Source organism: uncultured Alloprevotella sp. (assembly GCF_963536905.1).
GTDB lineage: Bacteria > Bacteroidota > Bacteroidia > Bacteroidales > Bacteroidaceae > Alloprevotella.
Map to the genome: position 1 here is coordinate 1 of NZ_CAUTBW010000011.1, position 57,671 is coordinate 57,671.

Annotated in this window: 51 protein-coding genes and 1 pseudogene (1 of these 52 running past the window's edge); 22 read left to right on the plus strand and 30 right to left on the minus strand. The window is 45.0% G+C overall.

Annotation, left to right across the window (positions count from 1 at the left end; all coding sequences use genetic code 11):
• The 8 genes from ABLA33_RS03030 to ABLA33_RS03065 all read right to left on the minus strand — a co-directional run.
• Nucleotides 1-259: hypothetical protein (locus tag ABLA33_RS03030; RefSeq protein ID WP_347719190.1), on the minus strand; the 259-nt coding region annotated here is incomplete at its 3' end.
• A 121-nt stretch (nt 260-380) separates the two neighbouring features.
• On the minus strand, nt 381-1,097 hold the full coding sequence (locus ABLA33_RS03035; RefSeq protein ID WP_347719191.1) for a DUF4369 domain-containing protein: 717 nt from the start codon (nt 1,095-1,097) through the stop codon (nt 381-383).
• A gap of 159 nt (nt 1,098-1,256) precedes the next feature.
• The gene (locus tag ABLA33_RS03040) at nt 1,257-1,610 is read right to left on the minus strand and encodes a hypothetical protein (RefSeq protein WP_347719192.1); all 354 of its coding nucleotides are present in this window, start codon (nt 1,608-1,610) and stop codon (nt 1,257-1,259) included.
• Between the two features lie 2 nt (nt 1,611-1,612).
• Complete coding sequence (locus ABLA33_RS03045; protein WP_311490800.1) at nt 1,613-1,915, minus strand: septum formation initiator family protein; 303 nt, start codon at nt 1,913-1,915, stop codon at nt 1,613-1,615.
• Between the two features lie 12 nt (nt 1,916-1,927).
• On the minus strand, nt 1,928-2,392 hold the full coding sequence (queF, locus tag ABLA33_RS03050) for a preQ(1) synthase (RefSeq protein WP_311490801.1): 465 nt from the start codon (nt 2,390-2,392) through the stop codon (nt 1,928-1,930).
• A 48-nt stretch (nt 2,393-2,440) separates the two neighbouring features.
• Complete coding sequence (queC, locus tag ABLA33_RS03055) at nt 2,441-3,136, minus strand: 7-cyano-7-deazaguanine synthase QueC (RefSeq protein ID WP_347719193.1); 696 nt, start codon at nt 3,134-3,136, stop codon at nt 2,441-2,443.
• A gap of 12 nt (nt 3,137-3,148) precedes the next feature.
• Entirely contained in the window at nt 3,149-3,403 is a 255-nt protein-coding gene (locus tag ABLA33_RS03060) for a hypothetical protein (RefSeq protein ID WP_347719194.1), read from the minus strand.
• Between the two features lie 133 nt (nt 3,404-3,536).
• Nucleotides 3,537-4,151, minus strand: a complete 615-nt coding sequence (locus ABLA33_RS03065; RefSeq protein WP_347719195.1) for a DUF4468 domain-containing protein — start codon at nt 4,149-4,151, stop codon at nt 3,537-3,539.
• Nucleotides 4,152-4,277: 126 nt separating this feature from the next.
• Here ABLA33_RS03065 and ABLA33_RS03070 point away from each other — a divergent pair, with 126 nt between their 5' ends.
• On the plus strand, nt 4,278-5,048 hold the full coding sequence (locus ABLA33_RS03070) for a TIGR02757 family protein (protein ID WP_347719196.1): 771 nt from the start codon (nt 4,278-4,280) through the stop codon (nt 5,046-5,048).
• A 551-nt stretch (nt 5,049-5,599) separates the two neighbouring features.
• Here the strand turns inward: ABLA33_RS03070 and ABLA33_RS03075 are convergent.
• From ABLA33_RS03075 to ABLA33_RS03085, 3 genes are all read right to left on the minus strand, one after another.
• Nucleotides 5,600-9,028 carry a preprotein translocase subunit SecA gene (locus ABLA33_RS03075; protein ID WP_347719197.1) on the minus strand — a complete coding sequence of 1,143 codons (3,429 nt, stop codon included), beginning with the start codon at nt 9,026-9,028 and terminating at the stop codon, nt 5,600-5,602.
• Between the two features lie 128 nt (nt 9,029-9,156).
• Nucleotides 9,157-10,662, minus strand: coding sequence for an alkaline phosphatase family protein (locus tag ABLA33_RS03080; RefSeq protein ID WP_347719198.1), 1,506 nt, complete (start codon nt 10,660-10,662; stop codon nt 9,157-9,159).
• Nucleotides 10,659-11,852 carry a DUF4105 domain-containing protein gene (locus tag ABLA33_RS03085; RefSeq protein WP_347719199.1) on the minus strand — a complete coding sequence of 398 codons (1,194 nt, stop codon included), beginning with the start codon at nt 11,850-11,852 and terminating at the stop codon, nt 10,659-10,661. The genes ABLA33_RS03080 and ABLA33_RS03085 overlap by 4 nt, the downstream gene beginning before the upstream one ends.
• 942 nt (nt 11,853-12,794) lie before the next feature.
• Between ABLA33_RS03085 and glmS the strand changes: the two are divergent.
• From glmS to ABLA33_RS03120, 7 genes and pseudogenes are all read left to right on the plus strand, one after another.
• Nucleotides 12,795-13,202: pseudogene (gene glmS / locus ABLA33_RS03090) on the plus strand (methylaspartate mutase subunit S); the annotation flags it as partial.
• A 104-nt stretch (nt 13,203-13,306) separates the two neighbouring features.
• A complete protein-coding gene (gene glmL, locus ABLA33_RS03095; protein WP_347719200.1) occupies nt 13,307-14,671 on the plus strand; it encodes a methylaspartate mutase accessory protein GlmL in 1,365 nt (454 codons plus the stop codon).
• Between the two features lie 22 nt (nt 14,672-14,693).
• Complete coding sequence (locus tag ABLA33_RS03100) at nt 14,694-16,172, plus strand: methylaspartate mutase subunit E (protein ID WP_347719201.1); 1,479 nt, start codon at nt 14,694-14,696, stop codon at nt 16,170-16,172.
• A gap of 61 nt (nt 16,173-16,233) precedes the next feature.
• A complete protein-coding gene (locus ABLA33_RS03105; protein WP_347719202.1) occupies nt 16,234-17,478 on the plus strand; it encodes a methylaspartate ammonia-lyase in 1,245 nt (414 codons plus the stop codon).
• Between the two features lie 16 nt (nt 17,479-17,494).
• The gene (locus tag ABLA33_RS03110) at nt 17,495-18,853 is read left to right on the plus strand and encodes an acyclic terpene utilization AtuA family protein (protein ID WP_347719203.1); all 1,359 of its coding nucleotides are present in this window, start codon (nt 17,495-17,497) and stop codon (nt 18,851-18,853) included.
• A 134-nt stretch (nt 18,854-18,987) separates the two neighbouring features.
• Nucleotides 18,988-19,299 carry a DUF4387 domain-containing protein gene (locus tag ABLA33_RS03115; RefSeq protein WP_183695841.1) on the plus strand — a complete coding sequence of 104 codons (312 nt, stop codon included), beginning with the start codon at nt 18,988-18,990 and terminating at the stop codon, nt 19,297-19,299.
• Nucleotides 19,300-19,398: 99 nt separating this feature from the next.
• On the plus strand, nt 19,399-19,881 hold the full coding sequence (locus ABLA33_RS03120; RefSeq protein WP_347719204.1) for a hypothetical protein: 483 nt from the start codon (nt 19,399-19,401) through the stop codon (nt 19,879-19,881).
• Between the two features lie 417 nt (nt 19,882-20,298).
• On the opposite strand, the gene ABLA33_RS03125 is transcribed toward ABLA33_RS03120, so the two are convergent.
• From ABLA33_RS03125 to ABLA33_RS03135, 3 genes are all read right to left on the minus strand, one after another.
• On the minus strand, nt 20,299-21,471 hold the full coding sequence (locus ABLA33_RS03125; RefSeq protein ID WP_347719205.1) for an iron-containing alcohol dehydrogenase: 1,173 nt from the start codon (nt 21,469-21,471) through the stop codon (nt 20,299-20,301).
• A gap of 90 nt (nt 21,472-21,561) precedes the next feature.
• On the minus strand, nt 21,562-22,932 hold the full coding sequence (locus tag ABLA33_RS03130; protein ID WP_347719206.1) for a TrpB-like pyridoxal phosphate-dependent enzyme: 1,371 nt from the start codon (nt 22,930-22,932) through the stop codon (nt 21,562-21,564).
• A gap of 133 nt (nt 22,933-23,065) precedes the next feature.
• Nucleotides 23,066-24,838: a family 20 glycosylhydrolase gene (locus ABLA33_RS03135; protein WP_347719207.1), complete on the minus strand. Its 1,773-nt coding sequence runs from the start codon at nt 24,836-24,838 to the stop codon at nt 23,066-23,068.
• Nucleotides 24,839-24,939: 101 nt separating this feature from the next.
• On the opposite strand from ABLA33_RS03135, the gene ABLA33_RS03140 reads away from it, so the two are divergent.
• Nucleotides 24,940-25,371: a hypothetical protein gene (locus tag ABLA33_RS03140; RefSeq protein ID WP_311491000.1), complete on the plus strand. Its 432-nt coding sequence runs from the start codon at nt 24,940-24,942 to the stop codon at nt 25,369-25,371.
• Nucleotides 25,372-25,447: 76 nt separating this feature from the next.
• Here ABLA33_RS03140 and ABLA33_RS03145 read toward each other — a convergent pair whose 3' ends face one another.
• Nucleotides 25,448-25,870, minus strand: coding sequence for a Fur family transcriptional regulator (locus tag ABLA33_RS03145; protein ID WP_347719208.1), 423 nt, complete (start codon nt 25,868-25,870; stop codon nt 25,448-25,450).
• A 102-nt stretch (nt 25,871-25,972) separates the two neighbouring features.
• Between ABLA33_RS03145 and dinB the strand changes: the two genes are divergently transcribed.
• On the plus strand, nt 25,973-27,088 hold the full coding sequence (dinB, locus tag ABLA33_RS03150) for a DNA polymerase IV (RefSeq protein WP_347719209.1): 1,116 nt from the start codon (nt 25,973-25,975) through the stop codon (nt 27,086-27,088).
• 499 nt (nt 27,089-27,587) lie between these two features.
• Here dinB and ABLA33_RS03155 read toward each other — a convergent pair whose 3' ends face one another.
• The 8 genes from ABLA33_RS03155 to ABLA33_RS03190 form a co-directional block, all read right to left on the minus strand.
• On the minus strand, nt 27,588-27,959 hold the full coding sequence (locus tag ABLA33_RS03155; protein WP_347719210.1) for a MarR family transcriptional regulator: 372 nt from the start codon (nt 27,957-27,959) through the stop codon (nt 27,588-27,590).
• A gap of 9 nt (nt 27,960-27,968) precedes the next feature.
• Nucleotides 27,969-30,395, minus strand: coding sequence for a DsrE/DsrF/DrsH-like family protein (locus ABLA33_RS03160; protein WP_347719211.1), 2,427 nt, complete (start codon nt 30,393-30,395; stop codon nt 27,969-27,971).
• A 25-nt stretch (nt 30,396-30,420) separates the two neighbouring features.
• Entirely contained in the window at nt 30,421-30,780 is a 360-nt protein-coding gene (gene trxA / locus ABLA33_RS03165) for a thioredoxin (protein WP_311491005.1), read from the minus strand.
• Between the two features lie 286 nt (nt 30,781-31,066).
• The gene (locus ABLA33_RS03170) at nt 31,067-32,380 is read right to left on the minus strand and encodes a UDP-glucose/GDP-mannose dehydrogenase family protein (RefSeq protein WP_347719212.1); all 1,314 of its coding nucleotides are present in this window, start codon (nt 32,378-32,380) and stop codon (nt 31,067-31,069) included.
• Nucleotides 32,381-32,493: 113 nt separating this feature from the next.
• On the minus strand, nt 32,494-32,832 hold the full coding sequence (secG, locus tag ABLA33_RS03175; RefSeq protein ID WP_311491007.1) for a preprotein translocase subunit SecG: 339 nt from the start codon (nt 32,830-32,832) through the stop codon (nt 32,494-32,496).
• A gap of 7 nt (nt 32,833-32,839) precedes the next feature.
• Complete coding sequence (locus tag ABLA33_RS03180; RefSeq protein ID WP_347719213.1) at nt 32,840-33,607, minus strand: tetratricopeptide repeat protein; 768 nt, start codon at nt 33,605-33,607, stop codon at nt 32,840-32,842.
• Between the two features lie 25 nt (nt 33,608-33,632).
• Nucleotides 33,633-34,154: an LptE family protein gene (locus ABLA33_RS03185; RefSeq protein WP_311491009.1), complete on the minus strand. Its 522-nt coding sequence runs from the start codon at nt 34,152-34,154 to the stop codon at nt 33,633-33,635.
• Nucleotides 34,138-35,361, minus strand: coding sequence for a sigma-54 dependent transcriptional regulator (locus tag ABLA33_RS03190; protein WP_347719214.1), 1,224 nt, complete (start codon nt 35,359-35,361; stop codon nt 34,138-34,140). Before ABLA33_RS03190 ends, ABLA33_RS03185 begins: the two co-directional genes overlap by 17 nt.
• A gap of 203 nt (nt 35,362-35,564) precedes the next feature.
• Here ABLA33_RS03190 and ABLA33_RS03195 point away from each other — a divergent pair, with 203 nt between their 5' ends.
• From ABLA33_RS03195 to ABLA33_RS03210, 4 genes are all read left to right on the plus strand, one after another.
• Entirely contained in the window at nt 35,565-36,293 is a 729-nt protein-coding gene (locus ABLA33_RS03195; protein ID WP_347719215.1) for a DUF4230 domain-containing protein, read from the plus strand.
• A 6-nt stretch (nt 36,294-36,299) separates the two neighbouring features.
• Nucleotides 36,300-37,007 carry a DUF4230 domain-containing protein gene (locus tag ABLA33_RS03200; protein ID WP_347719216.1) on the plus strand — a complete coding sequence of 236 codons (708 nt, stop codon included), beginning with the start codon at nt 36,300-36,302 and terminating at the stop codon, nt 37,005-37,007.
• A gap of 155 nt (nt 37,008-37,162) precedes the next feature.
• Entirely contained in the window at nt 37,163-37,483 is a 321-nt protein-coding gene (locus tag ABLA33_RS03205) for a helix-turn-helix transcriptional regulator (RefSeq protein WP_311491013.1), read from the plus strand.
• Nucleotides 37,484-37,486: 3 nt separating this feature from the next.
• Nucleotides 37,487-38,740, plus strand: coding sequence for a HipA domain-containing protein (locus tag ABLA33_RS03210; protein ID WP_347719217.1), 1,254 nt, complete (start codon nt 37,487-37,489; stop codon nt 38,738-38,740).
• A 609-nt stretch (nt 38,741-39,349) separates the two neighbouring features.
• Here ABLA33_RS03210 and ABLA33_RS03215 read toward each other — a convergent pair.
• Complete coding sequence (locus ABLA33_RS03215; protein ID WP_347719218.1) at nt 39,350-41,548, minus strand: S9 family peptidase; 2,199 nt, start codon at nt 41,546-41,548, stop codon at nt 39,350-39,352.
• A gap of 223 nt (nt 41,549-41,771) precedes the next feature.
• On the opposite strand from ABLA33_RS03215, the gene ABLA33_RS03220 reads away from it, so the two are divergent.
• Entirely contained in the window at nt 41,772-42,518 is a 747-nt protein-coding gene (locus tag ABLA33_RS03220; RefSeq protein ID WP_347719219.1) for an acyl-ACP thioesterase domain-containing protein, read from the plus strand.
• 158 nt (nt 42,519-42,676) lie between these two features.
• Here the strand turns inward: ABLA33_RS03220 and ABLA33_RS03225 are convergent, their stop codons facing one another.
• Nucleotides 42,677-43,117 (minus strand): DUF4488 domain-containing protein, encoded by a 441-nt coding sequence (locus tag ABLA33_RS03225; RefSeq protein WP_347719220.1) that lies wholly within the window; start codon nt 43,115-43,117, stop codon nt 42,677-42,679.
• 126 nt (nt 43,118-43,243) lie between these two features.
• On the opposite strand from ABLA33_RS03225, the gene ABLA33_RS03230 reads away from it, so the two are divergent.
• Nucleotides 43,244-43,807 carry a DUF4738 domain-containing protein gene (locus ABLA33_RS03230; protein WP_347719221.1) on the plus strand — a complete coding sequence of 188 codons (564 nt, stop codon included), beginning with the start codon at nt 43,244-43,246 and terminating at the stop codon, nt 43,805-43,807.
• A gap of 109 nt (nt 43,808-43,916) precedes the next feature.
• On the opposite strand, the gene ABLA33_RS03235 is transcribed toward ABLA33_RS03230, so the two are convergent.
• Entirely contained in the window at nt 43,917-45,200 is a 1,284-nt protein-coding gene (locus tag ABLA33_RS03235) for an O-acetylhomoserine aminocarboxypropyltransferase/cysteine synthase family protein (protein ID WP_347719222.1), read from the minus strand.
• 240 nt (nt 45,201-45,440) lie between these two features.
• On the opposite strand from ABLA33_RS03235, the gene ABLA33_RS03240 reads away from it, so the two are divergent.
• Nucleotides 45,441-45,908, plus strand: coding sequence for an Lrp/AsnC family transcriptional regulator (locus tag ABLA33_RS03240; RefSeq protein ID WP_311491265.1), 468 nt, complete (start codon nt 45,441-45,443; stop codon nt 45,906-45,908).
• A gap of 257 nt (nt 45,909-46,165) precedes the next feature.
• Here ABLA33_RS03240 and ABLA33_RS03245 read toward each other — a convergent pair whose 3' ends face one another.
• Nucleotides 46,166-46,369, minus strand: a complete 204-nt coding sequence (locus ABLA33_RS03245) for a hypothetical protein (RefSeq protein ID WP_311491264.1) — start codon at nt 46,367-46,369, stop codon at nt 46,166-46,168.
• Nucleotides 46,370-46,621: 252 nt separating this feature from the next.
• On the opposite strand from ABLA33_RS03245, the gene mtaB reads away from it, so the two are divergent.
• The 4 genes from mtaB (at nt 46,622) to ABLA33_RS03265 (ending at nt 50,389) form a co-directional block, all read left to right on the plus strand.
• Nucleotides 46,622-47,959, plus strand: coding sequence for a tRNA (N(6)-L-threonylcarbamoyladenosine(37)-C(2))-methylthiotransferase MtaB (mtaB, locus tag ABLA33_RS03250; protein WP_311491263.1), 1,338 nt, complete (start codon nt 46,622-46,624; stop codon nt 47,957-47,959).
• A 65-nt stretch (nt 47,960-48,024) separates the two neighbouring features.
• Nucleotides 48,025-49,068, plus strand: a complete 1,044-nt coding sequence (locus ABLA33_RS03255; protein ID WP_347719223.1) for a glycosyltransferase family 2 protein — start codon at nt 48,025-48,027, stop codon at nt 49,066-49,068.
• Nucleotides 49,069-49,100: 32 nt separating this feature from the next.
• Nucleotides 49,101-49,820, plus strand: coding sequence for an SAM-dependent methyltransferase (locus ABLA33_RS03260; RefSeq protein WP_347719224.1), 720 nt, complete (start codon nt 49,101-49,103; stop codon nt 49,818-49,820).
• A 44-nt stretch (nt 49,821-49,864) separates the two neighbouring features.
• Complete coding sequence (locus tag ABLA33_RS03265) at nt 49,865-50,389, plus strand: hypothetical protein (protein ID WP_347719225.1); 525 nt, start codon at nt 49,865-49,867, stop codon at nt 50,387-50,389.
• Nucleotides 50,390-50,507: 118 nt separating this feature from the next.
• On the opposite strand, the gene ABLA33_RS03270 is transcribed toward ABLA33_RS03265, so the two are convergent.
• Nucleotides 50,508-52,694 (minus strand): glutamine synthetase III, encoded by a 2,187-nt coding sequence (locus ABLA33_RS03270; RefSeq protein ID WP_347719226.1) that lies wholly within the window; start codon nt 52,692-52,694, stop codon nt 50,508-50,510.
• 485 nt (nt 52,695-53,179) lie between these two features.
• Here ABLA33_RS03270 and ABLA33_RS03275 point away from each other — a divergent pair, with 485 nt between their 5' ends.
• Entirely contained in the window at nt 53,180-54,109 is a 930-nt protein-coding gene (locus tag ABLA33_RS03275; RefSeq protein WP_311490922.1) for a glycosyltransferase family 2 protein, read from the plus strand.
• Between the two features lie 156 nt (nt 54,110-54,265).
• Here the strand turns inward: ABLA33_RS03275 and ABLA33_RS03280 are convergent, their stop codons facing one another.
• Complete coding sequence (locus ABLA33_RS03280) at nt 54,266-57,037, minus strand: DUF5077 domain-containing protein (RefSeq protein ID WP_347719227.1); 2,772 nt, start codon at nt 57,035-57,037, stop codon at nt 54,266-54,268.
• A gap of 206 nt (nt 57,038-57,243) precedes the next feature.
• Nucleotides 57,244-57,671: part of a hypothetical protein coding region (locus ABLA33_RS03285; protein WP_347719228.1), annotated on the minus strand (this coding region is incomplete at its 5' end). Its footprint extends 186 nt past the window's final position; the window shows 428 of its 614 annotated nt.

The following is a 57,671-nucleotide window of genomic DNA, read 5'->3' on the forward strand; positions in this document are numbered from 1 at the left end:
GAAAAGGATTGTGTACTGGCGAGGGAGTGGTTGCACTAACGCGAAGCACTGGGATACCAAAGCGATGGAGAGCCTCTGTGATAAGTAGGTGTTCATGCCCAACATTAGAGAATGCACAGCGCGTAGGCTTGAATTTCTGAATGATATTAAGAATTTCTTCCTCATCGTTATTGGTCCAAGCTGTTTGAAAAACAAGTTTGTCCTTATCAAATATCGACGCCTTTGCGCGTGTGTTTCCTATGTCAATTGTAAGCTGCATTCTGATACGAAGCTATTTGCTTGGCAAAGATACTCCAATCCATCCGATAGGCAAAATTTTTAGAAAAATACGTCTGCGAGTAAAGGTAAAGGCATGATAAAGAGGAGAAAGCTATTCTTTCTTAATTATATACACAAGATTTGTTGAAAGGCTTACTCATTGGGTTTTGCTTTGCCCTATTAATATAGGATTTCACGCAGGGATTTGAGAAGAACGTAGAAGGAACTCTTTGCAGGATATTGTTAATATGTTCTGTTATAACAGGGGTCGGGTACTGACTGCACAGAATCATAAAGAATCCAGGACCTAAAACATTGTTAGAGTTTTCTACAATAAAGTTTGTTTCCAAGTCTTCTGATTTCTTATTGAGCGCATCGGCCTTTTTCCCAAACTTCTTGTTGATGACATCCATGGAATAACCCATTCTCATCATTTTAATGGCTTTTTCCTGTATTTCCCACATCTCGTTGTCAATGCGGTTCTTCTGTCGGTAGAATTTATAGAGGCGGTCGTTTAACGGCCCTCCAGATACGCGCTGTCCAAGATTATCCACAGATATTGTGAGATTACCATTCTCTAAGACAATCGGCATCACATTCTCGTTCTCCATACACACTTGCGCAAGTACGATAGAATCCACGGCTCCAAAGAAGTTGAATCTGCCGTGTATCACTTTGCAAGAGTCTATGTTTTCTGACGTAACTCCATTGGGCGTTACTTTCAGATAGAGCATGCGCCCGTCCAGAACGGGTACTGTCGAATTACCAGCTATGTTGTATTGTTCCGTGCATGAAGTCAGAAACAAACTGGATATAAGTAGTAATAAAAATTGTCGCATGTCTTTTTCTTTTGTGTTGCAAATATACATTGCGGCAATGAAAATGGTTAGTCCTAATTGTTAGAAAATGTTGTTTTATAGTACATTTAACTATTGGTCCAAGGCTTTTAACGAATCTTCGACTCCTTAGAAGAGTGGCTCGGAGAGAGTTATCTGTACTTATTCCTTATTAAGGGATGAGAGGCGAAAGGCGGAGTAAACTTCAAATATAGCTGCGATGCAGAGAGAAAGTTTCCATAAATCGCCTGTCAGCGGCCGTATGTGAAAGTATTCTGTGAACATCAGAACTGCTGTAACTAACAGAAGGATAGCTCCTGACACCTGTTGTCGACGTAGGCGACGAATCACGATGTCCTGCCCCTTGTAGTGTTGGCGAAACTGCACAACGGAAAAGGGGATAGCTCCAATGGTGTAGACTATTGCTGCATAGATGAAATTCTCCTGACTAAGAAAGATGGGGAGTACTGCACCAATAAGTAGGAGGATACCTCCCAGTTGAAAGAGTCGTTCCATTATTATTTCTTTTCTTCTATGAGGTAAACGTCCTCATTATCTTTCTTCATGACAAGGCTCACGCGCGCCACGTCCTCCACAGCTTTCGGACTCTGAGATAATTCGCGCATACGTTTGGAGTCTGCTTCGTATTGTTTGTCGTAGTTTGCAATCTGTTCGAGCATCTCCTGGTTACGCTGATGTAGTTGATAGCGATAAAAGAGGCTATTGTTGTCGAGTAGTCCAATGACAAGAAGGAAGAATATACTTGTAAAGAGATACTTATGTTTCAGTACAAACCTACCAATGCTTGCGAGAGGTGCCATGAGAGTTAAGGTTTAGAGATCATGCTGCTGGAGGCGATATTCAGCAAGCTTTTCATATTTCGTGCCTTTTCGACCATAGTTGGCATAGGGAAAGATACTGATGCCACCGCGCGGGGTGAAGAGACCCGTCACTTCGATGTATTTTGGATCCATCAGCTTGATGAGGTCCTTCATGATAATGTTCACGCAATCTTCGTGGAAGTCGCCGTGATTTCTGAAGCTGAAAAGATAGAGCTTGAGGCTCTTGCTCTCCACCATGCGTACATCAGGAATGTAGCTGATGCGAATTTCTGCAAAATCAGGCTGTCCCGTGATAGGGCAGAGACTGGTGAACTCTGGACAGTTAAAGCGTACCCAGTAATCGTTGTCGGGGTGTTTGTTGACAAAAGATTCCAACACCTCTGGAGCATAATCGCTCTTGTATTCGGTCTTACGCCCCAGCGTGTTCAGACCTTCGTTTTCTCTATTTGAAGCCATAATATATTATAAAGGAATATAAAATCCGACCATTCTTTGCTGGTCGCTTTATTCTTGCGGGTGCATCACCTCGAAAGGTGTCTTACCTGCTGCTTTGAGTTTGAGGTAGGCGTCAAGGCCATGCTTACGCAATTTGCAGCTGGGACAGTGTCCGCAACCATCGCCTGCTATGCCATTGTAGCACGTCAAAGTTTCGTGGCGCACTAAGTCCAGCACACCCAGCTCGTCACTTAAGGCCCATGTTTGGCATTTGTCCAGCCACATGAGTGGCGTGTGGATAACAAACTGTTCGTCCATGGCTAAATTCAGCGTCACATTAAGGCTCTTGATGAAAGAATCTCGACAGTCTGGATAGCCTGAGAAATCTGTTTGTGAAACGCCCGTGACAAGATGGAAGATGCCGCGCTCGCGTGCATAGACAGCAGCGATGCTCAGAAAGAACATGTTGCGCCCAGGTACAAACGTGTTAGGGAAACTATTAGCGGGTTTTTCTTGATCCATCTCCAGAGAGGTATCTGTCAGCGAGTTTTTGCCCAAACTCCCGATGAAACTCACGTCCATTTTGTCGAAATGTACGCCTGCTTTCTTGGCTATCTTCTCTGCCAGTTCCACTTCCAGTACGTGTTTCTGACCATATATGAAAGCAAGTGCGTAGACCTCTTTGAAGTGGGATTTTGCCCAGTAGAGGCAGGTGGTGGAGTCTTGTCCGCCACTGAATACTACTAATACTTTATCGTTGTTCATTGTGTTCTATTGCTATCCTATTCCCAGATCTTGCAGCTTCTTTTGAATGCGAAAGAGAATTTCTATATGACCTTTCAGACCGGGACGTTCATACGATTCCAGCGCCATTTCGCTCATGAGATGGCACGTCTTCTTTACATCCGGAATAATTGTCGCCTGGTCGAGCTCTAGCGAATCGGGCATTTGGTCCTTGTGCACCACGAGCCAATCAGTCAGAGCTTTCACTTCCTCTTTGGTATAGAGTACTATGGGTTTTCGTGCAGCCATAAAATCTGTATTTCCTGCAAAATTAGTGAATTCTTTGCAGAATGCCTATACTTGTAAGCTAAGACAGGATGTGAACAGAGTTTGCTCACATCCCGTGCGTACAACTTTTTCTTGAAGTCTTTTGTTCTTTTTCTTATTCCTCTACGACAACTGTTCTTGTTTTCAGTTGTGCGCCTGCGGCTTTGGCGGCTTCACGGAATATCTCGTTTTTGCGATCGATAGTGAAGCGGCGAAATTTTCCAGCCATGCGGGTCAATTGACCTTTTGGATTGAGCGCGTTAGCGTCTGTAATCCAATCTTCAGCGCGGTAGTCTTGCAACTTGTCGTTTGGAGTCTCTTCTGGCTCATATATATAATGGAGTCGTTGCAGAGACACCGTGAATTTGTTGTCCTCTACCTGGTAGATAACATCATAGAAGAAGCGCGTGCGATGGGTCACCCATGCTTTTTTCTTGAAGTAGAGATATTCCTCGATGCGTGCAGCCAAGAGGCCGTTGGCTTCGTCGTTCTCCACAATGCGGCATTGAGGTAGTGCGTTCTCTCCCTTGATGAGTTGCTGCTGCGTGAAGTCGGTGAGGCGTTTGAAAATTTCGGTTTTGTTTGTGTTAGGCACATCGTAGGTATGGCTGAAGACCACCACACCTTGTTCATTGACAGGAACTGCACCTTTCAGATATTTCTGTTCTGTTTGAGCCACAACTGTCAGCGGCAAGAGGAGGAGCAGGAAAAGTAGTTTGCAGATTTTCATTGTGTTCTATTTTTGTTTGTGTGCAAATATAATGAATTACTTTCGGTCTGTTGTGCGAAAAAACTAAATAAATGTGGATACTTTCTGATTCGCTCTTTTGCAAAAAAATCGTAATATTGCGGCTGTATGGGAAAAAAGCGAATAGGAAAGAAGCGTTTGACTGCAATGTTGGATGCTGCGGCTAAGAAATATGAGGTGCCAGAATTCTTGACGGAAGACCCGAGTTGTTTCATGCACAAGGTGGAGGGGCAGAGTAATCAGGAGTTGATGGGCTTCATTGCTTCTGTGTTTAGTTATGGCAATAGGCGACTCTTCTTCCCGCGTATTCAGTTTTTTCTTGATGTTTCTGCCGGACAACTCGATACTTGGCTGCGAAGTGGAACTTTTCGTAACGATGTGCCCGATGAGGCGCGTTGTTTTTATCGCCTCGACCAGTGGCATCATGTACGCCAATTCTTGGAGGGACTTTATGCGCTCTTGCATGAATATGGAACGCTGGGTGAGTTTGTGCAGCAACGTGTCACAACAGGACTGCAAGCCGTTGAGGCGTTGACTGCTTATTTCTGTCGATGGGATGTAGGGCATTTGGTACCGAAAACTGCTAAATCTTCTTGTAAGCGTGTCTGTATGTTTCTGCGCTGGATGGTGCGTGATGCTTCTCCCGTGGATTTAGGATTATGGACCTTCATCGACAAGCGCTCTCTTCTTATTCCTTTGGATACCCATGTTTTGAATCAAGCTCTCTCACTCGGACTTGTATCCTCTCGCACTGCTTCTATGTCGGCCGTAAAGAGACTTTCCGACCGCTTACTTGAAGTTTTTCCCGACGACCCTCTACGTGCCGATTTCGCCCTCTTTGGTGTCGGCGTGAATGCGGCTGAATTTGTGGAAGAATAAGGAAAAATAGCATTTGCCGACTTTTGTAAACAGAATTCTTATTTTAAGTGGCTGAGGGAGGCTTTCTTTTCCATCCTTCTATGTGCTGTGTATATCTATCTTCTTTCTGAGTGATGAATACAATAAGGTTGCTGCTTGGCTTCCTTATTGAGTTGGTGAATATCCTTATTGTGTTGACGGATACAATAAGGAAAATTACAGATTCCTCTTTTCTGCTTTTCGATAAAAATGGAATGTCGAAAAGTTTTTCCTTATTGAAAAGACTCTTCTAAAGAGGGAACAGAGTTTTTCCTCTCCGGCGAATCCTTCGTAATGTATAAAAACTGAGTTTGTGGCTTGATTTAGAGAAATTTCCTCTTCTCTTTGCAACTGGTATAATGTAAAAGAATTAGGCGGTAATAGTAGGAGGATAGGCAACTTTCGGATGCTTTCGACAAATAAGGTTAGAAAACGGAAAAAGGCAGCCACTCAACCCGCAGAGGAGAGTGGCTGCCTTTGTAAATATGTGTATGTCATTTAGGCTTGTCAGCCTACGTCATAGATAGCATGTATTAAACGATGCCTTTGCCGTGGCAGTTCTTAAACTTCTTGCCGCTACCACATGGACAAGGATCGTTGCGGCCCGGCATCTTGTCTTTCACGATAGGTCGCTGCGGATGTTGAGCACGTGTGTCCTGTCCTGCTGCAGCCTGCTGATCGGGATCAGCCATAGGGTCTTCGCTACCGCGATTGGTAGTATAGTTCTGATTTTCGTGAACATCCTCTTCGGCTTCACGAACCTCTTCGGGAGCTGCTACAGGAATCTGGCAGCGCATCAAAGTGCTAACGCTGTTGTTATTAATGCGGTCCACCATGTCGTCAAAGAGTTTCACACTTTCGAGTTTGAAGACGAGAAGCGGATCTTTCTGTTCGTAGGACGCATTCTGCACAGATTTCTTCAAGTCGTCGAGAGCGCGGAGGTTCTCTTTCCAAGCATCGTCAATGTTGTGAAGTAGAATGGCCTTCTCAAAGTCGCGTGTCACTTCCTTGCTCTCGCTTTCGTAAGCCTGCTTCAGATTTGTGCGGATGTTATAAACGAGGCGTCCGTCGCTGATAGGAATGAGAATGTTCTCATATTGCTCGCCTTGGTTTTCATACACCTGCTTGATGACAGGCATAGCCACTTCAGCCAAGCGGTCTGTACGGCGGCGGAAATTAGCTACTGCTGCTTGGAAAGATTGTTCCTTGAGTTCGTCGCGATTCTTATTGAGCAGTTCTTCCTCTGTGAAGGGAACTTCCATCGCCATAATGTCGAGGAACTGTTCGCGGCAGCGTTCGTAGTCGTTGCCTGCTCTGTCGATAATGGTAACAATGCGGTCCCAAATCATATTGGAGATATCCATGCCTATGCGCTCTCCCATGAGGGCGTGGCGGCGTTTCTCGTAGATTACAGTACGCTGCTTGTTCATCACATCATCATATTCCAACAAACGCTTACGGATACCGAAGTTGTTTTCTTCCACTCTTTTTTGCGCACGCTCAATGGAGTTGTTCACCATCTTAGCTTCAATCATCTCACCATCCTTGAAACCGAGTCGGTCCATAACTTTGGCGATACGTTCGCTAGCAAATAGGCGCATAAGTTTATCTTCAAGGCTTACGAAGAATACTGAAGAGCCTGGGTCGCCTTGACGGCCGGCACGACCGCGCAGCTGACGGTCGACGCGACGACTTTCGTGGCGCTCCGTACCTATGATGGCCAAACCACCAGCTTCTTTTACTTCGTCGGAAAGTTTGATGTCGGTACCACGACCTGCCATGTTTGTGGCGATAGTCACTGCACCCAAGAGGCGTTCTTCTTCGCGAACTTCACCCGGAGTATTGTCGTTGATGCTCTTCTGATATAGTTCGGCGCTTTGCTTATCACCAAACGCAGTACCATCGGCAGCAATATAGGACTTGCCCAATGTGCTCTTACCTGCTTGCGCAACAACCTGTGCCTCCTGTTGGTGAAGTTTTGCATTAAGAATCTGATGTGGGATGCGACGCAAGTCAAGCATACGGCCCAAAAGCTCGCTGACCTCAACGCTAGTGGTACCCACGAGCACTGGACGGCCTTGTAGGCGCATCTTTTCAATTTCTTCGATAACGGCCTTATACTTCTCACGCTGCGTGCGGTATACGCGGTCGTTCATATCGTTGCGGAGGATGGGGCGGTTTGTTGGAATCTCCACTACGTCCAACTTATAGATATTCCAGAACTCACCTGCTTCCGTAGATGCAGTACCTGTCATACCGGAGAGTTTGTGGTACATACGGAAATAGTTCTGTAGAGTAATGGTAGCAAAGGTTTGTGTAGCAGCTTCTACTTTCACATGCTCCTTTGCTTCAACAGCCTGGTGCAGACCATCGCTCCAGCGGCGGCCTTCCATAATACGACCCGTCTGCTCGTCCACGATTTTCACCTGTCCGTCCATAACAACGTATTCTTCGTTGATATTAAACATGGAGTAGGCTTTGAGGAGCTGCAGGAGAGTGTGTACACGGTCGCTCTGGATTGCGTACTCAGCCAGCATTTGGTCTTTCTTGTCAACGCGCTCTTGCTCACTCAGCGTTGTGTCGGCTTCTACTTCTGACATTTCAGAGGTAATGTCGGGGAGGACAAAGAGTTTGTCGTTGTTCACTTCTTTAGCCAACCAAGCACTACCTTTATCCGTCAGGTCGACAGAATTCATCTTTTCATCAACAACAAAGTAAAGCGGCTCGACAGCTTCGGGCATTCGTTTGTTGTTATTCTCCATGTAGATTTCTTCCGTCTTGAGCATACCAGCTTTTACGCCCGGTTCGGAGAGGAACTTAATGAGCGGTTTGTTTTTAGGCAGAGCCTTGTGGCTGCGATAGAGGGAGAGGAATCCTTCTTCTGTCTTTCCTTCAGCAATAAGTTTCTTCGCTTCGGCAAGATACTCGGTGGCGAGTTTTCGCTGAACATTTACTAGGCGTTCTACCAGCGGTTGATACTGCTCATACATCTGGTCGTCGCCCTTAGGTACAGGACCAGAAATAATCAGCGGCGTACGAGCGTCATCAATAAGCACTGAGTCGACCTCATCGACAATCGCGAAGTTATGTCCGCGCTGTACGAGATCTGCTGGGCTCATTGCCATGTTATCACGAAGGTAGTCGAAACCAAACTCGTTATTCGTACCAAATGTAATATCAGCCAAGTAAGCTTGACGGCGCGACTGTGAGTTAGGTTCGTGTTTGTCGATGCAGTCAACGCTGAAACCATGGAACATATATATTGGGCCGTTCCATTCAGAGTCACGCTTGGCGAGATAGTCGTTCACAGTCACGACGTGAACTCCGTTACCTGTCAGTGCATTAAGGAAGACGGGCAGCGTAGATACAAGTGTCTTACCTTCACCCGTAGCCATTTCGGCGATTTTACCTTGATGCAGAACAACACCACCAAAGAGCTGAACATCGTAGTGGATCATGTTCCACGTTACCTCATTGCCACCAGCAATCCAGTGGTTCTTATAGAGAGCTTTCTCTCCTTCAATGGTAACGAAGTCGTGTGTGGTGGCCAGTTCGCGGTCGAAGTCGTTAGCTGTAACCTCTATGATTTCGTTTTCAGTAAAGCGGCGCGCCGTGTCCTTAACAATAGCGAACACTTGGGGCATAACTTCGTTGAGTGCTTCTTCGTAGCGTTCGAGAACATCCTTTTCGAGTTTGTCGATTTGATTGAAAATCGGTTCGCGGTCCTCAATAGGAGTTTCTTCAATCTTTGCTTTGAGCTCGGTTATCTTTTCCTTGATGTCGTCCGCAGAGTGCTGAACTTTTTCTTTCAGTTCTTGCGTCTTAGCTCGAAGGCCATCATTGTCGAGCGCCTCAATCTCAGCGGCGGCGGCCTTAATCTTTTCTACAAGCGGCTGAATCAGCTTCATGTCGCGCTGACTCTTGTCGCCGAATAGCTTTTGAAGGAATTTAATTATATCCATATTTGTATTTTTTTGTTATCAAATGGAGAATAAATAAAGTTGTTGTAATGTTGCGTCACTATATATATAATGAGTGGTAGCAACGAGGTGTTTGTCACCGTTCACTTGCGACAAACGAATTGTAGCCATTATTTGAGCGGCTGTAGCTTGCAACCGTTCGGGGCTCTAATACGAATCGCCTTGCTGAGTGTTGGGGCGATGTAGTCGATGGTTACGGGCGTTGTTATCTCCTCGTGGGTGATGCCGTAACCAAAGAAAATAATAGGAAACGGGATATATGTTGCCCGAACCTGTTGGTTTTTCTGATCGTCAGTATTGGTGTAGCGCCAACCGGGAGCCACCTCAATGAGGATGTCGCCCGAAGTGCGCGCGTTATATCCGTTGCGAATTTTGCTAATGCCTGGCGTCCAAGCTCCTTGTATGAGGCGTTGTGAGGTATAAACATCCTTTACGCCGTCAAGTTGCAGTAGGAAATCCTGACAACGTTCTAAAAGTTCGCCAAGATTGATTTGCTTGTTTTCTATGAACTTCCTGTTGAGGTATATCTGCCGTCCGTAGCACGCCTCTACATAGTTTCCTTGTCCATAGACTGCTGCGAGGTACATATTGAGCAAAGAAGCTGATCGCTTCATGTCGAATGCCCCCGTCGGCACGTTATATTTGTGTAAATCTTCTTCTTCGTCTTCTTCGGACGTCCCAGTAGACGTTAGAGCTATCAAAGTGTTTTGCAAACCGATGCGTCGGTCTATTGCCTGCAAAAGTTCTGCCAAGGAACGGTCAAGACGAACATACGTGTCTTGTAGTTCCATTGATGGCTTTCCGCCAGCGTAGAATGTGAGCGATAAGAGATCCGAAATTTCGTCCTGCCCCAACATACTGCCGTTTATAGCCGTTGATGCAAGGCGAGCCACCATTTCGTTCACAAGTCCGCTTGTCGGAAGCTGATTTGCCGTGAGTTTGTGGGCAAAAGGCTTTTTCATTCCTCCCGAGGGGAAGTAGTTGAAATTACCCACCAATTCGTTGAGCGGCTTCCAAAGCGTTGGCAGCGTTTGATTGTTCTCAGCGCGTACCCATGAAGGCAACGTTCCGAAATATGCAGAAGTAGTCCAGCGTCCAGTCCGTGCATCCATCCATACAGTAGCATCTGTAGAATGGCCCCCCGTTAGGATAGCGCATTCTTTAAAAGGAGCTATGGAATAGACGAGGGCCCGTCCATTGGTAGCTATCTTCATTTCGTCTCCCAGTGTGGAGACGCTCAGATATTGCGGACTGTCGTTAGCACCGGTGCAGAACACGGGGCGCAATGTCTTGCGGTCCGTCCAGCGCAAGCCTATGATGCCATGATCGGAAGGGGTTGTACCTGTGGAAATAGTTGCTGCCGTTGCAGCGTGGTCGGCCCAAGCCGAAGGATTTTCTGCTTGTGAATAGACAAGTCCTTGTCCGATCAATCGGCGGAAGCCATCGGGGCCGTAAAGCGGCATAAAAGCCTGAACGTAATCGCTGCGCAATCCGTCAACAAGTATATTCACTACAAGACGCGGGACGGCCGTTCCAGCCGCTGCAGGTTCTGCAGCCGCCAACACCGTTATTGCGGTGAGAAGGGATATGAGGAATCGTCCTTGTTTTGTAGTCATTTGTCAGAAGAAGTGCCAGCAAGCAGCGGTCTGCATCGCCAGCGGATGATAGAAATAAGCCCGCGCATTAGCAAACACAATGCCAAAAGCAGCATGGCTGTAGGGATTATTTGTAATTGTAGGCCAGTTACAGCCAAAGTGAATACGGCTGCGAGTGTCCCGTATAGGGGGAAGTAATAGTCCTGTAAGCCTCGGTGTTCACGCATTATTTTTATGGGAAGCCAAACAAGAGGGAGCGGATTGAGGACGCCTATGAGCCAGTTGCTTCCTACCGCTGGTTGAGCAGAGAAGAAGAACAGCACAAAAACCACCAAACCTGCCAAGCCCTGCACCAGCATTAGCGTGTTATCGAAAAGGTGAAAAACACGTCCCGTGCGGAGTTCGGTCCAACTAAGTGCTACAGTAGAGCACAAGAGCAGTATAGCCACCATGAGTGGAGTAAAGGGCGTGGCAGAAGCCGCAGCTTGTGGCACGTTTACTACTATCGTTTCATCTTTTAGCAAAGGTATGCTGTTGCCCAAGCTGTCTTTTGTGGTGGCTTGCGTAAGCATTTGTTCGGCCAAGAGGGGGAACATCATTCGTGCGTGCTGATTTAGCAGTGTATCCACGTCACATCCCAGAATGAGGTCTTGTCCAAATTCTAACCACGGAGAATCCTGTGTATAGCTATGAATGATATCCCTATAGGTCGTAGAGGGCTGCTTATCAGCAGGAAGGGCGAACGGTGCCACTTTTCCTATCATGTCAATAGCCCGTGAGGTGCAGTTGTCACGCAGAAAGTTATAACGATAACTTCTATTCTCAGGCTGCGCGTTGAGCACAAGATTCTGGAAAAGTTCTGACGTTTGTTGGGAAGAGATATTGAGCTTTTGTTCTCTCACGGGGCGTTGTCGCTCAGTATATTCGGCTGCAAAATCGGGAAAACTTGTCACTCCGAGAATATAGTCGGCCTTTCCGAGCGTGAATTCCCAGGTAAAGCGGCCGACATCTTGGAAAGAAAAAATCCCGTAGTTAAATACCCAATCGTCGCCCGTTTTTGTGTTTTGAATGCGCAAAGCCGTATGGCCGTAAAGCTCGTAACTCTTCGTGCCTGGAGCACATGTCAGCAGACTGGCTTTGAGCGAGTCGGACTGGGCGGCTAATGGCAACGCGAGCAACCAAGAAATCAATATGTACAAGTATTTGCGCATTCGGCTGCAAAGTTACGAAAACAAACGTAACCAATCCTTTTCGTTTGTGATAAAATCACTCCTATATATAAATATAGAGAAAAATATGCCGAAGTTTCTTCTCTCCTTTCTCTGCTTCGAATCTTTTTTCTCGTTCTCCCTTCCAGCTTTCCATGGTTCCTATAAATCTGCGTAAAGTCTTTTTCCATGCTGCTACCAAACCTTCCTATTTTACCGTCTGATTATTTGACAAACAACTTTTTCAATCTAGCGCGAGAAAAAGTGCTTCAAAGTTGAATCTCTCAGTCTTGCGTTCTTCTCCTTCTTAAAAAGATGACTTCTTCTCTCAAAGAAACCCACTTTTTTCTCTCAAAAATCTCTTTTTATCCTTGTTTTGGATGAAAATACAATAAAGTTGTCCGCCAAAATCCTTATTGCGTCCGCTGACATCCTTATTGTATTTGAAATTCCCCTTATAGGAATTTTAATTCCGCCTATAGAAATTTTATTTTCTCCTTGAGGAATTAGAAATTGCCTTATTGTAGTGGTGTTTCAAAACGGCGTTCTTTTCGGCCGAAGGCGTTTGAGTTGGATTTCAAACGATTCTCAGGCCTATAGAATACGAAGATTTTTGACAAAATACAAGCTTCAGTTCTTTTCCTTCTCTTCGTCAAGATTTCTCCTTATTTCCCCTCCGAATAGTGTATAAAAGTTTGTGAAAACATGCCGAAAAGCAGTTTTTTGGCAAAAAGAAAGTTTTTTATCAAAAAAACCTTTGAAAAAATGTAAAGTTTCAAATTTAACGCCTTATATTAGGCGGCGTAATGTTAATCTGACACTAAAAATAACCGACAGTGAGTATCAGTGGAAAGAATTTAGCAATTTTCGAGTAAGCGAGTTTTGCTCGCTGAACGTACGAAGCTTTTCGTCCGCAGACCTTCACTAATAAAAAAAGATTATGCTATGGATAAAAAAACAATTGTCATTGGCGTTATTGGAGCCGATGTCCATGCCGTAGGCAATAAGATTATTGATTTAACGCTGAAGCAAAAAGGCTTCAACGTGGTAAACCTCGGTGTGATGGTCTCTCAGGAAGAATTTATAGAGGCAGCTGTTGAAACGCAAGCTGATGCCATCATTGTGTCGTCTCTTTATGGACACGGCGAGATCGACTGTATGGGGTTCCGCGAAAAGTGTGATGAGGCCGGTCTCAAAGGATTACCTCTCTTCGTAGGAGGTAACCTCGTGGTGGGTAAGCAAGACTTCAAAGATGTTGAAGCGCGCTTCCGTAAGATGGGCTTCGATTATGTTTATCCTCCCAACACCCCGATAGAATGTACGCTCGTTGATATCCGTAGAGCTGTAGGACTGACAGAACCAGCGGTCGAAATGGCGGAAGATGGGGAAGAAGCCATGAAAAACTCGACCCTACAAGCGGCCACAACTGTTGGAACAACCACTGAAAGTACTCTGTTATGAAATATTTAGCAGTCGACATAGGCAGTACTTACACGAAAGTGACAGCCATCGATGGCGACTTGCGAAAGATTGTGGGCACGGCGCGCGCCTTCACGACGATAGCCGACGATGTCACCTTAGGACTTCAACGCGCCTTGGATGCGTTGGGCGATTTCGTATGGGACGATATGCTCGTCTGTAGCAGTGCCGCCGGCGGACTAAAGATGGTGGCGCTCGGCCTTGTTCCCGATCTAACAGCAAAAGCCGCGCGCACTGCCGCCTCTAATGCAGGAGCGAAAGTGATGCAGACGTTTGCCTACGAGATAAGCAAACGTGAGGAGCAAGAAATTTACGATTTGAATCCCGACCTCGTGTTGCTCTGTGGCGGTACGGATGGGGGCAACAAAGAAGTGATAACGGCCAATGCGCGCCGTCTCTGCTCCATTCCACGACCTTTTACAACCATCGTGGCAGGCAATAAAAGTGCGGCCGACGAGATTGTCGAAATCTTTGAAGCAGCAGGCAAACCCTATGTGCTGACAGAGAATGTGATGCCCGAATTCAACCGACTCAATATTGAGCCTGCGCGAGATGCCATTCGTCAGTTATTCATCTCTCGCATCGTTGAAGCCAAAGGCCTTAAAAGGGTGCAAGCTCAGACTCCTCACCAAATTATTCCCACACCGCTTGCCGTGTTGCAAGCCTGCGAGCTACTGAGTCGAGGAACGGAGCAACAAGAAGGTTTGGGCGACTTGATGGCTGTCGATGTGGGAGGTGCTACCACGGATGTCTATTCCATGGCTTCGGGAGAGCCAACGGTGGAAAGTACGCTTACTAAGGGGCTTCCAGAACCTTGGAGTAAGCGCACCGTAGAAGGCGATTTGGGTATGCGTTATAGTCTTCCTCATGTGTTGGAGCAGATGGAAAATCCGTCTGCCGAACTTCGCAGTTGGGTGGAACGTTGTGTGGCCCAGCCCGAAACACTGGCTTTAGCCGATAGCGAAGAAAAGCAAATGGAAGAACTGCTGGGGCGCATGGCCGTCTCTGTGGCCGTTGAGCGTCATTGTGGGCGTATGGCCGATGTTTATACTCCGCTCGGATTGATGCACACTTTGGAAGGAAAAGACTTGATGCAGGTGCCGCTGATGATAGGCATTGGCGGTGTACTCTTAGGGAGCAGTCATCCAGAAGAGATTCTAAAAGGCAGTGTATATGATCTGCGCCATCCCGAGATAGCTAAACCGCACCGTCCACGCCTCATGCTCGATGGCCAGTATATATTTGCTGCTATGGGCATGCTCTCTCAAACAAATCCAGAATTGGCTTTCGAACTGATGAGGGCTACTTTGAAGGAAGTGGGAAAAGGCTCTTGTTCAGTATAACTAATAATCTTATAATACCAATATGGAAACCAAACTAAAAAACGAAAGAATTCCAGAAGGTGAATTTATGGCCGAGCGACAAGAAGTCTTGGCCCAGTGGCCCACGGGTGGTGGGGTAAATTTCCAAGATGCTGTTGACTACCAGCTTCAGATTCCTCGTGAAAAACGTTTTGGCGAAAAACTTCAAAAGGCCGTTGCCGACAAGGTGACATTGATACAGCCGCGTGCAGGTGTGGCTCTCTATCGCGAGCAGATAGAACTGTTGCAATTTCTTGAGGACAAAGGCGGAGCCGACCTTCTGCCGACTACAATCGACAGCTATACGCGCTTAAATCGCTATAATGAAGTGGAAGTGGGCATTGAGAAAAGTAAAATATCCGGCCGTTCTATGCTCAATGGTTTCCCTGCTGTCAATTACGGTGTCAATATCTGCCGCATTGTTACTTCTGCGCTCCGCAATCCAGTGCAGGTGCGCCACGGTACGCCCGATGCTCGACTGCTCACCGAAATAACGATGGCGGGCGGTTTCACCTCTTTTGAGGGCGGCGGTATCTCTTATAATATTCCGTACTCCAAGAATCATTCTGTAGCAAAAACTATTCGTCATTGGCAATATACGGACCGTCTTATCGGCATGTATGAAGAAGCTGGCGTTAGCATCAATCGCGAACCCTTCGGCCCGCTGACAGGTACGCTGATTCCGCCGTGTATCAGTAACTCAGTAGCCATTATCGAAGGATTGCTCGCAGCGACCCAAGGCGTGAAGGATTTAACTGTGGGTTATGGCCAGTGCGGCAATTTGATACAAGACGTTGCAGCCATCCGCGCCCTTGACCGAATGGCCAAGAAGTATATGCACAAGTATGGTTTTGACGATACTCGCATTACAACCGTGTTCCACCAATGGATGGGCGGATTCCCCCAAGACGAATCCAAAGCCTTCGGCGTGATCAGTTGGGGAGCTGCTGCTGCCGCTTTGGCAAAGGCCACAAAAGTTATCGTAAAGACCCCACACGAGGCCTATGGCGTGCCGACGAAAGAAGCCAATGCTTCGGGACTTCGCGCAACAAAACAGCTCATCTCAATGCTTCGCGACCAAGATCTCCGCAACATACCTGAAGTTATCAAGGAGTCGGAAATCATTGAAGCCGAAATGAAATGTATCCTCGATAAGGTAGAGGAACTGGGCAAGGGCGATATGGCTCTCGGTGCAGTGGCTGGTTTCGAAGCCGGCGTTCTTGACATTCCGTTTGCGCCTAACCGCAACAACGCGGGTAAAGTACTCCCCGCACGCGATGATAAAGGTGCTATACGCATCTTAGAAATGGGGCATCTTCCTTTCTCTCAAGCTCTGAAAGACTTTCATCGAGAGCGACTTGAAGAACGTGCGCGCCACGAAGGTCGTCCCGTTAGTTTGCAAATGGTGATAGACGATGTTTACGCTATAGAAAAGGGGTTCCTTGTGGGACGTCCAGAAACAGAGAATATAATGATTGGTTAGAGGCTTTGATGAGTTCGCCAATACAAATAACCCAAAACACAACAAAATAATTGATACCACTATGAAAATCAAGAAAGTGATTTGCTCAGCAGGGAAAACAGGTTTTTTCTTTGACGATCAGCGCGCCATCAAAGCTGGAGCACGCAACGATGGCAACTTCTATACGGGCGAGCCTGTTACACCAGGCTTTACCAGCGTTCGCCAAGCTGGCGAATCCATATCTGTTCTCTTTTTGCTCGAAGATGGCCAAATGGCTCATGGAGACTGTGCTGCCGTACAATACTCTGGTGCGGGCGGCCGCGACCCTCTGTTTTTGGCCAAAGACTTTATACCCGTCATTGAAAAGGAAATAGCCCCGCGCTACGAAGGGTTAGAAATCACCTCTTTCCGCGAGTTGGCTGACATCGTAGATAAAATGGTGTCGCCCACTACAGGTAAGATTTACCATACCGCCATCCGCTACGGCATTACACAAGCCTGCTTGGATGCAGTGGCCAAGAGTCAGCACAAACTCATGGCTGAAGTTGTGGCCGAAGAGTATGGCACAAAAGTTAGCGAGGAGATGATTCCTATTTTCACCCAGTCGGGCGATGATCGCTACCTCAACGCCGATAAGATGATTATGAAGACAGCCGCCGTACTACCTCACGCGCTATTCAATCACGTAGAGGACAAAGTGGGCTGGCAAGGTGAGAAAATCCGCGCTTATGTTGAATGGCTTCGCAATAGAGTGATTGAGAAACGACCGCGCCCCGACTATCAACCCGTGTTCCACATAGATGTTTACGGAACGCTCGGAATTGTTTTCGATAATGATTTCAAACGCATTGCCGAGTATATCTCCGAATTGGCAGAAGTGGCAAAACCTTTCAAACTGCGTGTGGAAGGGCCAGTAGATATGGGAGAAAAACAAGCTCAGATAGAAGCATTGGCTGCTATCCGCCGCCACATGGAGGCTATCGGTACTGACGCTGAAATTGTGGCCGATGAATGGTGCAACACCTTTGAGGATGTGCGCGACTTCACAGAAGCTAAAGCTGGCCACATGGCACAAATCAAAACGCCCGACTTGGGAGGTATTAACAACTCTATAGAAGCTGTGCTCTATTGTAAAGAACATGGAATGGGCGCTTATTTGGGTGGTACTTGTAACGAAACAAACCGATCAGCCGAAGTATGTGCCCACATTGCTATGGCGACTCGCCCCGTGCAGTATCTTGCCAAACCAGGAATGGGAGTGGACGAGGGTTATATGATTGTATATAACGAGATGGCTCGCATATTGGCCGTCAGAGCAGCAAAATAGAAAAGGAGGACTCGTTATGGAAGAATTGAAAGTTTTATCCCCAACGGCCATCCTCGGCTATGGCTTTCCAGAGCAATCCTTCAAAGAAGGAATGCGTCGTCACCCAGATGTCATTGCCTGCGATGCAGGCTCTACAGACCCAGGCCCATACTATTTGGGCGCAGGCTATAGTTTTACGGACAATAATGCAGTGAAGCGCGACCTTTCTATTATGATACCTGCCGCTCTGGAGGAGGGAATCCCCCTGATGATTGGAACGGCTGGCGGTTGCGGTGCTCGTCCACACGTAGAGCTTACGGTGAATATTATTCGCGAAATAGCGCGTGAGCAGCATCTCCATTTTAAGATGGCCGTGATTGATGCTGAGTTTGAAAAGGACTATATCAAAGCAGAGTTGCGCAAAGGAAACGTTACTCCGCTTGGTCCTGCTCCAGAACTCACTGAAGCGAATGTTGACGAATGTATTCACATCGTGGGACAGATGGGCGAAGAGCCATATATGAAGGCCTTAGAAATGGGAGCACAAGTGATTCTTGCAGGCCGCTCTTACGACCCGTGTGAGTTTTCAGCCCTTGCCATCAGCAAAGGATTTCCTAAAGCGCTCGCCATCCATATGGGAAAAATCTTGGAGTGTGCAGCTATCACGGCTTTGCCAGGAAGTGGCTCCGACTGTATGTTAGGAACGCTCCGCAAGGATAGTTTTGTGGTAGAACCGCTCAACCCTGAACGTAAATGCACTACGCTCTCCGTTGCTGCTCATTCACTTTATGAGAAAAGCAATCCTTACGAACTGCCCGGCCCTGGAGGTGCTATCGACTTGCATAAGACCACTTTCACGCAGTTGAACGAAAGCCAAGTGGAAGTCAGAGGTACTGAGTTCGTTCCTACAGAGGACTATTATATTAAACTGGAAGGTGTTCGCCGCGTGGGCTATCGCACAATTTCGCCTGCAGCTACACATGACCCCGTTATGATTAGTCAGATAGATGAGGTGATACGTGGTGTACGCAATAGAGTGGAGGACAATTTCAATATGAAAGATAGTCGGAATACATGGCTCGACTTCAAAGTCTACGGTAAGAAAGGCGTTATGCACATGTTCCCCGAAACACCCGAATCCTCGTCCGACGAGTTGCTCATAATCATTGAAGCCGTTGCTCCCACGCAGGAGGAGGCCAATACGCTCTGTTCGTTTGCGCGCAGCACGATGTTGCATTACGGCTATGAGGGACGCATCTCCACAGCAGGAAATCTGGCCTTCCCCTTCTCACCAAGCGACTGCCGCATGGGAGAGGTGTTTGAATTCAACGTCTATCACCTATTGCGCGTAGCAGATCCTTGTGAGCCGTTCCCTATACATTTGTTAGAACTATAAGAAAAAGAAATCATTGTTCCTTTGCGTTGTTCTCTAAAAGGCATTTCGCAATCGCTATTCGTAGGATGAAGGTGGGAAGCTTTACCGTGGGGAAAATCCAAAGGGACATTTGATAAAAAATTATTTGTGAAATCATGAAACTAATAGATATAGCTTCTGTCATTCGAAGCAAAAACTCAGGGCCTTATGAGCTAACATTCGATGTTATTTTTAAGGACTTCGAGACGTATGGGAAAGTGAAAGCTGCACAAGCTGTGAGCAAGGAAAAGTTCTGTGCCCTCTATGGCATTCCTGAAACCGATGTGTTTCACCTTGTTTATTTCGACCCTGCAAAGGCTGTGAAAATAACTATCCGTCGCCCAATCCCCAGTGGAGCTTTGGGAGAGACCGACGTTTATGGAGCACAGCAGCATGCTCCCCTTATGGGGATGGAAATAGAAATCTAACAATTTCTTTCAATAACGATTAGATGAGTTCCGCCGGCACAGACTTTTTGTTTGGTCGGCGGAAATTTGTAAGTTTGCTGCATCCAAAAGAGAATCATTATGAGTAAAAAACTTTTATATGCCCTTATGCTCATGGCTTTTGCCTTAGGGATGAGCAGTTGTAAGGAAAACTATTCCAATGGAGAAAAGGTAGGGAACCTTATAGAGTTCACGCGCAAGGGCGTGATATGGGATAGTTGGGAAGGTCGCCTAAATCTCACACAAACGGGTATGAACACCAGTGGCGCCCCTTTTTCTTTCTCATTCGACAACGACCGTACTGATCAAGACTCCTTGATTCAGCTGCTCTATCAAGCACAAGTTGAGGGGTGGAAAGTGAAACTGAAATACCACGAGGTTTGGGGACTTAAAAATATCTTTACCAATCGCGGTGAGACCGATTATTTCGTGGACGATGTCACTGTGCTTGATAAAGACTTTGCAAATGTTGCCAAGCGTCTTAATGGCGCTGCCCAGCAAGGCCGAGTAGTTGACACAATTTATGTGGTTTTAGATAAAAGTGAACTAAAAAAGCAGAGATAGGAACTACGGTGCGAAAGATTTTCCCAAGCAGCAAATATAGCTGATATTGAAACCTAAAAATATCCTTATTGCGTTTGAAAATACAATAAGGCTATCAGCTGGTATCCTTATTCCGTCAGCTGACATCCTTATTGTATCTGCGGTGACAACAAAGCTAAGTGTGACAACAATTATTGCTGTCTGAATTTTGTTGTCACACTCGTAATGGGATATTCATTAGAATTTTATGAAAGTTTGTGACAACGTGACGATGAAATATCGCTTTTTATAGAGAGTGCATGGTTGTGCTGAAATTATGCCAAGATTAAAATTCCTCTTACTAAAAGGGCTGAATCTTCTCTTGAAAGATTCAGCCTTAATTTTTGATGTTTCCTTGAATAGGAGAGCTCTCTTCAATCGGAGCCTGCTTGCAGTAAGTTACATGCTCTCTTTTAAAATGTCTACGACCTCTTCGAAGGTGAGTTTGCGGTAGCCACTATCGAGGATAATCGTTCCTTTGGCAATTCCCTCAAGCATCTCGTTTGTTGCTCCTAGTTCGCTGATAGTTAGGGGGAGTCCTATTTCTTTCATCCAGGCTTCCATGGCAGCAAGTCCTTCTTCTGCCACTTGATGGTCGGTTTTTCCTGAAGGGCAGATGCCCCACACTTCTTCGGCAAAGCGTTTGAAGCGAGATACGGCAAAGGGGAGTGTGTGTTTATAATAGGGGAGAGAAACTGCGGATAAGGCAAAACCGTGAGGAGCATGGGTGTAAGCACCAATGGAGTGGCCAAACATGTGAACCATCCAGTCCTGGCGTTTACCGCAGCCAATGAGAGTGTTCAATGCCCAAGTAGCAGTCCACATTATGTTGGAGCGAGCTTCATAGTCTTGTGGATCTGCCACAGCCTTGCGACTTGCCACAATCAAACTCTTCAATAATCCTTCAGCAATATAATCTGAGGTATTGTCGTCTGTACCAGAGAAATACTGCTCAAGGATATGGCTGAATATGTCGAAGATACCTGCTCTCATCTGTTCATTGGGAACGGTCATGGTGAAACGCGGGTTGAGAATGGCAAAACGCGGTATTAAACGGTCATCGAATACGTGTCCGATTTTTGCGGTATGCTCTGCATCCGTGATGACACTTCCTGCGTTCATCTCACTTCCCGTTCCAGCCATCGTCAGAACACATCCAACGGGCAGAATCTTTTGTTCTTTGGGCGGATTTTGCTGCTGAACAAAAAATGTGTTCCAGTAATCTCCTTCAAAATGGGCTGAAGCCGCCACTGCTTTAGAGTAGTCGGCCACAGAACCACCACCTACCGCAAGAATGAAATCTACTTTCTGATTGCGCGCTATTTGTATGCCCTCGTGCAACTTTTCCAGTGTTGGATTCGACATGACTCCTGCATCTTCCACAATAGTTTTTCCTGCTTTTTTTAGTAATCCTATCACGCGATCATAGATGCCGTTACGTTTTATTGAGCCCCCGCCATAAGTGAGCATTACTGTGGAGCCAGTCATCTTAAGCTCTTCGGCGAGGTTGTTGAGTGCATTTTCTCCAAAGTAAAGCTTTGTGGGATTGTGATAAGTGAAATTTCCTAACATATCTCTTTTCTGTTTAGATGTGTGCTTATTCCGTGGTTTGTAGATAAACACACCATGTTGTTTGTTATCCTTTTATCGTACTGCAAATCTCTACGAGATATCAACGTGTGGTATTTTAGTAAGATTTTCTTTGATTTCTTCGTCGCTGAGTGAATAGTTTTGCAAATCGCCAGAGATGAAGCTGTCGTAGGAAGGCATATCGATGAGTCCGTGTCCGCTTAGGCAGAAGAGGAGAGCTGGTGCTTTCCCTTCTTCGTCGGCTTTTCTTGCCTCTCGGATAGTGGCAGCAATAGCGTGACAGCTCTCAGGTGCGGGAATGATACCTTCCGCTTGTGCAAAAAGTAGACCAGCGTTGAAAGCTTCTAATTGAGCAATGTCTACACCGTGCATGTGTCCATCTTTGATAAGTTGCGACACCAGCGTTCCTGCACCATGGTAGCGGAGGCCGCCTGCGTGGATATTGGCAGGTTTGAAGTCGTGTCCCAGTGTGTACATGGGCAGAAGAGGCGTATAACCAGCCTCATCACCAAAGTCGTATTCAAATTTCCCTCGCGTTAGTTTAGGGCAACTTTGGGGCTCTGCTGCGATAAATTCCGTATTGGGGTGAGTGCCATCAAATACGTGGCGCATAAAGGGGAAGGCGAGACCTCCAAAGTTGCTCCCACCACCGAAACACGCGATAACTTTGTCGGGATATTCTCCCGCCATTTCCATTTGTTTTTCTGCTTCCAATCCTATGATGGTTTGATGAAGCGTGACATGATTGAGTACACTTCCCAGCGTATATTTGCACCCAGGTGTTGTTGTGGCCAGTTCGATGGCTTCACTAATGGCTGTACCGAGTGAACCTGTATGGCGAGGATCGCGCGTGATAATGTTTTTTCCTGCGCGGGTACTCATGGAAGGAGATCCCTCTACGGTAGCTCCGAAAGTGCGCATAATCATGGAGCGGTAAGGCTTTTGCTGCATGGTGAGTTTCACCTGATAAACGGCCGCTTCCAAGCCATAAAGACGCGCAGCATAGGAGAGAGCAACGCCCCACTGCCCTGCACCAGTTTCCGTTGTTACATTAGTGTCACCCTCCTGCTTGCAATAGTAGCACTGAGGTATGGCAGAATTGACTTTGTGAGAACCGAGCGGATTGACTGACTCGTTTTTGAAATAGATATGTGCCTTTGTACCGAGAGCTTTCTCAAGGGCGTAAGCACGCACAAGTGGGGTAGAGCGATAGAAGGTGTACTTCTCTTGCACTTCCTCAGGAATGTCAATCCATTTGTGCTCCGTGTCGAGCTCTTGTTTTGCACATTCGTGATTGAAGATACGTGTCAAATCCTCGACAGATAACGGTTTGCGAGTAGCGGGATTGAGAGGAGGCAGAGGCTTGTTGGGCATATCTGCCAATATATTATACCATTGCTTGGGTAAGTCTTGTTCTGCTAAATAAAACTTCTTTTGTTTCATGAAAAGATAAGCGTTTAAGTGTTGTTTCTTTTAGTTTGTGTAAGCACATGTATGCAGTATCTTTAAGACAAAGCAGTTACTATTGATGGCTAATTCTGTACATTATGCTTTTTTATGTTATTTTGGCGACTGTCTAATATGGTTTGGTTCCGCATTTTCTCCTTTGTTCATTGATGCGAATTTCATCGCTGAAAACCCATTCTCCAGGGCGTGGAGCGCGTGCTTGGAGGCGGATGTAGCGTGCTTTTTTTGTTCCTATCCATCTCCAATGAACGTATAGAGGTTTGCTGTTAGGTTCACGCGGTGCTCCTTTTTGGAAAATCTCACGGAAGTTGCGCCCATTCTTAGAAATAGAGATACGGAAATCTTCTGGGAGATAAATCCACGCCTCACTATTCTGCAAAAACTCCATGTCAATATTGTGAATTGCTTTTACCTTGCCAAGATCAAGCGTCAGGTCCGTGCAGTAGGGCTTCTGTATCGTGTCGGCGGATTGGCAAAAGCCTTGCCAACGGCCATCGGTGTGACTCCAGCCGCCATAAATGCCATCTATGAGTGCCTCATTTCCGCCCGCTGGATAGTATGTACTAAATGGTCGGTGATAGACCACCTTTATATCATTAGCTTGAGAGCGTTTGGGAGTTTGACTTTCAGGGCGTTCGCCAACTTCTTTGCGTAAATCGAAATAGTGGATGCCTAAACTGTCGAGATGGGGGTATTGGCGAATGATGCTTTGTCGGAAATGGCTAATATCGCTAATGCGTCCTTTTAGTCCTATTTCAGCGATGGCCAACTCCCGCGGATAGAGCATATATTCTGCATGTTCTGGCGTTTCAATAAATTCTGTCCACAGATTTCCTTGCAGACCAAGAATGTGGCTACGTTCTTCTGCACTCAACCCTGTTGCAGGGTCAAAACTAGCAACGTTGTTGAACGTGTTGTAGCCACCTATTCCCGTGGGTTGGAGGTAGGGTGCATCTTGATGATAGTCAAAATAGCAATGACTCGTAGGGCTCATGATAACCTTGTTACCTTGACGGATGGCTTGGCGAGCTGCCGCAGCATTTCGCCATACCATGATGGTCGCTCCAGTAAGCGTGGTGTCCTCCAATGCTTCGTCCCACGCAATCATCTCCCTTCCGTTCTGAGTGAGGAATCGTTGTATGCGCCGAATGAGATAGCCTTGTAGTTCGTTCACATGATTAAAGCCCAGTTCTTTCGCCTTTTGCTGGCAACGCGTACATTTCAGCCAAGTATCTCTACTGGCTTCATCGCCTCCGATGTGTATCCAGTGGGATGGAAATATTTGCATCACTTCTTGCAGAACGTTTTCAAGAAAAGTGTAAGTGGCTTCATTGGATGGACACATATCCGCTTGTGCTCCTTCATTGCCCACGCATTTCAGTTCGGGATAAGTGGCCGTTACTTCTTCACTATGCCCCGGCATCTCAATTTCGGGTACGATGGTGATACCCTTCTCTTGTGCGTAGGCCACTAAAGCGCGTAGTTCATCCTGCGTATAGTAGCCACCGTAAGCTGCTGAATCGCCTTCGTGCAGATAGCGACGATCTCCGCCTATCCACCATTTGTGCCAATCTGATTCCGTGCGCCATGCTGCTATCTCCGTGAGGCGTGGATATTTCTTTATTTCAATGCGCCATCCTCCCGCATCGGTAAGGTGCAGGTGTAGACGGTTAATCTTGTGTTCGGCTAAGAAATCAATCTGCTTCCGTAAGAAATCAGTGGTGAAGAAATGACGCGAAAGGTCAAGCATGCAGCCTCGCCACGAATAGGCAGGAGAAACTGCGTTTTCTTTCTCTTGAGCTTGCATAAGAGAGGTGCAAGAAAGAAGAACTCCAACGCACAAAACTCTTGTCACGTTGCGTAGAAATGAAAAAATAGTCATAAATATAAGCTTTAGTATGCCACGAAGTTACTGTTTTTACTTGAAATTCTATGGATGTATAAGATTTATCCGTATCTTCGCCCTATAAAAGAATAGTTATTATGTCCGGAACAATTCAACAAATACAGCGTGCGTTGCGTAAGGCCGCGTCGAAATTTCCCCTTGAGGCGGAGAATTACCCGATGACAGATATCATTTTGCAAGTGAAGCAAGAAGGTGGGGAACTTTTGATTTTTGATGACAACGATACAGAGCTGACTCGTTGCGTTGTGGAAGAATGGCTTGGCGATACTTCGGAAGATTTCTACGAACGTATCCAACCTGTGCTAAAAGAAGCCATTTTAGATATTAAAGAAGAAATGGATTCTCTGAATGTACTCAAACCTTATTCTTTTGTACTCTTCGACGACGACAATTCTGCCGTGGCTAATCTCTATCTGGTAGATGATGATTTGATTCAGATAGATGATAATTTGCTGCCAGGACTTGACGAAGATCTTGAATCCTTTTGGGAGACGTTGAGTAAAGAATAAGTTTAGGACTAAAGCCGCGGAATATATAGCCCCTTTCGTTTTTGAAGAATAGGTAGCCCCTCTCTGTTGCTGCAATCTATCTTTTCTTACATTTAGGGCAAATCCCCTTCATCATATAGTTGACACTTTTGATGAAAAAACCTTCGGGCGTTGTTACAAGCGGAATAGGCGTTTCTTCCAAACAATAGGTTTGATGACACTCTTCGCAGTAGAAATGAACGTGCATATCATCATCTCGTCCTGATGTGTCGGAATGGCCGTGACAAAGTTCGTATTTCACGCTATCGCCGCCATCTTCAAGCACATGAACCAAATGCTGTTGGCGGAAAATGGTCAGAGTTCGGAAAATACCAGATTTATCGATGGATGGAATTTTTTGTACCAAATCTGAGAGCGAGAGCGGGTGGGACGCCTCGGATAGTGCTCTGGCTATGATAAGGCGATTGGCTGTTGGACGTATTTCGTGTTGAGCGAAGAGTTCTTCTATGTCTGTGTGCATGGTTTCTACAGCTTTGGCATCAAAGGCCAACTTTTTACTTACGAAGCAAAAGTAAGAAAAAAATCTATCACTTCATTTATTGCATCTTAGGTTACTGAAAGAATGACTACTGAGCGGAAAATCATCCATGTTGATATGGACTGCTTTTTTGCAGCCGTTGAGCAGCGCGACAATCCAGAGTTGCGTGGCAAACCTGTGGCCGTTGGCAATGATGAAGAGCGTAGCGTTGTCACTACTGCTAGCTACGAGGCGCGTAAGTTTGGCGTACATTCTGCCCAATCTGTTCAAGTGGCCAAACGCTTATGCCCGTCACTGGTTATTGTTCCGTGCCATTTTGAGAAGTATAGAGCTGTGAATCATCAGATAAGTGAGATTTTCCATGATTATACGGATCAAGTAGAGTTTTTGAGTATTGATGAGGCTTTCCTGGATGTGACGGAAAACAAAAAAGGGATAGAATTGGCAGTGGATATTGCGCGCGAAATAAAGACCCGTATTCAGGAAGAGCTCCAACTGACGGCTTCGGCAGGTGTGAGCTATTGTAAATTGCTGGCAAAGATAGCCTCAGATTATCGCAAGCCTGACGGACTCTGTACTATTCATCCCGATAAGGCTCTCCGCTTCATTGCTCATTTGCCTGTTACAAAACTTTGGGGCGTAGGGCCTAAAACGGCTGAGCGCCTTCATCAGATGGGAATATATACAGGGGAGCAACTGCGCGAATATTCTTTACACAGTCTGATACGCGACTTTGGAAAAATGGGGCAGGTATTCTATAATTTTGCACGTGGTATTGATGAACGCCCCGTGGTGACAACGCGTGAGGCCAAATCTGTTGGATGTGAGCGTACTTTTGAAAAAGATTTACATATACAGGCGTCTATTATTGTCGAATTATACCACGTCACATTAGAACTTGTGGAGCGCATCAAGAAACATAAGTTTGAGGGTAGAACTTTGACATTGAAAGTGAAATATGCGGACTTTACGCAAATCACTCGCAGTTTGACACAACAAGAACTCTTGCGTACAAAGAAGCAAATTCTTCCATTGGCAAAGCAACTATTGGCCAAAACTGACACTTCCCGTCCTATACGCTTGCTTGGCCTTTCCGTGTCGTCACCGAAGGAAGAAGACGTAAAAAAGCCCGAATGGATTCAGTTGGAGTTTGATTTTGGTGATGAAAGCACTTGGTTGGGTGGTACTTCTGAACCATAATTCTTGCAACTTTCTTAGGAGATTTTTCACCTTTTTCAGTACAGGGGCGCGTGTTATTTATCGACTCAAAAATATCCTTATTGCGTTTGAAAATACAATAAGGCTGTCAGCTGACAGAATAAGGCTGTCAGTTGACGCGCTTATTGTATTTTTGGCGATGATAAGAAGAGTGAAAATGATGAAGAGATGCGCTCTCTTCTGTATCTTGTTTTTTCCGTTGTCACGTTGTTATATCGCCACGCTTGATACTTAAGGTGTTGAAAGAGTTTGTATTATGGTTGTGACAACAGTGTGATAATAACCGATAGTGCAAAAGCTTGTTGTCACGCATGAAAGTGTTTCTAAAAATCCGCAACACCTATTGTTGAGCGTTGCGGATAGAGAATTGAGAGTTATCGAGAATTTTTATAAAAGGTCAAAAACGGGAGAAGGAAAACTGTGAGGAACTGATGATAGTTTCAGCGTTTATTTGCACTTTCTCCATGAATTTTCTTGCCTCCTATTCATTGTTTGTCTTCTCAAGAACTTGTGTAAGAATTTCGGGTAGTTCCCAATCACATTCTTTCATTTCTTCCAGTCGTTTTTTGCCTGCTACCGATAGTGAGAAGTACATTTCGCGTTTGTCTGTCTTTCCCATAACACGCGAGATGAGTTCTTTTTTTTCGACGGCGCAGATAATCTTTGAAGTGTTGGAACATGTCAATCCTAAGGCTTCAGCAATTTCGCCCGATGTCAAACTTTTATTTTCGGACAACAGGCAAAGGAGCATTCCTTCGTTGATATTTATGGCATGAAGCTTTTGCATTTCTTGTTCCAAAGCTGTGATAGCACGATAGATGCTGCGCAAGCGACAGATACATTTTTTGTCCATGTCTGTTCTTTAAATAAAGAGATTAACATTTGCTTCTTCGGCACGTTGCATATAAGTGGCAACACCGCCTATGCTTACTCCATCGATGAATTCTTCTTTGTCTATTCCCATCATGTCCATCGACATCTGGCACGCAATAAATTCTACGCCGTTGGCGAGTGCTTGATCGCGTAACTCTTCAAGTGAGTTGATGTTTTTCTTGCGCATAATGTAACGAATGAGCCGATCGCCAATGCCCAGCATACTCATCTGAGAGAGGTGTAAGCTTTTAGAGCTTTTGGGGAGCATCCACGAAAACATCTTGCCGAAGAAATCTTTTTTCACCTTTGGTTTCTGTTCGCGTTTGAGAACGTTGAGCCCCCAGAAGGTAAAGAAAATAGAAACTTTATGCCCTGTGGCAGCTGCTCCGTTTGCTAAAACAAAGGTGGCCAGAGCTTTGTCGAGGTCATCGCTAAACATGATCAGCGTTTTGTTTTTGCTATTGCTGGCAGTGTGAGATGTGCATTCTACTGGAGCGTTCTTTTCGATGACCACAGTGTGATAGCCTTTTTGGATTGTACTCGTAATGAAATTATTTCCAGTTGTTTGACACCATGCCTCGGCATCACGCGAAAATCCAGCGTCTGTAGCTACAATCTCAATGCGTTCGCCAACCTGCGCTTGGTCCATAGCATTTTTCAACTTCATGATAGGGCCAGGGCATTGCAGTCCACACGCATCTATTTTTAGAGTAGATATGCAGGGCTTTGTAGTATTTATTTCTGGCTGCTTCTTCGGAGTCGGAGCAATAGAAATAGGTGCAGTGGCAAGGGAGTAAATTTGATACCCACCTGAGAGGTTTCGCACCTTCTCAAAACCATGCCCCTGAAGGATTCGCAGTGCTAAATAGCCGCGTAGACCAACAGCGCAGAACACTATGATTTCTTTGTCCTTTGGTAGTTCGTTGATGCGCTCGCGCAGGTCGTTCAACGGGATATTTACTGCCCCTTGAATTGTGCCCAGTTTGTATTCGCTTGGAGTTCTGACATCAAGAAGGAATGTCTTATTGAGGTCGAGGCTATCTATCTCTCTCCAATAAATAGCTGGCATTGCACCATTTATAATATTATGAGCCACATAGCCCGCAATGGCTATCGGATCTTTTGCAGAGGAGAAAGGCGGTGCATAAGCCTGCTCCACGCGTATGAGATCTTCCACAGTGCCCCCATTCTTGATGATAAGTGCAATTTGATCAATGCGTTTGTCCACTCCATCATGTCCCACGCATTGTGCACCAAATAATCGTCCAGTCTTGGGGTCGAAAGTCAGTTTGGTTGTTAGGCGGAATGAGCCAGGGTAGTAGCCAGCGTGTGCCGCCGAAATAGTTGTGGAGCTAGCATACGCAATTCCTGCTTGCTTCAATCGCTTTGCAGGCACTCCCGTAGTAGCCACTGTGAGATCGAAAACCTTTGCAATGGCAGTTCCTATGGAGCCTTCGTATTTTTCTACTTTGCCCCTTACCATATTGTCTGCCACAATGCGCGCTTGCCTATTGGCAGGACCTGCCAGATAGTTGAGCCAGTTTTCTCCTGTAATGGGGTGGGGGAATTCGATTGCATCTCCCACAGCAAAGATGTCGGGGATGGATGTTTCTAAATATTCGTCCACTTGAATGCCACGCCCCACGCGGATGCCGGCTTCGGCAGCGAGATGCGTAGAAGGGCGAACTCCGATGGAGAGCAGTACGAGGTCTGCATCTATGTTTTCACCGTTTGCAAGGCAGACACGGATACGATTGTCGATTTGCTCAAAATGGTCTACGCCTTTTTCAAGATAGAGAGCAACGCCCTTATCCGTCAGATGGCGATGAACGTATGATGCAATGGAGAAATCAACTGGCGCCATGACTTGATTGGCCATTTCAACAATGGAAACCTTTGCACCTGCTTCTTGGAGATTTTCAGCCATTTCCAACCCGATGAAACCTCCGCCCACGACAACCGTACTCTTTACTTCGTGTTCCTGGAGATAGCTTTTGATACGATCGGTGTCCTCCACATTTCGGAGAGTAAAAATTCCCTCAAGGTCAATTCCCTTTAATGGTGGACATATAGGTGTAGCACCAGGTGAGAGCAAAAGACGGTCATAGCTTTCTTCATAGCAAGCACCATCGGCCTTGCGCACTGTTACCGTTTTCTTTTCGGGATGGATAGTGATGGCCTCGCTGCAAATGCGTACGTCCACGTTGAATTGTCGTCCGAAAGCTTCGGGAGTTTGAACGAAAAGTTTTTCACGTTGAGCTATTACGCCACCTATATAATAAGGAAGGCCACAATTTGCATACGAAATATGTGGTCCCTTTTCTAAAAGGATAATCTCTGCCTGTTCGTCAATGCGGCGGATGCGGGCTGCAGCAGTTGCTCCGCCCGCTACGCCGCCAATGATGAGGTGTTTCATTTATTTCCTACGTTTTGAGACGAACTTATTTAAGCAGAATGTCGTTAATTGCGCGTTCAAAGTCGCTCTGTCGCATTGCACCTGTTGCCATTTGAGGTTTTTCATTCATCGGGATGAATAAAATGGAGGGAATGGACTGGATGCCAAAGATTGAAGCAAGTTCTTGCTCTTGGTCAACGTCTACTTTGAATACATTGATACGTCCGTCGTACTCTTCCGCAATCTTTTCGAGCACTGGAGCTGTAGCTTTGCACGGGCCGCACCATGTAGCGTAGAAATCAATGATGGCTGGCTTGTCACCAAGATATTTCCATTCTTGCGGGTTCGTATCGAAGTCCATAATCTGCTTCTTGAAGTCGAGGGTTGTTAAGTTTTGTACACTCATAGTTCTTTTCTTTTAGTGAATGATTCAGTTCTAATTTTTATTTTCCATCGGAAACTTGTGCAAAGATATATCTAATTTTCTGATAAAACAAATTTCCCAAGGAAAATAATTTAGTCGGACAAGAAAAGGTTTGAGAAACGTATCGTCTTCTGCGTTTAGTCGATGAATTTATGAGAAGGAACTATGGACTGAATAGGAGATTTGTAGAATACAAAAAACTATCAACAGATAGGGATGGAACCTTCCGTTGATAGTTTTAGGATAATGATTCTTGTGTAAGAGTTGCTTAACGGCCTATGGAGAAATATTCAAAGCCTGCTGCTTGCATATCGGATGGGTCGTAAATGTTACGGCCATCGAACACTACGGGGCGATTCATTGAGCGGCGAATAACTTCCCATGACGGTAGGCGGAATTGTTTCCATTCGGTCAGGAGCAGAAGCGCATCACTACCTAATGTGGCATCGTAAATATCCTGTGCGTAGTAGACACTATCGCCGATACGGCGTCGACATTCGTTCATGGCAGCAGGATCGTAAACGCGAACTGTGCATCCAGCTTCGAGGAGCTTCTTGATAGTGACGAGCGATGTAGCTTCTCGCATATCGTCGGTTTCAGCTTTGAAGGCTAGGCCCCAAAGAGTGATAGTCTTTCCTTGTAAGTTGCCATTATAGTAGGCGTTTAACTTATTGAAAAGAACGTTCTTTTGGATTTCGTTAACCGCCTCTACAGCCTGCAAAACCTTCATCGGATAACCTTTTTGCTCTGCTGTCTTAATGAGAGCCTTTACGTCCTTGGGAAAGCAAGAGCCCCCGTAGCCGCATCCAGGGTAGAGAAATTTTGAACCTATACGCGTGTCAGAGCCTATACCTTTTCTAACGGCGTTTACATCAGCTCCAACGAGTTCGCAGAGGTTGGCAATGTCGTTCATGAAAGAGATACGCGTGGCCAGCATAGAGTTGGCTGCATATTTTATCATTTCAGCACTGGGAATGTCTGTGAAAATCACGCGGAAGTTATTGAGGAGGAACGGTCTATAGAGTTTCGTCATCAATTCGCGGGCGCGTTCGCTTTCCACACCTACAACTACACGGTCGGGCGACATGAAGTCTTTAATGGCACTTCCTTCTTTCAAGAATTCAGGATTACTAGCTACATCGAACTCTATATTCTTTCCGCGTTTGTCAAGCTCTTCTTGGATAGCTGCCTTTACGCGAGCTGCCGTTCCAACAGGAACGGTTGATTTTGTGACTACAACAAGATACCGGTTCATATATTGTCCCACCTCGTGCGCCACATTGAGCACATAACTAAGGTCGGCACTTCCATCTTCATCGGGAGGTGTTCCTACAGCGCTAAATACCGCTTCTACATCGCTTATGCAATCGCGCAACTGAGTGCTGAAGTGTAAACGGCCTTCTCTATAGTTGCGAAGCACCATCTCATCTAGACCTGGCTCATAGATAGGGATGACACCTTTTTTGAGTTGCTCAATCTTTTCTTGATTTATGTCAACGCAGGTCACCTCAACGCCCATTTCAGCGAAGCAAGCTCCACTTACCAGTCCAACATATCCTGTTCCGACAATGGCTATTTTCATTTTTCTTAGGATTGGTGAAAAGAAACTGTTGTAATGAAATTATGCGAATTCTCTCTTGAAAAGAAAAAATTCGCATAATGATAAAACATTTGTCTTGCAGTGAGCAAATGAGTTTATTTTTGAGCCGGAGCCTGCTGTGCAGGAGCAGCGGGAGCTGCACCTTTTTGTTGCGTAGGAAGTTCAGGCATATTAACCTTCATGTCGGTCACAACGGTGCTGGCACTAGATGCCTCGGGCTTTACATAGACTGTAGCAACGCTCAGAACAACGAGCAAAGCAGCCAAAGTCCAAGTGGCTCTTTCTACAAAGTCAGTTGTTTTGCGTACACCCATGATAGCGTTTGATGCAGAAAAGTTGGATGCCAAACCGCCACCCTTAGATTCCTGAATCAGTACGATGAACGTCAGCAGAATGGCTACAATTACAGCCAGAATGACGAATACTTGATACATTTTTATCTTATTTTTTATGTTTATTATTTGCGATAACTTTCTCTAAGAACCTAATTTGGTCTGCAAAGTAAGCATTTTTTTTCGGATAAACCAAGTTTAGCTTTCTGATAATTTCAATCGCCTTTTCAAACCGTCCTTGTTTGATATAGATACGCGCGAGTGTTTCCGTGAAAAAGTTCTCACTGATTCCTTCGTTTTCGTCGCTCTGTTCCTCAGGAAGTTCAGGCGTAAATTCAGGTTCTTCTTTCAGTTCGATGCGACCTGGTTTTGCAATGAAGTTTTCCACGAGTGTCTTGCTACGCTGATTCCGAGTCGAAGAAGGGAGAACGGTTCCTTCTTCTTCGGGTTCTGCATCGTCGAGTTGTAGAAGGAAAGCCGTATAATCTGTTGTTGCATCAGCAGCAGTAGGTTGTCGATGCGGTGTTTCAGTGTGTACAGGATCTTCTTGCAGATAGTTGTCGATGAGAGAATTGGCACGCTCACTTCGATTATGTGGAGTTTGCGCAGGCAGTGTGGACTGTTCAATCGGCGGTGTGTTTTTGATGTCAAACGGAGAGCCTTCGAAAAGATGAAAGAGAACACGGCGGTCGGGCAGAAATAGTGCTGCACGGCGTAGTTCCTCTCCAAAGCTGGGATCGTGAAGCAGAAAGAGATTCTGCAAGAACATAAGGCGAGCTGCAGCATAGTAGGGGTAGCGCCCCACAAGTTCACGAAGCTTGTAGAGAGAATCTTTGTCGAGACGTTCTGGATGATCTATGTAGGCAGTAATTTCCATTCGTATTATAATAGATACAGCCAAATTACCAGTCGGCAACAGTGGCGTTAAATATCTGATCCGTCAGGTCGGCTATCATTTCCGTTACCAAACGTTCTTGAACGGTGGCCAACTGCTGTGAAGAATCATATTGAGTAGTGGCAGAAAATTGTTTCTCCCAACTTTCGTTTGTTTTGTTGTTTTGGAAGCGGATATTAACCGTCATGCGCAGCTGAACTTGTGAGGCATAGCCATTGGCAGATACAGCTTTATTATATTGATCGTATGCTGTTATTTCTCCTGAGATATGGAGGTCGCCTCCACGCTTAACGAGGCGCAGGCGAGTTTGATTGGCATAGATGTCCTGCAACTTATTGTTGAACATGCTTTCCATAGGCGCCCAACCGTAAGGTGCTCGATTCGGAATTTTATCTATTTGGATAGACTTGATTACATCGTAGTTGATGGACGTTCCAGTAAAATGGTATTTGATGCTACAAGCTGAAAGCGTGAACAGCATCATACATAGCAGTAAATCAGATAGATGTCGTTTAACTTTCCAAACCATAATCTTTTATTTTACGATAGAGCGTACGTTCAGAAATTCCTAGTTGGTCAGCTGCCAACTTACGGTGGCCGCCGCTACGTTCCAGTGCTTTTTGAATCGAAAGCTTTTCTTGGTCTTCAAGTGAGAGGAGCTGTTGCGTTTCATTATCCTTCACTTCTTCCGCATCATCAAAATAGGAAGGTGCAACCTTCATCGGCTGATCGTCTTTACGATACAACGTAATGTCACTACTTTCTGACGGTACAGCTTCCTGATGGCCATTAACTTTTCCGTGCAAGAGATTTTCATTGACCACCTTTTTCAATTCTGTCACATCGCGTCGAAGGTCGAAAAGTATCTGATACAATATTTCTCGTTCGTTTTCAAAACAACGTTCTGTCTTTTTCTTTTCAACAATAGCCAACTGATTGTGCTTTAGCTCTTCAGGAAGATATGTACTTAAAATTTCTGGTGTTATCTCCCTTGCTTCCGCCGTTACAGACATGTTCTCGGCAATATTTTTTAATTGCCGCACGTTTCCAGGCCATGAGTAGGCCTTTATCATATTGCGTGCTTCTTCTGTTAGGCGGATGGGCGGCATTTTGTACTTCTCGCTCATCTCCAAGGCAAATTTGCGGAAAAGTAGTACCACATCTTCTCCACGCTCGCGCAGAGGAGGGACGGCAATGGATACGCTATTGAGTCGATAGTACAAATCTTCACGGAATTTTCCTTCTCCGATAGCTCTCTCCATATTAACATTGGTAGCGGCAACAATGCGCACATCTGTTTTTCTCACTTCGCTGGCTCCCACGGGAATATATTCGCCGGTTTCCAATACACGCAGAAGGCGTGCTTGGGTCTGCAAGGGTAGTTCGCCCACTTCATCAAGGAAGAGAGTGCCACCATTGGCCACACTGAAATATCCCTCACGCTTTTCGATTGCTCCCGTAAAAGCTCCTTTTTCATGCCCGAAGAGTTCGGAGTCAATAGTGCCTTCAGGGATTGCTCCACAGTTCACAGCAAAATATTTCTTTGTCTTGCGTGTACTATGGTCGTGAATGATGCGAGGAAAAACCTCCTTACCCACACCATTCTCGCCTTGGATGAGGACTGAGAGATCGACAGGGGCAATCTTGAGCGCCACATCAATAGCTCTATTCAAGCCTTCGTCGTTGCCCACGATGTTATAGCGCTGCTTGATTTTTTGGAGTTGACCTTCGTTCATGTTTGTTGAAAATTGGAGTACAAAGTTAAGCAATAATCAATAAATTTATCATTTCCTTCTGCTGAATTTTGGGCAGATGGCGAATTTCCCTGAAAGCTTCTTTTTCTTGCTTGTGTTCCTTTGTTTTGGAAAATAAAGTAAGGAAGCGAGTGCTTGTTCGTTGAAAGATATATAATTTTGCAACGTACTTAAAGAATAAAAAGATGAAGATAAACAAAAACAGAATAAATAGCTGTAAGGGGGCAAGCGACCTCCTTTCTGCTGTCTTTTGTCTTTGCTTGCTCCTCTCGTTCTTTTCCGCCTGCGGGAAAGGAGAGAAAAATACGGCAGAAGAGAAAGTGTCAGACACAGTAAAAGTAGATACAACGGCTCTTCTTGTGCATCAGATTAGCAATTGTGCGCGGCTTTACACTACGGAATACCAATATCATAAGATAATAACTTATAGCGATGATCCCCAAATAGTAGGAAATTTGGGCTCGACAAGTTTTTCTATACCTACTCGTTTGGGCGAACGCAAGATAGCTATACCTATAGATGTATCTGTGAAAGGTTATGTCGACTTTGCTTCATTCAGTCGGGCCAATATTGAGCGTTCCGATTCGGGTATTGTTGTAGTGCTTCCCGACCCTCAAATTATTGTCACAGCCTCCAAAATCGATCACGCAGCAGTTCGACAATATATTGACCCTCTCCGCTCCCGCTTTTCGGACCAAGAGATGATGAGCTTTGCTCGTCAAGGAGAGGACAGTATTATTAGCCACATGGACAAATCCGCCATTCTTGCTTCGGCGCAGACTGGAGCGGCCCGTGTCTTGCTCCCTATGCTCCACCGAATGGGCTATTCGGAGCACAATGCCACCATTTCTTTCCGCCGCGACCTCACGCCTGAGTCACTACAAAAGAACATTACCATCCAACGTTTGCAATAATCCGCTATGAATGAACTTGATAATCGTCCGCAAGCATCTGGCTTCGGCAAGATATGCAAAAAGGTTTGGGACAAATTTGCCTATTTTTTGCAGTTTATAGTCTACACAATGATAAAAGGCTGGCAAATATGGCTCATTATGATTTGCCTCGTAGTAGCCGCTATAGTTTTCCGTCAATGCCGCGATGAAAAAAATAGTGGTAATAAGTTGGCCAGTCTCCGCATGGAGAAATCGACAACAATAGATGTGACGCCTGAAGAGATTCGAGCCATTCGCAATATCGGGCAATGGGAATTTCTTTCTATTGAAACTGAGGAAATGGCCGAACTCTACAAAAAGAACGCACTTTCAGTATCTCAGTTGTCTGCCATCTATAGTGGTACGCTCCGTTTAGGCGTAGATATGTCGAAAGCTCCCGAGCAATGGTTTACGGCCAAAGGAGATACAGCTGTTCTCAACTTGCCTGCCGTAGGACTTCTCGACAATCATTTTATTGATGAGGCTCGCACGCGCACATTCTACGAGTCGGGAACATGGACAGCCGCAGAGCGCGAAAGTCTCTACCAGAAAGCAAAGAATCAGATGATGAAACGCTGTCTTACAAAGGCTAATTTACTGGCTGCTCGCCGAAACTCCACAGCACATTTCAATCAAATGTTTTTCAACTTCGGCTTTAAATTCGTCATTATTAATTATGGTGTGCACTCCAACTAACATGTAGAGTTGGAGTCGTTCCCTTTCTTGTTTTTTCTGGATTTTGTGACTGAATAAGCATTTACTGTCTCTTTTTATCTCTTTTTTGTTTTACGTAACCTAACATAAAATGAATGAAAAGGCCTATTTTTGTATTCATAATAAAAGGTTAGTTTATGATTAAGACTACAATGGCAACAAAGCTTCCTCGTAAATTAGAGCAGAAGATGCAGATAGTTGGTGAGCAAATCCGACTTGCTCGTTTACGTCGTAATCTGAGTGTCGCGCAGGTGGCAGATCGCGCCACTTGCTCCCCTGTCACTATCAACAGAGTGGAGAAGGGTACACCAACTGTAGCCATAGGTATTTATCTCCGTGTGTTGTATGCGTTGCAATTAGAAGAAGACATTTTGCTGTTAGCGCAAAAGGATGAGCTTGGGAGGGCTTTGCAGGATCTTTCCCTTAAGCATCGGCTGCGTGCATCTAAAAAAGTGTAAGAGATGAATAGGTTGTTTGTTTATGGCGACTTTGATTGGTTGGAAAGTCCTCTTCTGATCGGCCAGCTTGGGTATGAATCTCTCCGTGGATCTGATTCTTATTCATTTTGTTTTGATGAGAATTGGTTGGCGAAGTATGGTAATCTCATGTTGAGTGCAGATATCAATAATTATGTAGGTACGCAGTACACCCAACTTGGAAAAGATATTTTTGGCTGCTTTAGTGATGTGCTGCCCGACCGCTGGGGACGAACACTCTTAAATCGTTGTGAACAGATACAAGCCGCTGAGGAGAAGCGACCAGTAAGAAGACTATCTTCTTTTGACTATCTGACGGGAATTGATGACTTTTCTCGCATGGGAGGATTTAGATTTGCGACAGAAAAAGGAGGTGTGTTTATCAATAGTAAAGAGGATTTTCGTATTCCTCCTTTGACCGATATTCGTACATTGGCCGTAGCTAGTATGGCACTTGAAAGAAGTGAAGAAAAGAACTTATTGCCTGAGAAAAAATGGATTCAACAGCTTGTTCTTCCAGGAACTTCTTTGGGAGGAGCTCGTCCTAAAGCAGGAGTTGTGGATGAGAGTGGAAAACTTTATATGGCTAAATTCCCTTCCCGAAAAGATGATTATGATGTAGCCCTTTGGGAGCATCATAGCCATTTGTTAGCAAAAGCGTGCGGAGTTGTTGCTGCGGAAACGCGTGTGGTAAATTCTGGAGCGAAATATCATGCGCTTCTTTCTCTGCGGTTTGATCGAACGCATAGTGGTAGGCGAATTCATTTTGCTTCTGCAATGACTCTGTTAGGACTATCTGATGGCTGTGATGCTAAAACGGGGAATGGTTATCTTGATATCGTTGATTTTATTCTTCAGCACTGTTGTGATGTGAGTGAGAATCTTTCTCAGTTATTTCGGCGTGTAGCTTTCAATATAGCCATAGGTAATAGTGATGACCACTTTCGCAATCATGGTTTCGTATTGACTTCTCGTGGTTGGACTCTATCTCCTGCTTACGATATGAACCCCACTTTGAATAACTGTCAGAGTTTGCTCATCAATTCTTATACCAATGATGCTAGTCTCCAAATTTTACAAGATTCTTGCGCAGAGTATATGATCGCTAAGAATGATGCCTGTGCTATTATAGAGGAGGTACGACAAGGTGTGAGACAGTGGGAGACGTTGGCAATAAGTTTGGGCATCAGTAAGCGCGAGAGAAATATGTTTGCTCAGGTTTATAACAAGACAATTTGAACCCTGTATGTTTCTTTTTATAGAGTTAATTTACTGTCTGATATTTTTACAAATGGTTTTCTCAATCTAGAGTGCGAGTAGAGCACTTAGATGAGTGAATTATCGCAAGAAAGGCTTTGGCAGGATTGTTCTTTTTAGGTTTTTCTTTGTTTTTATGTTCTACAACATAAAAACAGCGTATTTTTTCTTTTAGTTAGGCGTTTTTCTCCTTATTCTTTCGGCTGATACAATAAAGATGTCAGTCGATAGCCTTATTGTATTTGAAATTCCCCTTATTGTATTTTTAATTTCTCAAGGAGAAAATAAAATTTGTAGTATAGAAATTAGAAAAAACTCCTTTTTAGTGGTGTTTCAAATTTGCGTTTTCTCGAGTTGCTGGCAGAAAAGTTGAATTTCGCGGCATTCTCGGAGGTGTAGAATGCGAAAATAATTGACAAAAGTGTTTGTTCTTTACGCTATGATAAATATGCGGTTTGCTGTGTGTAGGAAACCGTAGCTTATGAAAAAGAAAAATCCACAATGCTCAAGAGGCATTGTGGATAGAAAGGGTGTGTGGAAGTTGGGCTGGCTGCTACTGAATTGTAGTTTAGTTCTGCCAGTCTGCACACTTTAGAGATTGTTCTTGAAGAACTCGGAAATGCGCGTCATCAAGTGGAGACGTGTGTTTCCGCCTGAGATGAAGTGATTTCGATTCGTATAGATTTGCATTTGGAATTGCTTATTGGCTTGAACAGCTGCCTCTGCCCATTCAGCACAATTGCGATAGTGGACATTGTCATCGGCCGTTCCGTGAATCAACAAGAGATTACCGTGGAGCTTCTCTACGCGGTTGATTGGATTGATATTGTAACCTTCGTTTTCTTTGGGAGTGCGCATATATCGCTCTGTGTAAACCGTGTCGTAGTACTTCCAATTGGTGGGAGCAGCCACAGCTACACCAGCTTTGAATACGGGGCGGCCTTCGCTCATGGACATGAGCGTGTTAAATCCGCCGAAACTCCAGCCCCAAATGCCGATGCGGTTTTTGTCAACATAGGGGAGTGTACCCAAATATTGTGCGGCTTCGACCTGATCTTTAGACTCCAGTTCTCCAAGTTTCAGATAGGTGCATTTTTCAAACTCAGAGCCGCGAGCACCTGTGCCGCGTCCGTCGACGATGACGAAGATGTAGCCCTGCTCGTTCATGTAGCTTTCCCAGATGCCGCCTCCGCTGAAACCTATCTTCCAGTTGTCGGTCACTTCTTGAGAGCCAGGACCGCTATACTGGTACATGATGACGGGATACTTCTTTGTGGCGTCAAAGTTTTTAGGTTTTTGCATCCAGCCATTGAGCTGAACGCCCTCGCTCGTAGTGAAGGTAAAGAATTCCTGCTGACCGGTGAAGGATGCCACCTTTTCTTTCAGCTCTTTGTTGTCCAAAAGTGTAGACAGAGTTTTTCCGTTGCCATCGCGCAGAGTGGTAACATAAGGTGTAGTAGTGTTCGACCACACGTTCATAAAGTAGTTGAAATTTTTGGAGAAGGTAGCGCTGTTCGTACCTGTTTCAGTGGAGAGTTTGCGCGTACGTCCGTTTTTATCGTTCACATATACCGAACGGCGCAACGGGCTTTCCTGTGCCGACTGATAATAGCAGTTGCCCGTTTTCGGGTCGTAGCCATAGAAAGTCGTCACATCGTAGTTGCCCTTCGTGAGCGGCCGCACGAGTTGTCCGTTGAGATTGTAGAGATAAACGTGTTGGTAGCCGGTGCGATCAGAGATAAAAGTGAATTGTCCTGGATAGAAAGTCAAGGCATCGTAGGCACTCTCTTGAATATATTTAGTGCCATTCTCGCGCAGAGCCAGTTTGGCTTCCGTTGAACGCGGATTGACCATGTAGATGTCCATTCTGTCCTGATGGCGGTTGAGCGTGACCACAGCCAGACGGTCTGGGTCGCTCGTGAATTGTATGCGTGGAATATAACCGTCAGAATCTACGGGGACGGCCATCGTTCGTGTTACGCGATTCTTTATATCAAAGGTCTTGACGGAAACTTCCGAGTTTTTCGCGCCTGCAACAGGATATTTGTAGTCGTATGTACCTGGGTATTCATCGTATTGCTCGAGAGTGGGGTGAGAACCCTTGAATTCTTGGATAGAATAGATGGGCACTTTGCTTTCATCATAGCGAATCCACGCCAACACTTTGCTGTCAGCCGAGAATGTGAAGCTGCAATTTGTGGAGAACTCCTCCTCGTTGACCCAATCAGGGATGCCATTGAGGACCTCGTTGAATTTTCCGTCTTTCGTAATCTGACTCTCGGCGTTGTCGAAGAGGAGCTTGACGAGGAAAAGGTTGTTCTTGCGCGCAAAGGCAATCATCGTTCCGTCGGGAGAGAAAACGGGCACTTGCTGTGGGCCGCCTTCGCTCAGGTGGGTGAAGCGGTTGTTTTTAACGTCGAAGATATAGTATTCGGCTGTGAACGAGCGGCGATAGATGCTTTTCGTTTTTGTCTGAAGTAGGATGCGACTTTCGTCAGGTGACATGATATAGCCGTCGATGTGCTCCAGTTTGATCGGTCCACGGGCTGTGCTGGCATCGAAGAGTGTACCAATTTCCTCGCCATTCTTGAAGGAGCGGCGAATGATGCGGCGGGAGTCTTCCGAAAGTTGAGTGTAGCTGTTGCCATCATTGGCAGGGCGCACACCATAAATGCGGTGCGCGTAGTAGCGACCAGACGTGATATCCTTCAGATTGAGCGAATCGCTTTGTGCTGCAACGTTGCCCACAGAAAGAACGGCACAGGTGGCCAATACAAGTAATTTGTTCATAAGTGTTTATGTTTCAGGGTTCAAGCGGAAAGGAGAAGCCTTTCTGCTCGTAAAGAATTACGTTTGCGAAGTTAATACTTTTTCTTAACTTTGCAAAGTAGTAAATCAGTGATATAGGACAAGTTGGAGGTTTACATGTGCCTGCGAGTCGGGGTGATAAACGAAGTTTTGGCCACTTGCAGCTCTGTCTTTCTCTTTGTCCCACATGCTCAAATATATAGTTATGGAAAATGAAAATATAGGCCGTTATGGTTTCTGTGTGGAACCTTATACGGAAGATGCCACGGGACATGTGAGCCTGAGTTTCTTGGGAAATCAGATTTTACGTTGTGCTGGTATGCACGCCACAGCTCATGGTTTTGGTTATGAACAACTCATTGCGCACAATCTCGTTTGGGTGCTCTCGCGCTTGGTACTAACATTTGAAGATCGCCCGAAAACGCTTGAACATTATACTATCTCAACGTGGGTGACGAAGGTTTACCGCCAGTTTACGGAGCGCCTCTTCCGTTTGGAGGCAGAAAACGGAGAACCGACGGGGTATGGTTTCAGCATTTGGGCAGCTATCGACTACAAAACGCGGCAGCCCATCGATTTGGAGAAACTTCCTGACGGCGGCTTTACTTCTGTCCTTCTGCCCAAGGAGGATTTTCCTATCTCTGGAGCAGGACGCGTCAGGGTGAAAAGCGAAGAGCCGGTCTGTCAGTATCGTGCTGGTTTTAGCGACTTGGATATTAACGGACATGTCAATTCTATGCGCTATTTGGAGATGATTCTCAATCTCTTTTCGGCTGACTATCATCGAACACATCAAATACGTCGCATAGAACTTCAGTTCTGCAATGAGAGTTATTGTGGCGACACGTTGCTACTGTTTAGGGAAGATAAGAATGAGAACGTTTGCGACGTGGAAATCCGTAAGGGCGCTTCTGTTATCGTAAGAGCGGAAATCGAAACAGCTGCGCTTTAGAAAAATAGAAGGAGGAAGTTAGCATCTCTGCCAGCTTCCTCCTTTTGTATCATAAATGTGTATTTTGAAAAGCAAAAGATTGTTCCTCTTTATCTCATAAGTATTTTGAGATTAGTGGGACTTCTTTCTTCTTAGTTGCTTAATTACTTTTTACTTGGTTATTTATCGCCTTGGCCAAAAGGATTCTCCAGTTTGACACGTTGCCAGGATTCAATAGCAGGAACGCTTCTACCTTGCAAGTGATATGAAATGCGTAGTCGGTCGGGTGTATCAAAGGAATAATTCAACGTATTTGTTGTATTCTTCTGCTGAGGGTCAAAAACGTTGGTCTTGACCTGTTCAGTGTAAGTCTTATCCGAGTTGATGACGTAGTTGCCCTCAATGGTCTGTACTGTGCGCCCATCGTCTTTGGTCATAAGAATAACGCTGAACGTTCCATCGCCACTGATGATTTTCCATACAGGAATAAGTATGCGGTTGCCTTCTTGCGTTATTATTTCTTGTTGCCAAATGCCGAGCAAAGGGTGAGAATGTTGTGCGTAAGCCGTGAGTCCTACGATGAAGGCCAATAAGAGGATGGCGTGTCTGAATTTGTTCATAATTAACTGTGTTTAGGTTGATATTTTCCGCAAATGTACAAGATTTTAGTGGTATTACAACTTTCGCTTATCTTTTTTCAGTAAAATCTTATAACTTTGTCCGCATAAATAAATGTCAGTGTTGAAATGAAAAAGATACTTCTTGTTGCTTCTTGTCTTGTTGTATTAACATTTGCCAGTTGTGGCAAAAAGAATAAGATGGAAGCAGATGCAACTCCAAAGTCTTTAGCGGCAGCTACAACGGGAGGAGTTAACGAGTCGACTACGCCACTCAATCGCACCGATACGTTGCGCGTAGGAGGCCACGTTTTTGAAATCACAACGAACCGACAGACTGATAAGAGTTTGCCAACTGTTAAAGACGAGATGGATGTGCTTTTCTACGACAATAAGGTGGATGTGCGCATTCTATGTGACGGCGAAGAAATGTTTACAAGAACGTTTACAAAAAAAGACTTTGTCGATAAAATTTCTGCTGATGACGCCGCTCGAGATGTTATGCAAGGAATGGCACTCGATAAGGACCATTCTTCGGCACAAACGATTGTGTTGGGAGCACAAATAGGCCAGCCAGGATTGGATGGTGAAGGTCCGGCTTTTTCTGTAAGTGTTTCTCATGATGGTTCTGTTGTAATCCGCAGTGTGTCCAACCAAGTGACAACGAAGACCGATATGGAGGGCATGGATTGAGAAATCTTACACCACTTCTTTATTTTTTTTGAACAAAGAAAGGATTCTGTCCTGCCGCAAAGGAGGGGAACAGAATCCTTTCTGCTATGAAGTTGTAAGTTATATTCTTTTATTTTACATTATCAAAGGCCTGTTTGAGGTCAGTAATAAGATCATCGATATGTTCCGTACCGATGCTGAGGCGGATAGTGCCTGGGAAAATGCCTTGGCTGGCTTGCTCCTCTGGGGTTTCCTGTGAATGGGTCGTTGTAGCAGGATGGATGACGAGTGATTTGAGATCTGCCACGTTGGCCACTAATGAGAAAATCTGCAGGCTGTCGATGAATTGTTGTGCAGCTTTTTTGCCACCTTTGATTTCAAAGGTGAAGATGCTGCCAGCTCCATTAGGGAAGTAGCGCTGATAAAGATCGTGATTAGGATGTGTGGGCAAACTCGGGTGGTTCACCTTCTCCACGAGCGGATGTTGTTGGAGAAAATCCACAACCTTTAATGCGTTTTCAACGTGACGCTCTACGCGTAAAGAAAGAGTCTCAAGTCCTTGTAGAAGTGCCCAAGCGTTGAATGGACTAATAGCTGCACCCGTGTCGCGCAATATGAGTGCGCGGATGCGTGTCACGAATGGGGCGGGAATTTCTCCGAACTTCAGACCATGATATGAAGGATCTGGCTCAGTGAATTGAGGAAATTTATCGCTTTTTGCCCAGTTGAATGTGCCGCCGTCAACGATGACACCGCCCAAAGACGTGCCATGTCCACCGATAAACTTTGTGGCGCTATGGATAACGATATCTGCTCCATGCTCAATGGGGCGTATCAGATAAGGAGTGCCAAACGTGTTATCAATCAAGAGGGGAATTCCGTTGCGATGTGCAATCTCAGCAGTGGCTTCGATATTTGTAATGTTCGAATTGGGGTTACCAAGCGTCTCAATATATAGGAGTTTTGTGTTGGACTGAATCGCTTTCTCGAAAGCCTCCAAGTCGTCTGAATCTACAAAGGTCGTAGAAATTCCAAAACGGCGTAGCGTGTGTTCTAGGAGGTTGTAAGTTCCACCGTAGATTGTTTTAGATGCTACGACGTGGTCGCCTTGGTTAGCTATGTTGATGATGGCGTAGGTTACAGCTGCAGCTCCAGAGGCTACAGCTAATGCGCCAACCCCACCCTCAAGAGCAGATATGCGTTCTTCAAAGATTCCTTGAGTTGTGTTGTTCAAACGACCATAAATGTTGCCTGCATCGCTAAGTGAGAAACGATCCTCTGCATGCTGGAAGTCGTGAAAAACGTATGCAGAAGTCTGATAAATAGGTACTGCCCGACTGTCGCTTGTTGGGTCTGCTTGCTCTTGACCTACATGAAGCTGAAGCGTTTCAAAATGCCATTTTTTGTTACTCATAATTATTGTATTTATTTGTTATCCTGTTTCTATTCTGACTGCAAAGGTAAGAAATAATAGAAATAAATACCAAGTGGTTTTCATGATTTGAAAAATAATACTATATTTGCATTCACAAAAAGGAAAATAAGTAAGTCGCTTCTTTTTTCTTCCTATTTGAATAGAATTTTTTTCTGTTTGCAGGATAGAGAAATAAAGTGAACGCTTGCTTGTCCCAATGCACAGTAAAAAAGAAAAATAATGGGAACGGACAAATTAGACAAGACAGACTTGCAACTTTTGCGCGTGTTGCAGCAGAATGCACGGATGACGACAAAAGAGTTGGCTCATGAGGTAAACCTCTCAACAACCCCTGTGTTTGAACGCTTAAAACGCTTGGAACGCGATGGTATTATTAAGAAATATATTGCAATTCTTGATGCAGAAAAGCTTAATCAGGGATTCACGGTGTTTTGTCAAGTGAAGCTTAAACAAATGAATCGCGATATAGCGCAGAGTTTTGTAGATGTTATAAAAGACATTCCAGAAGTGTCGGAGTGCTATAATATATCTGGTAATTATGACTATCTACTCAAGGTTCATGCCACGGATATGCGTGCTTACCAGTCGTTTGTCATCAATACGCTGGGCGGAATAGAAAGTTTAGGTTCCATCGAAAGTACTTTTGTGATGGACGAAATTAAGCAAAGTTATGGCTTATACTTCTAAGTAGTCAGCGTCTTTATTGTATTCTCAAATACAATAAGGATATCGGCTGACATCCTTATTGCGTCAGCTGACACAATAAGGAAATTTTCAAACGCTATAAGGATATTTTTGTGTCTTAGCAATTAAGATTAGGCATAGATGGGGAAGTGAAAATACATTTCCCTTTTCTTTTTCGTAAAGGATAGAGCTTTCTTACAACAAAAAGCCCTTCAAGCTGAGCTTGAAGGGCTGATCTTTTACCATGTAGGTAGCTTTGCTTAAGCAGCAGGAGTCTGAGTAGCAGAGTCAGTCTTAACTGAATCAGCAGCTTTAGTGCTGTCAGCCTTAACTGAATCGTTCATAGAATCAACAGCAGTTGCGCTATCAGAATCGGTAGTAGCAGCGTTGTTGTCTGTTTTGTTACCGCAAGAAGCGAAAGAAATAGCTGCGAAAGCTACGAGCATGAAAACTAACTTTTTCATTGGTTTTGAAATTTTTAAATGTAAAACAATCAATTGCCTTTATTAAAACGATGCAAAGGTACGGACTTTTTATATCCATGCAAGAGTTTGGGTAATTATTTTTAGTATAAAAATGCAGATTTAACAATAAAAAGCTGTTTTTGCTATTAATACCTATCAAAAATGGGTGTTTCTGGGGCTATTACCCTCTTTTTCTGCTAATCGCTAACTTTGTTGTATCTTTGCAAGTGAAATTTTAAAGAGATTATTTCCTTGGATACATATAATATATTAAAGGGGAAGAAAGCTGCCTATCAAACATTGGGCTGCAAACTGAACTTTGCCGAGACGTCTTCGCTAAGCGATGCGCTGTGTAAATATGGTGTGGAGCCTGCGGCAGACGGGGAGCATGCAGATATCTGTATTGTAAATACTTGCAGCGTTACAGATGTTGCTGACCATAAGTGTCGGCAGGCTATCAATCGCCTAACTCGTGAAAATCCTGGAGCTTTTGTTGTTGTTTTGGGTTGCTACGCGCAGTTGCAGCCCGAAAAGATTGCAAAATTTCCTGGAGTGGATTTGGTGGTGGGTATGGAACAGAAAGGAAATGTTATCCACTATCTGCAAGAAGGACTGGCCCAACGCATGGCTTTAGAGCAGGGCGAGAATATCCACGAGGCTTATGCTGTTCCAACAAAGGACATACAAACTTTTGTTCCCAGTTGTTCACGTGGCGATCGTACTCGCTATTTCATCAAGGTGCAAGATGGTTGCAACTACTATTGCACTTATTGCACCATACCCTTTGCTCGCGGGCGGAGCCGAAATGGTTCTATTGCTTCGCTAGTGGCCCAAGCTGAAGCTGTAGCAGCAGAAGGCGGAAAAGAAATTGTTATTACTGGTGTAAATATTGGAGATTTCGGTCGTTCTACGGGCGAAGATTTCTTTAGCCTTGTTAAGGCTTTAGATCAGGTGGAAGGGATTGAGCGTTATCGTATTTCTTCTATCGAGCCAAACTTGATTACTGACGAAATTATTGATTTCTGTGCTCATTCGCGTGCCTTTATGCCGCATTTCCATATTCCTCTTCAGAGCGGTTCGGACGATGTTCTCAAGCTGATGCGTCGCCGCTATGATACAGCTTTCTTCCGTCAGAAGATGGAGCGAGTGAAAGCGACCATTCCTGATGCCTTTATCGGTGTGGATGTTATAGTCGGTACGCGCGGTGAGAAGGATGAATTCTTCGAAGAGGCTTATGAGTTTATCCAGAGTTTGGACATTGCCCAACTTCACGTTTTTAGCTATTCCGAGCGCCCAGGCACAAAGGCTTTGGAGATACCTTATGTAGTGTCGCCGCAAACTCGCCGCGAACGCAGCCAGCGTTTGCTCAATCTTTCGGAAGAAAAGCGCAAAGGGTTCTATTCCAATTTTATAGGGAAAGAACGCCCCGTACTTTGGGAGCATGCTAAGCCAGGACATCCTATTCATGGCTTTACAGATAATTATATCCGCGTTGAATTGCCTTTAGGTGTTGAGATGCCCGACAATACCGTTTCTGTTGTCACTTTGGGTGACTTTACAGCAGACGGGCAGGCTTTGACGGTGAGATAATAAAATAGAGGACTATTCGAGTTTGCCCGAATAGTCCCTTTTAGTTTTATACAAATACGAACGTAATGACACGCATTGCAGTTGTTATTCTGAATTGGAATGGGGCGGCCATGATGCAGAAGTTTCTTCCTTCAGTGATACAGAATAGTGAAGAAGCCGAAGTGATTGTAGCTGACAATGGTTCGACAGATGATTCTGTTGAAATGTTGAAGCAGAAGTTTCCCTCCGTCCGACTCATTCTCTTGGACAAAAACTATGGTTTTGCAGAAGGTTATGATAAAGCCTTAGAGCAGGTGGAAGCTGAATACTATCTGCTGCTAAATTCAGACGTGGAAGTCACGCCGAATTGGTTGCAACCGTTGTTGAACTATATGGATAAGCATCCTGAAGTGGCCGCTTGTCAGCCTAAATTGTTGGCCGAACGTGAGCGCGATAGTTTTGAATATGCTGGTGCCTCGGGTGGTTTTATCGATAAATATGGTTACCCTTTCTGCCGCGGCCGTCTTTTTGCTGATGTCGAGAAAGATAATGGACAGTATGATGATATAACCTCCATCTTTTGGGCTACTGGAGCAGCGTTGATGGTGCGCAGTGTTGATTGGCACGAAGTAGGTGGGCTGGATGCGCGCTTCTTTGCCCACATGGAAGAGATTGATTTCTGCTGGCGTTTGCGTAGTCGCGGTCGAGGCCTTGTGTGTGTGCCCGAGAGCGTTGTTTATCATGTTGGTGGTGGAACGCTCAATGCTGGTCATCCGCGTAAAACTTTTCTCAATTTCCGCAATAACTTGCTGATGCTTTATAAGAATTTGCCTGAAGTAGAGCTGAAGCCTGTCATGCGAATAAGGGCTATTCTTGATTATGTGGCAGCTGCAAAAATGCTACTTACCGATGGTTGGAAACACGCCAAAGCTGTTTATGATGCGCGCTGTGAGTTTCACCGGCTGAAATCTGATTTTTACCCATCTCGCCAAGAAAATTTGGCAAAAGCCATTCAGGTAAAGGGGAATACTAATCCCTTTCCCGAGCGCATTCCTCAAAGCCTTTTGTGGCTCTATTATGCGAAGGGAAAGAAGAAGTTTAGTGATATTTTTCCGAAAGTTCGCTCCTAAATTTCTTATCATTCATTCTTAGTAAATAAAGTATGGAAAAATCTTCTCCCGCATTATATCTGATTCCCTGCACCTTAGGTGCAACCCCCATAGAACAAGTGCTTCCTGCCTACAACAAGGAAGTGATTCTCAGTATTCGCCATTTCATTGTGGAGGAAATCCGCACCGCTCGCCGCTTTCTCAAACAGGTGGATCGCGAGATAAATATCGATGAACTGCACTTCTATCCCATGGGAAAGCACGCAGAAATTGATAGATTTGCTTCTTATTTAGCTCCGTTGCGCAAGGGAGAAAGCGTAGGTGTTATCAGCGAAGCGGGTTGCCCTGCTGTGGCCGATCCTGGTGCAGATATTGTAGCCATTGCTCAGCGTGAAGGGCTCCGTGTCGTCCCGCTTGTTGGTCCTTCGAGTATCATCTTGGCCGTTATGGCCAGCGGTTTCAATGGGCAGAGTTTTGCTTTTCATGGCTATCTGCCTATAGATCCTTCCGAGCGCCAAAAGAAGTTGAAGCATCTGGAGGAGGTTTCGCGGCGTGAGCATCAAACGCAGCTGTTCATCGAAACGCCTTATCGCAACAAAAAGATGTTCGATGATCTTCTCCGTGCCTGTTCACCAACAACCCGACTCTGCTTGGCAGCGGGCATAACAACAGAGCAGGAATGGATAAAGACACAGACGCTCAAGCAGTGGAAACAGAGTGGACTTCCCGAACTGGCGAAAATTCCTGCTATCTTTGCAATCTATGCGCGGTAGGCTCGTGCATATCTTTTTATTTACTACATGCACACAATTTAGAAATGGAAGATATATTGGTATCTAAGCACGTATTGGATATGAGCCAATACGCAGGAAAAGGAAAATGGAAAGGAGTAGTCATCGTGTGGACTGTTGTTATCTCCATACTTCTTGCAACGCGTTTCTCTTTTATCCAAACAGAAATTACCGATTTTGCGATTTCTGTTTGTGGTGTCCAAGGAGGCACTAAAAATGTAAATTTTCTTATCAATGAGTTTTGGGTTGCGCTTATACCTCTGGCCATTGGCACTTTCATTTTGTGGCGGAGAAAGCAATCTTTCTCTGAAATTCGCATCTACGAAAATAGTATTGGCTTTGTGCTGTTGGACGGGAAAGAGCACCGAGTGCGCCACGAGCAAGTGTATGTTCACTATGGGAAGTATCAAAAAACTTTCTGGATAGAGTGTGCCGCTCTGGGTATCTCTAATTATTATTACTATTGGGATGATTTTTCTAATTCCGAAGTACTTTGCGATAATTTGCTGCGCTATGCAAATTGGAATATGAATAAGTATCAAAAACAATAGTCGTTTTTTATGAAATGGCTGAATTGACCTTTTACTATTATATCTAAAAAAAACAAGAGAGATAGCCTTGTAAGGAAATCTCTCTTGTTCGTTTGTGTTCGTTCTACGGGGTTATTTCTTAGCGAATAAAGAGCAACTCACGGTATTTGGGGAGAGGCCACGTCTCGTCCTCAACGATAAGTTCGAGTTTATCGATGTGATAGCGGATATTATCGAAGAAAGGTTCTATCTTGTCATGATAGATAATGGCCTTTTCGCGTTCACTCTCAATTTTGTTTGCCTTTTTGCGTTCTTCCACCATCAAGTCGACATTCTCAGCAATGAAGTTGAGGTGTTTGTTGATTTTCTCAATCAAATCAACATTATAGGCGCAAAGTTCCTTAGCGCGATCAGCTGGGAATGTCTGCTGTATTTTGTAGACATTATCAACGAGAGCACTTTGGTATTTTGTAGCTACAGGAATGATATGATTGAGGCAAAGGTCGCCAAGAACACGCGCTTCAATCTGGAGTTTCTTATAGTAAGTTTCCCATTTGATTTCGTTGCGCGCCTTGAGTTCGTGGAGATTCATGACATTCATGGATTCAAACATTTGAACGGTAGCATCGTCCAGGTAGCGATCAAAAATGAGAGGGCAACTTGTTTCGCAATCGAGTCCACGTTCTTTAGCTTCTTTCTTCCACTCTTCGCTATAGCCATTGCCGCTAAAGCGAATAGCTTTGCACTCTTTGATGTCCTCACGAAGAACGTCAAGAATCGCACTAACTGTGCTATCGCCTCTCTCAATCAAGGCATCTACACGCTGTTTGAAGAGAGTGAGAGCTTCAGCCACCGCAGTGTTCAGCACAATGAGTGCGCTAGCGCAGTTGGCACTTGAGCCTACAGCACGGAACTCAAAGCGATTTCCCGTGAAGGCAAAAGGTGAGGTGCGGTTACGATCCGTAGAGTCGATCATGAGTTCGGGAATCTGAGGAACATCTAGGCGGAGTCCGTGTTTTCCTTCAAGCGTAAAGAATTCATCTTTGGAGGAAACTTCGATGTGGTCGAGCAAGTCATCAATCTGTTGTCCGAGGAAAGAAGAAATAATGGCTGGAGGAGCTTCGTTAGCGCCTAGCCGATGAGCGTTCGTGGCACTCATAATAGAGGCTTTGAGTAATCCGTTGTGACGGTAAACACCCATAATCGATTCAACCACAAAAACAGCAAAGCGCAAATTTTCTTCAGACGTTTTGCCTGGTGCGTGGAGCAATACGCCAGTGTCAGTAGTGAGTGACCAGTTTTCGTGTTTACCCGAACCATTAACGCCATTGAACGGTTTTTCGTGGAGCAAACAATGGAAGCCGTGCTTGCGCGCAACACGTTTCATCAGCGACATGAGCAACATGTTGTGATCCACAGCCAAGTTACATTCCTCATAGATGGGAGCCAATTCAAACTGGTTAGGGGCAACTTCGTTGTGACGTGTTTTGCAAGGAATACCGAGTTCAAGAGCTTGGATTTCTAAATCCTTCATGAATGCCGCCACACGCTCGGGAATAGAACCAAAGTAGTGGTCGTCCATCTGTTGGTTTTTTGCAGAGTCGTGCCCCATTAAAGTACGGCCCGTCAATAGGAGATCAGGACGAGCTCCATAGAGATCTTCATCTACCAAGAAGTATTCTTGCTCCCAGCCCAAGTTGGTTGTAACTTTTTTTACTTCAGGATAGAAATATTGAGCAACACCTGTCGCAGCTTGATCAAGTGCGGCAAGAGATTTCTTCAAAGGCACCTTATAGTCGAGAGCCTCTCCCGTGTAGGCAATAAATACCGTGGGAATCATCAGTGTGTCGCCAATGATAAAAACAGGAGAAGAAGGATCCCACGCTGAATAACCGCGGGCTTCGAAGGTGGAGCGAATACCACCGCTAGGGAATGAAGAGGCATCAGGCTCTTGCTGGACAAGAGCTTTACCGCTAAATTCTTCAATCATACCTCCTTTTCCATCATGCTCAACAAAGGAGTCGTGCTTCTCTGCTGTTCCTTCGGTGAGTGGCTGAAACCAGTGGGTGCAGTGGGTTGCACCCATTTCCATTGCCCAACGTTTCATTCCCTGCGCAATAGAATCGGCCACATTGAGGTTGAGCGGAGTGCCTTGCTCAATGGCTTCACAGTAGCGTTTGAACGTTTCTTGAGGGAGATAGTGAAACATCTTCTCTCGATTGAAGACGTACTTAGCGTAGTATTCTGATGGTCGCTCCTTGGGAGCTACAACTTCTACGGGGACTTTCTTAAAAGCGTCTTCAACGACTCTGAATCTTAAACTCATATTGTATTGTTTGTTACGAGATACTTTCTAAATATAGAGGAGGTTTTATAAAACCATTTATTTCTGTCTGGGTTCTGCTATCTGTAAATAAGTGTCCCCCAAAACTCCAAGGAGAGATGGGGGACTATCATTATGGTTATTGTACATAAGCTATCATGGCACTATTGAACGTACTGACAGCAGAGCAAGCTATACAGCTACATCCTTCGTTAGAAACTTCTGATAGATTTTTTGACGAGTTCAGCAAGCAAAACCATGCAGTTGTGTTGTACATGTTTGTTAATTCAATCTTATGAGCCATGAGCTAATTTGATTTTCGACTGCAAATATAAGATGAATTTTAGGTAAGAAGAAAACCTTCCGACAAAAAGCCATCATTGAGAGCTTCGAGAGAGGAAAGTTTGTACTTGGTATAGGCCATAAAAGTTGAACTTCTTATGAAATTATTACCTTTGCATTGGAAACCCCAAAAAAAGAACAGGAAAATGCAAATTGCTATAGTTGTTCCGTGTTATAACGAGGAGCCCGTTTTGTCTGCTACAAATGAGGTGCTGCTTTCTGTGTGTGAGAAATTAAAGGCAGATCAAGCAGTGGATACTCGTATTCTCTATGTTGATGACGGATCGAGTGATTCCACCTGGGATCTTATCGAAACCTATTCGCAAAAGAATAGACGTGTGGGCGGTTTGAAATTAGCGCATAATGTGGGGCACCAGCGTGCGCTATGGGCAGGACTGGATTGGGCAGCACATCATGCAGATGCGGCTATTTCTATTGATGCTGATTTGCAGGATGATGTTGAAGCTATTTATGAAATGGTTCAGCGTTTTCTTGAGGGAAAAGATATTGTTTATGGTGTTCGCCATGCTCGTAAAACTGACACATGGTTTAAGCGTACAACGGCACAAACATTTTATAAAATGGTGAGAGGGTTGGGAGGTGATGTACTCTATAATCATGCCGATTTCCGACTGATGAGTCGTCGTGCCCTCGAAGCTTTGTTAGAATATTCAGAGCGCAATCTCTTTCTTCGAGGTATGGTAAGAACCTTAGGATTTCAAACCGCGATAGTTCTCTACGACAGAAAGGAGCGTCAAGCCGGGGTATCGAAATATCCTCTTGGTAAGATGCTAAGCTTTGCTGTTGACGGGATAACATCTTTCTCTGTGCGCCCCCTGCGCTACATTACGTATCTCGGACTGATCTTTATGTTTATTTCTTTAGCGGCAATCATCTACGCCATTGTGGTTTATGCTGAAGGACGAACCATACAAGGCTGGACAAGTTTGCTTGTCTCTCTTTGGTTTATTGGCGGAGCCATTCTTGTAGCTCTTGGCGTGATAGGAGAGTATGTTGGAAAAATTTACTCTGAAGTGAAGCGTCGCCCACGTTATATTGTTGAGAAAACAATTTAGTGTAAAATTCTTCCTTAAATCAGAACAATTTTGTGCTGGGATAGGAAAAATATCTGTTAGAAAGAGAGGACGAAAATTTTGAAACTTTTCGATAGAAAAAGAAAGGGGTAGAACGAAAGTTCTACCCATTTCTCAATTTTGTATCTTATTGTTTGTTTACTTCACAATAATTTTTTTACCATTTATAATGTAGAGTCCAGCCTTTGTAGGTTGCAGAATACGACGACCTTGAAGATCGTAGACAACGTTCTCACGTTGGTTGTCAGTTCTCTCTACGTTGTTGATTCCCGTAGGAATATTGAATACACCAGTGTTGGCTGCTTCTCGCAAAGCTTCAACAAGCTTCTTGTTTGGTGTGATGCTGAAATTATCATACAGATTCCAATAAGTGCCATTTTTAGTGGAATTGCTGCTCTGCGTTAAAGCTGCACCATTTGCGGCTGTAGGATCTGCAGCCACGTTTTTACCTGTGGAGTAACGCGTTGACTGATCAACTGGCGTAAAGATAAATCCATATGTGCTCTTGCGCAGACGTACGTAAACAGGACTATCGCTCATGGAACTTTCAGAACCCACACTTCCTGCAGTAGGGTTAAGGAACTTTTGGGTTGCCATGTTGTAGATGAGGTACTGCTTTTTGCTATTTTTGTCCGTACCTACAATCAACCAACTTGCCGCAGGGTCAGCTAGTTCAAACTTCTGCTGATAGAGACTCAGAGGAACTTTTCCATCTGTCGGATTAGAAGCACGCAGAGTTGGATAATTTTGCCCCGCAATGTTCATCAGTGTTCCGTAGCCGTATGTATTCTCGATGATGTAAGCATTTTCTGCGTTTAAATTAAGATCGTTGAAGACTGGACCATATTTGGCCAATTTACCATGGAGAGAGAGTTCTGTAAGAGCATTCTGCATCTCATCGGCTGTGGCAGTTGTTAGGTTTGCATAGACATTGCCTAAATATGTCTCAACGTCTGCCTTAGAATAGTTGTTTAGTGTTCCTGCATTCTCGTAATACTTTTTCACAAGTGTTCGCAGAGCTTCGATACTCTTGGAGTAGAAGTTTACTTCAGCTAATGCCATGAAGTGTGAACCACCATTGCTGTAACCTTCAGTGAAGTAGAGACGAAGTAAGCTACCCGTGGGAAGAGAAAGAGGAGCGGAAAGTTGAATATTCTGAGAAGTGCCGTTTGTCAGAGTGTATGTACCTTGTGTGCTCCATGATGCGCCATTGTTTGACGATACCTGTACTTGCACTTTCTTAGCGAGATAGTTTGTAGAACTATGGCCACTGTGCGTAGTCAAAGCGATACGATCAAGCTCAATGTCTCCATCGTGAGAGAATGTGATGAAGTGAGGGTAATTGGAACTCTGACCAGAATACCAATCAGAATGCCAATAAGTGTCGAGCTTACCATCGAGAACGAGAGCAGCACGACCATTAGTGGCACCTTCGCCTACAGTTTCTTGAGAGTCGAAACCTTTAACTTTCCAGCCAGATTGGGGAGAAAGAATGGAAGCGTCTTCCAATGCTGTGTGCATGCGCTGAAGATCCTGCGTGCGAAGTGCTGGTTTCACGTTGCGTTCAATGAGTGTTGCCAGAGTTTCGTTGGAAGGGAGATAATCTCCTGGTTCAAGATAGTTGATTGAGAAAGAAGAACCATCGCCTTGCGGTTGATTCGGCTCTATATAGCCACCCGATTGCATCAAGATGGCCTGTTCTCCATCGTATGTAACATAGGTCTGGTGGCGATCATTACGTGCGCCTTTACTGTTTCCACCATCAGTGTGGCCAAACGAGAAGATATTACGATTGTACCAGTTACCTCCCTGCATAGAACGTGTAAAGACACGGCGATAGTAAGCTTGATGCTTAGCATTTCCTTGACTATTGTTTCCACGTGTGTATTCTTCAAGGAAAGCATTGAAACCTGAGCCAAAATAGAGCGTTTGTCCTGCCATGCGCTGTGAGGAGATATAGTGCCATTCGTTGTCTTCACCACGAACATTGTACCAAGCAGAAATGATGGTGTTTTCGTAGTTAGAGCCATCCTTGAGCTGAATCTGTTCGGGGCGAACATTCAGCAAGAAGCGCACCCATTTACCGGGCTTCCAATAATCGCCATTAAGGATGACATGGCAACCCGTTCCCTCTCCACCGAAGCGCTCTACAGTGGTGTTCTGCAGGGTGCTGTCGATACCGATAATACCGCTGCGCTTGTAAGCGGCCAAAGATGCGTCTGCGTCTGTATCACCATTATCCCAAGATGAGAAGATGACAGTGTGGTTCATTGCTCCGTTCTGCATCTTACCATTGTTCTGAATGCCGATGTAGCCATTCTTGAAACCAAAGGCTTCAACGTATGTGCCCAAATAGTCGGAAGTCTCAGGGATTTGCACTTCATCGTAAATCCAATCGAACACATCTCCCTCAGGCAAATTTGCGCTTGTTGAGCCAAAGCCGTTAAGGTGGAGTGAGGGGATACTACGCCAACTAGCCAAATAAACAGAATTTTCTCCGCTAACATTTGTAGATGAGATCGTAAAGTCGCTCATCGAAGTGTTTGCTGAAACTCCGCGCAAAATGAAGCGATACCAGCCTGCTGAAGGGGTGGTAAAAGTGAAGTTGCGCGCATTGTTGTGTGTGCTGACGTCAACTTCTGTGTTCATATTGCGAACATCCACTGTGCCGCTATTGTTCGACTTTACGGTGTACGTACCTTTGGGGAAACGGATGTACCATGCGGGGCAGAATCCCGCGCGAGGATACAAAGTACTATAAGCTACCTTGTCGGTGCTGTTGCCCTGTGTGTCGACAATGTATCCACCCGACGTTCCGCCAGGTGCTACACTGATTGTCCAGGTCGTCTGTGCTGATAGCGATAACACGCTAAGCACTATGGCGAAACTGAAAAGAAGTAATTTCTTCATTTTTTTAATAGTTAGATATAATAGTATTTACTTTTTGTTTAGTATGACAAAAGTACAAATATCTTTGGAAGTTCAAAATGAGAGATAAGGAAAAAGAGTTTTTTATAACAAAAATCCTAATAATGCAACTATGTAGATAACATACAAGCAGACAGAAATCTTCTTTTCTGTCTGCTTGTGTTCTGAGCAAGAGAAGCTGTTGCTAGCTAATCTTGTTTCATATTTTTCGTCTGGAACTCGTAGAGAAGAATGTTTTGGCGAGTGTCACAACTGCGATGATGGAAGTCGCGAATAGGCTCTAGTTGTATGTTTGGATTGAGACGACTAAAGGTTGCAATGTCGCGGTCGCCAATGAGGAGTAATCCCGAATGAACTTCAGGATTAAAAATTTGGATGCGGTTATGACAGTAGAAGTTGAGCGTGAAGAAATGTAGCATCTTATCCTTATCGTCCACAAAAGAATAGAGCGGTTTTTGCTTTGCATAGTTTTCCACTTCTGCTGCCAAGGGTTTGTCGGAGCGCGAACTCATCAGGGGCGGTAGCAAAAGAGCATCGAGCAAGAGGAAAATGAGTAGGGCATTATAAGCTACATTTTGAATGAGGCGTCCTAAAGGGAATAAAGAATAGTAGAGAT

Bases quoted from the DNA above. Each gene is read 5' to 3' on its own strand.
- queF (WP_311490801.1), bottom strand. From the start codon at position 2,392: ATGGCTTCAAATAGAGAAAACGAAGGTCTGAACACGCTGGGGCGTAAG.
- glmL (WP_347719200.1), top strand. From the start codon at position 13,307: ATGAAATATTTAGCAGTCGACATAGGCAGTACTTACACGAAAGTGACA.
- ABLA33_RS03075 (WP_347719197.1), bottom strand. From the start codon at position 9,028: ATGGATATAATTAAATTCCTTCAAAAGCTATTCGGCGACAAGAGTCAG.
- ABLA33_RS03190 (WP_347719214.1), bottom strand. From the start codon at position 35,361: ATGAACGAAGGTCAACTCCAAAAAATCAAGCAGCGCTATAACATCGTG.
- ABLA33_RS03225 (WP_347719220.1), bottom strand. From the start codon at position 43,117: ATGAACAAATTCAGACACGCCATCCTCTTATTGGCCTTCATCGTAGGA.
- ABLA33_RS03270 (WP_347719226.1), bottom strand. From the start codon at position 52,694: ATGAGTTTAAGATTCAGAGTCGTTGAAGACGCTTTTAAGAAAGTCCCC.
- queC (WP_347719193.1), bottom strand. From the start codon at position 3,136: ATGAACAACGATAAAGTATTAGTAGTATTCAGTGGCGGACAAGACTCC.
- secG (WP_311491007.1), bottom strand. From the start codon at position 32,832: ATGTATCAAGTATTCGTCATTCTGGCTGTAATTGTAGCCATTCTGCTG.
- ABLA33_RS03160 (WP_347719211.1), bottom strand. From the start codon at position 30,395: ATGAAACACCTCATCATTGGCGGCGTAGCGGGCGGAGCAACTGCTGCA.
- ABLA33_RS03265 (WP_347719225.1), top strand. From the start codon at position 49,865: ATGGAAGATATATTGGTATCTAAGCACGTATTGGATATGAGCCAATAC.
- ABLA33_RS03035 (WP_347719191.1), bottom strand. From the start codon at position 1,097: ATGCGACAATTTTTATTACTACTTATATCCAGTTTGTTTCTGACTTCA.
- ABLA33_RS03105 (WP_347719202.1), top strand. From the start codon at position 16,234: ATGAAAATCAAGAAAGTGATTTGCTCAGCAGGGAAAACAGGTTTTTTC.
- ABLA33_RS03115 (WP_183695841.1), top strand. From the start codon at position 18,988: ATGAAACTAATAGATATAGCTTCTGTCATTCGAAGCAAAAACTCAGGG.
- ABLA33_RS03130 (WP_347719206.1), bottom strand. From the start codon at position 22,932: ATGAAACAAAAGAAGTTTTATTTAGCAGAACAAGACTTACCCAAGCAA.
- trxA (WP_311491005.1), bottom strand. From the start codon at position 30,780: ATGAGTGTACAAAACTTAACAACCCTCGACTTCAAGAAGCAGATTATG.
- ABLA33_RS03045 (WP_311490800.1), bottom strand. From the start codon at position 1,915: ATGGCACCTCTCGCAAGCATTGGTAGGTTTGTACTGAAACATAAGTAT.
- ABLA33_RS03155 (WP_347719210.1), bottom strand. From the start codon at position 27,959: ATGGACAAAAAATGTATCTGTCGCTTGCGCAGCATCTATCGTGCTATC.
- ABLA33_RS03220 (WP_347719219.1), top strand. From the start codon at position 41,772: ATGGAAAATGAAAATATAGGCCGTTATGGTTTCTGTGTGGAACCTTAT.
- ABLA33_RS03200 (WP_347719216.1), top strand. From the start codon at position 36,300: ATGAATGAACTTGATAATCGTCCGCAAGCATCTGGCTTCGGCAAGATA.
- ABLA33_RS03230 (WP_347719221.1), top strand. From the start codon at position 43,244: ATGAAAAAGATACTTCTTGTTGCTTCTTGTCTTGTTGTATTAACATTT.
- ABLA33_RS03040 (WP_347719192.1), bottom strand. From the start codon at position 1,610: ATGGAACGACTCTTTCAACTGGGAGGTATCCTCCTACTTATTGGTGCA.
- ABLA33_RS03240 (WP_311491265.1), top strand. From the start codon at position 45,441: ATGGGAACGGACAAATTAGACAAGACAGACTTGCAACTTTTGCGCGTG.
- ABLA33_RS03070 (WP_347719196.1), top strand. From the start codon at position 4,278: ATGGGAAAAAAGCGAATAGGAAAGAAGCGTTTGACTGCAATGTTGGAT.
- ABLA33_RS03135 (WP_347719207.1), bottom strand. From the start codon at position 24,838: ATGACTATTTTTTCATTTCTACGCAACGTGACAAGAGTTTTGTGCGTT.
- ABLA33_RS03125 (WP_347719205.1), bottom strand. From the start codon at position 21,471: ATGTTAGGAAATTTCACTTATCACAATCCCACAAAGCTTTACTTTGGA.
- ABLA33_RS03280 (WP_347719227.1), bottom strand. From the start codon at position 57,037: ATGAAGAAATTACTTCTTTTCAGTTTCGCCATAGTGCTTAGCGTGTTA.
- ABLA33_RS03260 (WP_347719224.1), top strand. From the start codon at position 49,101: ATGGAAAAATCTTCTCCCGCATTATATCTGATTCCCTGCACCTTAGGT.
- ABLA33_RS03185 (WP_311491009.1), bottom strand. From the start codon at position 34,154: ATGGTTTGGAAAGTTAAACGACATCTATCTGATTTACTGCTATGTATG.
- ABLA33_RS03205 (WP_311491013.1), top strand. From the start codon at position 37,163: ATGATTAAGACTACAATGGCAACAAAGCTTCCTCGTAAATTAGAGCAG.
- ABLA33_RS03180 (WP_347719213.1), bottom strand. From the start codon at position 33,607: ATGGAAATTACTGCCTACATAGATCATCCAGAACGTCTCGACAAAGAT.
- ABLA33_RS03140 (WP_311491000.1), top strand. From the start codon at position 24,940: ATGTCCGGAACAATTCAACAAATACAGCGTGCGTTGCGTAAGGCCGCG.
- ABLA33_RS03060 (WP_347719194.1), bottom strand. From the start codon at position 3,403: ATGGCTGCACGAAAACCCATAGTACTCTATACCAAAGAGGAAGTGAAA.
- ABLA33_RS03195 (WP_347719215.1), top strand. From the start codon at position 35,565: ATGAAGATAAACAAAAACAGAATAAATAGCTGTAAGGGGGCAAGCGAC.
- ABLA33_RS03235 (WP_347719222.1), bottom strand. From the start codon at position 45,200: ATGAGTAACAAAAAATGGCATTTTGAAACGCTTCAGCTTCATGTAGGT.
- ABLA33_RS03255 (WP_347719223.1), top strand. From the start codon at position 48,025: ATGACACGCATTGCAGTTGTTATTCTGAATTGGAATGGGGCGGCCATG.
- ABLA33_RS03145 (WP_347719208.1), bottom strand. From the start codon at position 25,870: ATGCACACAGACATAGAAGAACTCTTCGCTCAACACGAAATACGTCCA.
- ABLA33_RS03100 (WP_347719201.1), top strand. From the start codon at position 14,694: ATGGAAACCAAACTAAAAAACGAAAGAATTCCAGAAGGTGAATTTATG.
- dinB (WP_347719209.1), top strand. From the start codon at position 25,973: ATGACTACTGAGCGGAAAATCATCCATGTTGATATGGACTGCTTTTTT.
- ABLA33_RS03275 (WP_311490922.1), top strand. From the start codon at position 53,180: ATGCAAATTGCTATAGTTGTTCCGTGTTATAACGAGGAGCCCGTTTTG.
- ABLA33_RS03110 (WP_347719203.1), top strand. From the start codon at position 17,495: ATGGAAGAATTGAAAGTTTTATCCCCAACGGCCATCCTCGGCTATGGC.
- ABLA33_RS03120 (WP_347719204.1), top strand. From the start codon at position 19,399: ATGAGTAAAAAACTTTTATATGCCCTTATGCTCATGGCTTTTGCCTTA.
- ABLA33_RS03065 (WP_347719195.1), bottom strand. From the start codon at position 4,151: ATGAAAATCTGCAAACTACTTTTCCTGCTCCTCCTCTTGCCGCTGACA.
- ABLA33_RS03085 (WP_347719199.1), bottom strand. From the start codon at position 11,852: ATGCGCAAATACTTGTACATATTGATTTCTTGGTTGCTCGCGTTGCCA.
- ABLA33_RS03170 (WP_347719212.1), bottom strand. From the start codon at position 32,380: ATGAAAATAGCCATTGTCGGAACAGGATATGTTGGACTGGTAAGTGGA.
- ABLA33_RS03210 (WP_347719217.1), top strand. From the start codon at position 37,487: ATGAATAGGTTGTTTGTTTATGGCGACTTTGATTGGTTGGAAAGTCCT.
- ABLA33_RS03080 (WP_347719198.1), bottom strand. From the start codon at position 10,662: ATGACTACAAAACAAGGACGATTCCTCATATCCCTTCTCACCGCAATA.
- ABLA33_RS03215 (WP_347719218.1), bottom strand. From the start codon at position 41,548: ATGAACAAATTACTTGTATTGGCCACCTGTGCCGTTCTTTCTGTGGGC.
- ABLA33_RS03245 (WP_311491264.1), bottom strand. From the start codon at position 46,369: ATGAAAAAGTTAGTTTTCATGCTCGTAGCTTTCGCAGCTATTTCTTTC.